This is a genomic window from Klebsiella sp. GFKo11 (genome assembly GCF_056490265.1).
Map to the genome: position 1 here is coordinate 4,069,840 of NZ_CM151369.1, position 57,671 is coordinate 4,127,510.

The following is a 57,671-nucleotide window of genomic DNA, read 5'->3' on the forward strand; positions in this document are numbered from 1 at the left end:
GAAATGTCCAGACGGTGTTATCCTTATTTTCCCATTTTTCCGCCAGTCGAGGCTGGATCTCCCCCGCCGGTGAAACGCTGACCAATCCTTCAAAGAGATCGCTGAGGATATTAAACTCAACGTCACTTTCGACTTTATGCGGATCCAGCGATGATGGCTCGCTACCGTTATTTCTGACTAATTCCTGCTTCTCTGCCAATACCGTTCCCGGCGGCACCTGAGCGGCCAGCGCCGGGATTGCCATTGAGAACAGGCCGACCGCCAGTAGCACACGTGTGATGTGATTATATTTTTGTGATTTCATATCCCTTGCCTTTATTACGTTTGGTTTGTACCCTCTCCAGACTTAGTCGCAGAATGGCGATAACACAATATTTTTCAGTTACTTATCAGATTTAGATCTAATTCTTCAAACTGAACATACGAACATGCTATTCACGTGATATTTTACGGAATAATATGCTATATAAAGCTGCTCAGGGCTAAGTAAAGATGGGTAAAAGCACTATGGCTTCAGCTCTGCTTTTTTTATGCTTGGTTATTAATTACATCTGTCATAAGAGAGTGACTCATGGATCGTATAATTACATCGTCGCGTGACCGTTCATCGCTGCTCAGCACGCACAAAGTTCTGCGAAACACCTATTTCCTGCTTAGCCTGACGCTGGCATTCTCCGCCATTACGGCGACGGCCAGCACGGTGCTAATGCTACCTTCTCCGGGTCTGATTTTGACGCTGGTCGGTATGTATGGCCTGATGTTCCTGACCTATAAAACAGCGAATAAACCGGTCGGTATTCTGTCGGCATTCGCCTTTACTGGCTTCCTGGGTTATATCCTGGGGCCAATGCTTAACGCTTACCTGTCTGCGGGCATGGGCGATTTGATTGGTCTGGCGCTGGGCGGTACCGCGCTGGTGTTCTTCTGCTGCTCGGCCTACGTGCTGACCACGCGCAAAGATATGTCCTTCCTTGGCGGGATGCTGATGGCGGGCGTGGTGGTCGTACTTATCGGTATGGTCGCAAACATTTTCCTGCAGTTGCCAGCTCTGCACTTGGCGATCAGCGCGGTGTTTATCCTGATTTCTTCAGGCGCCATCCTGTTTGAGACCAGCAACATCATCCGCGGCGGTGAAACCAACTACATCCGTGCGACCGTTAGCCTGTACGTCTCGCTGTACAACATCTTCGTCAGCCTGCTGAGCATCCTTGGCTTCGCCAGCAGAGATTAACCTTCTCCCCGGCAGTTCCGAGGCCCCGCTTATGCGGGGCCTTATTTTTTGCTACACTGCCGCCAGTTTCAGCGGTATGTGAAAAATTATGTTTATCTTTGAAGACAATGAAATTGAGACCGATAACGACGGTTATCTGAAAGATACCACCCAGTGGAATGAAGCGATGGCGATAGTTATCGCTGAGCAGGAAGGGATCACCCTATCCGCCGAGCATTGGGAAGTGGTGCGCTTTGTGCGCGACTTTTACCTGGAGTTCAATACTTCACCGGCCATTCGTATGCTGGTGAAAGCGATGGCGAATAAGTTCGGCGAAGAGAAAGGCAACAGCCGCTACCTTTACCGTCTGTTCCCGAAAGGCCCGGCTAAGCAGGCGACAAAAATTGCCGGGCTGCCCAAACCGGTCAAATGCATCTAATACAGAATGGCGAACTTTTGCCACTCTCTGGTAGGTTGATGGGGTTCTGTCAGCACTCTGTCGACCCGCGCGCTGCGTGGCCCACCGGCCTTCAGCCAGTCAATTAACTTATCCACCTGCTGAGATTCGCCACAGGCGAGAACCTCTACGCCACCGTCATCAAGATTACGCGCATAACCCGTTAGCCCGAGCCGTAGCGCCTCACGCTGGGTTGAATAGCGAAAGCCGACGCCCTGAACGGAACCGTATACCCACGCCATCGTGCAAACCGTTGCCATGTTCCCTCTCCTTTTCGGCTAATGACTCAATACTGAGGATAGCAAATTCTTTCAACGTACATGCTTGGGCAATACGCCATAATGCTGGCGAAAACGAGCGGTAAAGCGAGATCCGCACAGGTAGCCGCTGTTTAGCGCAATTTCACCAATGGGCCGCGACGTCGACTGTAATTGCCCCAGCGCGTAGGCCATACGCACCTCTTCCACTATCTGGCGGAAGCTCCGTGACTCCTGTTGCAGGCGGCGGCGCAGCGTCGATTCGCCCAGAAACAGCATTTTAGCGACTTTCGCCACACTCCACGTCTCGGCTGGCGACAGCATAATAATTTGCCTGACCTGACCGGTTAAATCCTGCTGCCGCTCGTTGAGTAAGGGTCCGGCGTATCCTGCCTGATACAGCGCCAACAGCAATCCCATTGCCTGATGATGCTGTAGCTGGGCGGAAAGCCCTCCGCGTACCGCCTGCAGGACGTTCTGCCACATAAACGTCAGTTCAGGGGCAAGCGGCGCGCACAGCGATGTCAGACGCCCGGTCTGCGGCTCGTTCATATAGAGAGCCTTAAAATCCGCCAGCAGTTCCGGAGTTAATGAAAGAAGATCGGAGCAAAATAACCCATTTTCCGGCTGATTAATCACTTCAAGCTCAACATCGGCAGGCAAAATGATCAGCTGCTGCGGCGTCGCCAGCATCTGACTGACGCCCTGCACAATCACCTTACTGCCGCGGTTTACCCGACAGAGCGCAGGAGAAAACAGCGTGACGCGATGCAGCTTGCATAATCGCCGGGTGGTGATTTCCGCCGCCGTTAAAGCATTATGCTGAAAATTGATACTCCGCATCAGGCTGCCCTTATTTTTGTTTATCGCCCGGCCATCGCTGTTAATTCCGCGCTGGCGATTACGTGGCTATGCAACATAAAACCGACTAACGCCCCGCTAGCCTGGGCATCAATGGGTAATGTCGGCGTATTGAGCGCCCACACCGTAAAGCGATAGCGATGAGGTTTGTCTCCGGCAGGCGGACACGCGCCGCCAAAACCTGCATAACCAAAGTCATTACGCCCTTGTACCGCCCCAGCAGGCAGTTTAGCGTTATTTTTATCTCCGGCACCAGAGGCTAAACTCGTTACCTGACTGGCGATATTCACTACCGTCCAGTGCCACCAGCCGCTGCCGGTCGGCGCATCCGGGTCGTAAGCGGTCACCGCAAAACTGCGGGTGCCCGCAGGCGCATTTTTCCAGGCGATTTGCGGCGAGATATTTCCGCCTGAGCAGCCAAAGCCGCCAAACCAGTGCGCCTGCGCCAGAGTCGCACCTTCGCGCATATCCGCACTGCTGACGCTAAAGGGGGCGGCAATCGCCACGCCGCTCATCATAGCCATTATCACGACCGCTAATTTTAATTCTGTTTTCATTGTGTTTTCCTCCATGCGTGAGGAAAACACTGTAAGATCCTGGCGTGATTTTTATTGTGCCAAAGCGCCTGTGTTTTGTGCCGAAACGCTCACCTGTCAATACCGGTGGAATGGTGCTTGCATCGGCCACTTGTGCTAACCTACGCGCCATTTTTCGGTGCCGACATCCCTGTTGCTTAAAGGTAGCCCCATGACAGATTCCGTTTTCCCCCGCTTAGTGTTAACCAAAGGACGCGAGAAATCCCTGCTGCGTCGCCATCCATGGATTTTCTCCGGTGCTGTCGCCCGGATGGAAGGTAAAGCCCGTTCCGGTGAAACCATCGATATTGTTGATTCGCAGGGAAAATGGCTGGCCCGCGGGGCGTTCTCTCCTTCTTCACAGATCCGCGCCCGCGTCTGGAGCTTTGATCGCGATGAAGCCATCGATAACGCCTTCTTCGAACGTCGCCTGCAGCAGGCGCAGACCTGGCGCGAGTGGCTGGCGGCCCGCGACGGCCTTGATAGCTATCGTCTGATTGCCGGTGAATCCGACGGCCTGCCGGGCGTGACTATCGACCGTTTTGGCGACTTTTTTGTTCTGCAGCTGCTGAGCGCCGGTGCGGAATACCAGCGCGCACCGATTGTCAGCGCACTGCAAACGCTGTTCCCGAACTGCTCTATCTACGATCGCAGCGACGTCGCGGTGCGCAAAAAAGAGGGTTTGGATCTGGCGCAGGGGCCGGTCGTCGGCGAACTGCCGCCTGCCCTGCTGCCGATTACCGAACATGGTATGCAGCTGTTGGTGGACATTCAGGGCGGTCACAAAACCGGTTATTACCTCGACCAGCGCGACAGCCGTCTGGCGACGCGTCGCTATGTTGCGGATAAACGTGTGCTGAACTGCTTCTCCTATACCGGGGGTTTTGCCATTTCCGCGTTGATGGGTGGCTGCAGTCAGGTGGTCAGCGTTGACACCTCACAGGAAGCGCTGGACGTCGCAAAACAGAACGTTGAGCTGAATAAGCTGGATCTGTCGAAAGCGGAATTTGTCCGTGATGACGTCTTCAAGCTGCTGCGTAAATATCGCGATCAAGGCGAAAAGTTCGATGTTATTGTGATGGACCCGCCGAAGTTCGTTGAAAACAAAAGCCAGCTGATGGGCGCCTGCCGCGGCTATAAAGACATCAACATGCTGGCGATCCAGTTGTTGAACCCCGGCGGCGTGCTGCTGACCTTCTCCTGCTCCGGCCTGATGACCACCGATTTATTTCAGAAAATCATCGCCGATGCCGCCCTGGATGCCGGGCGTGATGTACAATTTATAGAGCAGTTCCGTCAGGCTGCCGATCACCCGGTGATTGCAACCTACCCGGAAGGGCTGTATCTGAAAGGGTTTGCCTGTCGCATCATGTAAGTTGAAAAGTGGAGAATCTGCCCGCATTTATACCCTAAATAATTCGAGTTGCAGGAAGACGGCGACGCAGGGAATCCCCAGGAGCTTACTCAAGTAAGTGACTGGGGTGAGCGAGGAAAGCCAACGCACATGCAGCTTGAAGTATGACAGGTATAGTGGGTAATCACGTTTCCCAGGAGGTGCTTATGATAGCCAGCAAATTCGGTATCGGCCAACAGGTTCGCCACACGCTCCTGGGTTACCTGGGCGTCATTGTGGATGTCGATCCAGAGTACTCGCTCACGGAGCCGGAAGAGGACGAAATCGCCGCTAACGACGAACTGCGCATGGCCCCCTGGTATCACGTGGTTATGGAAGACGATGATGGACAGCCGATTCACACTTACCTTGCGGAAGCGCAGCTAAGCAGCGAACCCAGCGACGAACACCCTGAACAACCCTCAATGGATGAACTGGCCAGAACGATTCGTCAGCAGCTTCAGGCGCCAAGACTGCGGAATTGATTCCCTTTGCCTTATCCCAACAGATAAAAGCCCTGCCTGAACAGTCAGGGCTTTTTACCAATGCCACGCAACTTCAATGATAGGTTATCGTAAACGTCGCCGTGCCATTAGCAATACCGGCCGTCACCCGGGGACCCGTTTGATAATAACGCGCCTTAAGTTTGACGACCTCATTACCACCGTAGAGAGAAGTGTAGTAGTCAGTCTCTCGGCCAAATTCCACCGCGCTTCCACCATCAGGTTGGTACCAAAGTTGAATACCTACTCCCGTTGCCGCCATATCCCCCCGCTGGGAGTCTAATTTCATTACGCCCGGAGCGTGGGAAGCATCTGCGTCAGCCTCTATGCGCACGTTAATTTTGGCCCCTTTCGCGCAGTTAAGTGGAATATTTACAGATTGCCAGGATGTGGTACTACCTGGCCCACTAAATTCAGATTGTAAACGACGACCCAGAGGCACATTAATCATCGACGAAAGTACCGAACAAGTGGGAGTAACAATATCGCCTCCCCCGGCAATATAAAGTTCACTGACGTAACGAGGCCCTACACCATAAACAGTATATGTACCGGTCTGTAATCTACCTGCGGAGACCGCACCTGTCTTAATTAACTCAACCTTCCACCTTGGCCCATACTCCCAAGATAATGTTCTATTTTGACTCCATGTTTCATAAGGGTCATTGGGGACCAACACCACTTTACCGGCTGGATATAACCAATGAATGCGAATACCAACGCCGGAAACATTGGTTGCCGCAATCCCGTTACTGTTGGTCGTCCAACCGTTTATATATTTTACCCCCCTCGAATTTCTACCTGTGCATTTCGCATACTGTTCTTTATTATGATTTTCACTGACTTCTGTTTCATAAAAAACACTGCCAACCGGTAAATTATCCGCAACAACGAATTGGTTTGGGAAATTGAATGCCAGCTTCCGGTTATTCCAGCCGTTGACGGCATCACAACCTGCGTATGTCGCAAACGTCAGCCAAGAAAGAACCAATAGCATCAAACTGCGAACAATTTTCATCAACGACACTCCTCCCTGAGGCGAATAACCGATTGCCCATCCGATTGAGGCAATTTGAACGATACGTTGCATGTTTGCGTTTTGCCCCACAAAACCGTCAGATGTTCTTCGTCCTGAACGCCAGAAAGATAAACCTCGCCATCATTACCCACGATACCGTTCGCTGTCGAAGAAGATGAGACAATAGCGCCAAAGGGGATCGGAGCACCTTTCCAGGTCAGCGATACCAGTACTCGATAACCAATACGTGTACTGTAGCTAGCCACCACCACCGCCCCCTGCGTTGGGATCATCGTTTTAACCGGCAAATCGACATCAACGTTATCCCCGAGATCTTCAACATTCAGCTGCAGGCTGTTTTTCCGATAGGGGCTAACATAAGGAACCACGGCGTTCCCCCAGATATCAGTCATGATGCCTGGAAAGTTTTGCACTTTAATTCCTTCGGCTCCCGGCGTTCTGACAATCGCTATTTGGTCAGCAAGCGGCTGAGAAAACGTCAGTCCATATGGATGCAGCACCACTCCGCCTTTAAGGCCGTAATTAAGTTGTCGCGCATTGCCACTGTTGCTGTAGCCCGCATTCATTTCCGCATACTGGCCTTTATAATCAGCGCTGAGATTCCCACCCGAACGTTCACTTTTCGAATAACTCTGTTGCACGCTATAGCTAAGATTACGCTCGGCTAGCGCGTTACCGCCGATGCCAATTTGTGCTCGTGTATCGCCTCTTTTTACGCTCGTGGTGCTCAAATTCGCCCAGCTATCGGTTAATAACCCTGAAAGTGGGATTTGTATATTGACCGCGAGCTGTTCTTCACTCGCTGAAGCCCCATTTGGCGATCGGCTCTGACTGTAAAGTATGCTGTAACTAACATTATATAGTTGACCGCTCCAGCCACCGCTAAACGTCAGTTCGCGCTCTTTTTTATGCCAGTAATTTTGCTGCCATGCTGACAAAAACAGAGAACCAATAGCCCCCAAGCGCTGAGAAATATCAAGTTGCAGGCGCTGGCGTCGATTACCGTTCTGGTTTTTATCGCTGGTGTTAAACGCATCAGCAAAAGTGTAAAAACCGCTGGTGGAATAACGATAGCCCGCCAGGCTAATGTTCGTCCCGGTTGGCGCTATGCTTTTCGAATATAACAAGCGATACGAGGTGCCTTTTTCTGCCCTAGAGCGCGCGGCGGTCACATCAGCAGAAACCGCGCCAAGCCACCCTAACCCCAAACCAATTCCCAACGCGTAGGCACGGTAGTCCTGGGCATGCTGCACGCCGTTGTACACTGTCATACCGTTCGGTAATCCATACATCGACGTGAATTGCCCGAAAGTCGGTTTATCCTGGCTATCACGATAGTTACCGACGGTGGCCGCGTATTTCAACCGCCCTTCACGCTGCATCCGCGGCACGGAGGAAAAAGGCTGGAGAAACGAATGCTCGCTGCCGTCCGCTTCCCGTACCGTCACCGTCAAATCACCGCCGGCCGATGTCGGATACAGATCGTTGAGCGTAAATGCGCCGGGCGCAACGTAGGTGCGCAGAATCGTGTAACCATTTTGCTTCACCGTGACTTCCGCGTTCGAATGCGCTATCCCACGAATAACCGGAGCAAAGCCGCGCAGGCTGTCCGGTAACATGTTGTCATCTGACGCCAGCTGTACGCCGCGAAAAGACAGGCTGTCAAATACATCCGCCGGTGAGTAGCTATCTCCCAGAACAAATTGGCTCTTCCAGGGCGCAATATCACGCTGCAAATAACGGCTAATAGACTGCCAGCGGCCGCCTGATTTGCCCTCATAATTCCATATGGAGTAGTCACGAAATCGAAAAGCCCCCAAATTAACGCCGCTTTGCAAGTTAGCGTAATAACGATCGCTATCGGTGTTTTTCCCGCCGTGCCCACCGCTCAGATTGTAATTCAACAATGCCGCCGACACACCTTGATCCCAATCGGCACTATCTATTACATCCAGGGTAGGGTTCAACATTGCCGCCTGCGGGATGCTAATATTTAATCTTAATTGGTTAAAGATAAACGCTGTTGAGGCCATCGGAATAAAGCGTTCAAGCGCCACAATGGGCGTATCATCAGCCTGTGCAGAAAAGAAATCTGTTTTAACACCCCACCGATGCAGCATTGCAGAAGTCAATTCTGGATGTAGTTTGCCCTGTTCATCACTCACGAAGTTAATGCTTTGCTCTTCCCCTTGTCGTTCACCGTTAATATAAACACTCACCAGATAAATACCGGGCGGCTGACCGCCCGACTGGGTAAATAGAGAAAGGTCTGCCATCCCCTGCGCCGGGTTATCCAGTTCTAATGCGTGAACATTAAAGACTTCCTGCGCATACAGGGGGAAATGGCTCAGCCACGCCACCGTTATCACCAGGTGATATGACGTTCTGGTCATAAAGATATCCCTAAAGCTGGCGATGAACCGCCTGGCTGATACCACCATAGTCGTTGATTGCCCGCCAGCTCACCTGAGAGGCCGTTACCGCAGGTAATCTGATGCTTCCTTTTGGAGGAACAATGTTGATATTGTTGTATTCTTTACCGTCTACATTCAAAGAATAAAGCGAGACAAAGTAGACGCTGGGATTTGAAATAACCAGCTGACTTCCCTGATGGATTACTTTCAATTCCTGCCAGGATTCTTCGGGTAATCCGCGCAATTCAGCCGGACGATAAAGTAGTTTTATCCGCGACTTAACGACCATCCGGAGAGCATTCTCTGACACCTCACGACTGTCCATCGCCGGAATAGACTTCACGTTCAGCCAGAATAGAGACTCACGATCCTGCGGCAGCGTTCCTCCCACAAAAACCACACGCAGCATGTTTTCTTCGCCAGGAAGAATTCGAAAAAGGGGCGGAGTCACAATAAAAGGTGAGGTCTTCCCGGCAATATCTGACTCTATCCAGCTTTGCACCAAATAAACGCCGGAGGATTTCTCATTACTCACCATTAGCGACACATTTTTTTTCTCCGCAGGATAAATGACCCGCGTGCCGCCAATAATAATCCCCGCCTGGACGCTGGTAGTGAAAGAGACCAGCGCAAGCATTGCCGCACACATTTTCATATTCAGACTCCTCCCTGTCAGTCGAATGCTATTTGTAGATGATAGTGAATTGCGTGGTCGCGTTGGCGCTGCCCACCGTCACGGCTGCGGCGGTCGAAACATAGCGGGCGACAAAATCAAGGGAGTTTGTTCCTGAAGTCAGAGGATAATTGCGGGAAGCGATATGCAGCGGGATCGGCGTACCTGTTTTGTCAGCAATCTCAACGGCAACACCCGAAGCCACGGTCACCCCGCTATCCAGAGTAAGTAAATCAGGATATTTATCATCTCCGATACCATCAAATTTGAATGTCGCTCCGGTAACGGTTTCCGGACATGACTTGATGACCAGGGTAAAGCGGGTTGGTGGACTTTTCTGACCAATAGCGCCATTTAATGAAGCTTTTGTGACTTTACCTAATTCCACAGTCTGGTTTTGCGATGAACTGTCTACAACACAAGTTTGGTCTGCAATGTTACCGGTAAATTGGTGATGCTTCCAATTAGTAGAACATGTGTTTTTCAATAAACGTCCCGATGACTTTTTCGTGGATCTCTACTGAACGCGAGAAGCAGATTGTTTTACGAGCCAAGCGCTTAATGCGGGTGCGCAGCGTCAGGTTATTGCGCTCAATCCGTTGGGTGAATATTTTTCCGGTCAGATGCTTATCCTTCGGCACCTCCCGGCCATAGCTGCCCCAGTCGTCGCTGGTGATCATGCCGATGTTGAATGGCGTAAGCAGTGCCAGTAGTTCCCGGCAGGTTTCATCGGTACGGGGACCAAAAGTGTAGGCCAGTACACCCCCTGTTTTGGTGTTATACGCGTACCAGAGCCAGTGTTGCCGGGCTTTACTGCCAACGAAACTCCATTGCTCATCAAGTTCGCAGATAAGCGCCACATCAGCATGAGCAACGGGCGAAGACGTTATTCGCTTTGGCGTGAGTTTTTTAAAGTCCGGATGACGGTGTTAATGCCAATTTTCAGTGTTCTGGCGGTATCGCGAACCCCGGCGCCATTGAAGGCCATTTCAGTGATCAGCTCTTTAATGCCCGGCTTACGGGCCTCATAAGTGTAAGTGAGCTGAAAAACGCGGTGGCAGTCACGGCAGCGAAATCTGTCATGGCCTTTAGGGTTCTGACCATGGCGGTAGACCTGTGCAGACTGACAACGAGGACAATGAATGTTAACGCTGGCCATGAAAGAACCTCAAAAGCCCGCATTATACATCAGATTCAACTAATTAGAGGCATCACCAACTCGGTCAACCGTTCCTTAACTGCTCAGCATTGCCGTCTTGCGCGGCTTTGGATTTATCTGGCTAATCCTAGTCGTGGGATCTCAATTGCCGGACAGCGATCCATCACCACATTAAGCCCGGCATCACGCGCCAGAACCGCGGCCTGCTCATTTATAACGCCCAACTGCAACCACAGCGTTTTCGCCCCAATAGCCACGGTCTCCTGCGCAACGCCCCACGCCGCTTCCGAATTGCGGAAAACATCGACCATGTCTACTTTTTCCGGCACATCGGCAAGCGTTGCATATCCTTTTTGCCCCAGCAGCGTAGTGCCCGCAACCTTGGGGGAAACTGGGATGACGTGGTACCCCTGCTCCAGAAGATATTTCATCACCCGGTAGCTTGGACGGTCAGGTTTGTCACTCGCGCCCACCAGCGCAATGGTCCGAGTCGAGGTTAGAATTCCTGCGATATCGTTCTCTTTCATTTTCATCCTCCTGCTATTTAGCCCAAGTGTATGCTAATCCGGCTGAACCAGCCATCCACTCTAACCTACAGATACATCAAATTTTTTCACCCTGGCGCTTGCAGCAGCAGCCACTTCCAGTAATCTGTCTGCAGGCCAAAATGTGGAATGAAATAATGGAACTGACAATACGTACATTACCCGCGCGCAAACATATCGCGCTGGTTGCTCACGATCACTGTAAAGATATGCTGATGAAATGGGTTGGGCGCCACCAGCAACTGCTGGCTCAACATACGCTATCAGCAACCGGCACGACCGGTAACCTCGTCGCCCGCGCAACCGGGCTTGAGGTTCAGGCACTTCTGAGTGGTCCAATGGGCGGCGACCAGCAGGTGGGCGCACTGATTTCGGAAGGTAAGATAGATGTGCTAATTTTCTTCTGGGACCCGCTGAATGCGGTGCCGCACGACCCGGATGTTAAAGCCCTATTACGTCTGGCAACGGTATGGAACATCCCGGTCGCTACCAATGCTTCTACCGCTGACTTTATTATTCAGTCTCCACACTTCAGCGATCCTGTTGATATTCTGATCCCGGATTATCAGCGCTATCTCGCCGATCGTCTGAAATAAACCGCGCTGGCGGCCAGGCCGCCAGTTGTTATGGTTTTCTCGCTATTGGTACATCCAGCGCCTCTAACATTTCGACAAACGGTGAAGGTTGTTGTTTGTTAAATAGCAGCCAAACGCGTAAACGAGCACGCGTGATTGCGACGTACAGCAAACGTCGTTCTTCGGCATCAGGAAAATCTTCCGGTTGCGGTAACAATGCCTGCTCCATTATCGATTCACGCGCCGGTGCCGGAAATGCATCATCCCCATCCTGGAGCCCCAAAACAATAACGTAATCCGCCTGTTGCCCTTTGCTGGCATGGATAGTCATAAAATCAAGCTGCAGGTGCGGCCAGCGTGTTGCGGCTTTCTCCAACGCCGTAGGTTTCAAATGATGGTAACGGGCCAGCAGCAAAATTCGCTGTTCGCGTTTGACATAACCGCTCAGTTTATCCAGCAACTCGTCGAGTTTGTCCTCGGCCAATAATGTCACTGCCTTTTTATCCCCTGCGACCAGGCTATTTAACGGTTTGGTTAACTGGTGTGGATTTTGCTGAATAAACTCGTTGGCTACTTCGCCTATCCGGCCATTAAAGCGGTAGGTGGTATCCAGCGCGCAACAGTCACCTTCACCAAAATAGTGATTAAAGGCCGTCGTCAGGGAAAGTTGAGCGCCGCTGAAACGATAGATAGCCTGCCAGTCATCGCCGACGGCAAATAGCGTGGTCTGCGTATTTTGCCGACGCAACGCTGCCAACAATGATGCACGCTGCGGAGAGATATCCTGAAACTCATCAACCAAAATATGTTTCCATGGACTGACAAACCGCCCTTTATCAAGAATATTAATCGCCTGATGAATCAGGCCGGAAAAATCGACGGCATTCTCATCTTTTAACGCCGTTTTCCACGCTTTGAGCAACGGTGCCATCAGCTTGACCCGTTTGCCAAAGAGATCGCGCACCTCTTCCGGCGCCCCCGCAATCATCTCGGCCTGCGATCCTCCGTGCATTCGCATCAAGCTGACCCAACGGTCGAGGCGACTCGCCACCCGACGCTGGAGCTTTTTGTCCTGCCAGAAATCCCCTTCCGGAATCTGCCAGTCCATCTCCTCTTCCAGCCACAACCGCCAACCTTTCGCCTGCGCTTTTTTCTCCTGACACTGCTGCTGCCAGCTCTGCACTAATAGCTTTTGTCGGGTAGCGGTATCGCTTTCCAGCTTACTGATCGTTGGCACTTTTTTACTGCCTTGCTGAATAATATGCAGGGCCAGGGAGTGAAAAGTACGAGCGGATATCTCTTCTGTGCTCAAACGCTCACGGATACGTTCATCCATCTCCTGTGCCGCCTGGCGACCAAATGCCAGCAGCAGGATCTGGTCGGCTGCGGCTTCGCCACGCGTCAGTAACCAGCCCGCACGCGCCACCAAAACGGAGGTCTTACCGCTTCCGGCACCGGCCAGAACTAATAACGATCGCTCACCGTTCACCACCGCACGGGCTTGCGCCGGGTTCAGTGGTGATGATTCCACGCTCGCAAAAAAGCCACGGTACTGTTCCAGCATCGATTCAGTAAATGCCTGATTATGAGCGAGCCTGGCCTTTTCCGTATCACTCAGCCAGCCCAGGCACTGCCGCCACAGTTCACGGCAGTTATCGAAAGCCTCAAGGCGACCAGTCGGCATAGGTAATCCACTTAGCGCACTTCGGATTTTACTCTGAATATCAGTCACCTGCTGGCGAGTTAGCCATTTACCCTCAGCGCTTGAACGCGCCACTTCTGCCAACTGCTGGCGAAGTAGATCGGCAGCAATGTCGCTCATTTCCGCGCTCCACTGCTGCCAGAGAGTATTCAGATGATGATAAAAACGCTGCGTGTCGTTCCATTCGGTGCCATGCAAACGCACAACTTTATCATCTGGCAGGACAAATTCCAGTTCGCCCCATACCAATCCGCGCTTGCAATGAACCGACAATAACTGATTGAAAGGTATAAGATACTCATGGCTGTCGCCGGAAACCTTTACTCCGGCATTGAGGAGTTGCACCCTGTCATAAGGATGCTGCGCCATGCGTTTGCCTAATGTTGTCGCTTTAAGTTCCATATAATGTCGAATTTCAATCAGGTTGGTTGTTTTTAAGTTTAACCGCCAGTGGCCGAGTGCTCCAGCGTAAAAAACGCTACAATGGGCGAGTCTTATTATCCACAGGATTAAACAGAGGGTTTATGCGTACCATTCTGAATATTTTAAACTTTATCCTTGGCGGTTTCGCCACCACGCTCGGCTGGCTGCTGGCAACACTGGTGAGTATCATTTTGATCTTTACACTACCGCTCACGCGTTCCTGCTGGGAGATTACCAAGCTCTCTTTGCTGCCATACGGAAATGAAGCGATTCATGTTGATGAACTTGAACCTCAAGGAAAGAATAGCCTGTTGAACGCGGGCGGTACGCTACTGAATATATTATGGTTTATTTTCTTTGGCTGGTGGTTGTGTCTGATGCATATCTTCTGTGGTATTGCACAATGTGTGACCATCATCGGCATCCCGGTCGGTATCGCCAATTTTAAAATCGCCGCAATTGCTTTGTGGCCAGTGGGCCGTCGAGTCGTTTCTGTTGAGACCGCCCGCGCCGCGCGTGAAGCCAATGCCCGTCGCCGCTTTCAGTAATTGGATGGAACAAAGAAATGCTTAGCCCCCTGCTACGCCGCTATACCTGGAACAGCGCCTGGTTATATAACATCAGGATCTTTATCGCACTCTGCGGCACGACTGCATTTCCATGGTGGATTGGTGAAGTAAAACTGACTATTCCCTTAACACTCGGAGTAGTGGCTGCGGCGTTGACTGACCTTGATGACCGCCTGACAGGACGTCTGCGCAATCTGGCCATCACTCTGGTGTGCTTCTTTATCGCTTCGGCATCGGTGGAGCTTCTCTTTCCCTGGCCCTGGCTGTTTGCGATTGGCCTGACCCTCTCCACTATAGGCTTTATTTTGCTCGGTGGATTAGGACAACGCTATGCAACAATCGCCTTTGGTGCTTTATTAATTGCTATCTATACCATGCTGGGCGTAACGCTTTACAGCCATTGGTACCTCCAGCCGTTGTTTTTGTTAGCCGGTGCGGTCTGGTATAACTTACTTACCCTAGCCGGACATCTTATCTTCCCTATCCGCCCTCTTCAGGACAATCTGGCCCGCAGTTACGAGCAGTTGGCTCACTATCTGGAGCTTAAATCGCGGCTGTTTGATCCGGATATCGAAGATGAAAGCCAGGCGCCGCTGTACGATCTGGCAATAGCCAACGGCCAGCTAGTTACCACGCTGAATCAGACCAAAGTCTCTCTGCTGACTCGTCTACGCGGCGATCGCGGCCAGCGCGGTACCCGCCGCACTTTGCAGTATTACTTCGTGGCTCAGGATATTCACGAACGCGCCAGCTCATCGCATATTCAGTACCAAACGTTGCGCGACCACTTTCGCTATAGCGACGTGATGTTTCGCTTTCAGCGTATGTTGTCTATGCAGGCGCAGGCATGCCAAAAACTCTCACGCGCTATCCTGCTACGCGAACCCTATCAACACGATGCCCACTTTGAACGGGCATTTATGCATCTTGATGCCGCACTCGATCGCGTACGGGCTAGCGGAGCACCTACGGAACAGCTTAAGGCGCTCGGCTTTTTGCTCAATAACCTGCGAGCGATAGATGCCCAGTTGGCGACCATTGAATCCGTACAGACTACCGTACAGACCAATAACAATACTGAAAATCTGCTCGCTGACGATCAACCTAACGGTTTTAGCGATATCTGGCTACGTTTGCGCAATAACATGTCACCGGAGTCAGCTCTATTCCGTCACGCGGTTCGGATGTCGTTAGTCCTGTGCGCGGGCTACGCCTTTATTCAGCTTACCGGGCTGAACCACGGCTACTGGATATTGCTGACCAGCCTGTTTGTTTGCCAGCCAAACTACAACGCCACGCGCCACCGGCTGGCATTAAGAATAATCGGTACGCTGGTTGGGGTTGCGATAGGACTCCCGATCCTGCTCCTGGTACCTTCAGTAGAAGGCCAGCTACTTCTGATTGTTCTGACTGGCGTGCTGTTCTTTGCTTTTCGCAACGTACAATACGCCCACGCAACGATGTTTATTACCCTGCTGGTCCTGTTATGCTTTAACCTGCTGGGTGAAGGCTTTGAAGTCGCCTTACCACGTATATTTGACACGTTGATCGGTTGTGCGATCGCCTGGGCAGCCGTAAGTTTTATTTGGCCCGACTGGAAATTTCGCAATTTACCGCGAGTCCTCGAACAGGCAATCAACGCCAACTGCCGATATCTGGATGCCATTCTTGAGCAATATCATCAGGGACGTGACAACCGCCTGGCTTATCGTATCGCACGGCGTGCGGCGCATAACCGAGACGGTGAACTGGCATCAGTAGTCTCAAATTTGTCCACTGAACCCAGAGCTGACTCAGCGATGCGAGAAACCGCATTCCGCTTACTGTGTCTGAACCATACTTTTACCAGCTATATTTCAGCGTTGGGTGCCCATCGGGAAAAACTGACAACACCGGATATTCTGGCGCTGCTGGACGATGCCGTTTGCTATGTTGATGATGCGCTGCACCATACACCCGCTGATGAACTGCGGGTACAGCAAGCTTTGGCAAGCTTGCAGACCCGGATCCAGCACCTTGATCCTCGAGCTGACAGCAAAGAGCCTTTGGTGCTCCAGCAAATTGGATTACTGCTGGCGCTGCTGCCAGAAATATGTCGGCTACAGCGACAGGTCGAGGTTCAACCTGAGTAAGTCTCTATCTCTCGTTGCTGTTCTACCGCCCACTCTTCGAGATCCTGACGCAGTTGCATCGGGAGTGTGGCGGCATGCACGCCATTGATTGCCCCAGCTAACGAATAAAGCACATTGACCGTTAGCGCTTTATTCAATCTTAATAGCCTCAGCCAGGCTTTTTTCGCTCCAATTTCGCGCAACGTTTTTTCATCAGGAATGCCTGAATTAATCAACTGCAGCTCCATATGGAAACTAATATTTGGCAAATTTTTTAATCTCCCTGAGCTTTTCTGCTTTTGCTTTTCATTACGTGCGGTCTGAAATGAAAAAACTGATAGCTGGAAAAGCATATTGCTGTCACGCCAAAGCGCTTCATCTATATGATAATATTTCAGTGCAGCTGGTCGACCATTCTTTCGAATTATCAAAAGAGGGGTTTTATGTTCAACGCGATACTCCGCACTCTGCTCACAAACCCTAAGATAAATTTCCCCCTCAGCAACCATAGCAAAAACGGTATTATCTATCGCCAGACTATAGCCGCCAAATAAAGGCCGACAACTTATTTTTCCTAATGATGACAAGCACTTCCGGAACTGTTGAATCCGTAGACCTGGAAATTTCTTCATGATTATTCCTTTGTTAATCATGTAAATAAAAAATAGTTTCGTTAACGGATCCGCTAATTAAGAAAATAAGTGACTTCTCTTGATGCGGCAAGATGAATTATGTCTTCATTTTAACCAACTTATGTTTTTGCGAGCCGCTTTCAAAAAAATATCGCTCAATGAAGTCAAAATGCCGAAAGGTAAAGTATTTGATAAATATTAATAACAAAAGAAACCAGAATACTTAGCATCGGTAGTACATCCAAAACGGATAACACTCTTACAGGGGAGAAAAATTCACTCAAGTTAAAATGTTTTCAACCATGAATTCACATCATATGCATACCGACATCAAGTCATACTCGCCAATCTGCCGATCTGAAGGGGAAAAATGAAGTACAGATTTCAGTCAACAGAAGAGAAAATGTGGTTGATCTTTTTACCTGTCGCATATACTGTACATACATACAGTAACCCACAGGCGGGATAGACTATGTTTACTTCAGCTCACGCAAATCGTTCACCACTGACTTCTACTTCAGTACGCCGTCACGCTCATGACGCAGTCGAACACCCAACCAATGGGCTGATCAGTGAAATTGTCTATCGCGAAGATCAACCCATGATGACGCAACTATTATTGCTTCCTCTATTACAGCAACTTGGTCAGCAATCGCGCTGGCAGCTGTGGCTAACGCCTCAGCAGAAACTGAGCCGCGAATGGGTACAGTCCTCCGGTTTACCGTTATCAAAGGTGATGCAGATCAGCCAAATGTCGCCCAACAATACGCTGGAATCCATGATCCGCGCACTGCGTACCGGTAATTATAGTGTTGTGATTGGCTGGTTGTCAGATGAACTCACAGTTGAAGAACATGAACGACTGGTTGTCGCTGCGCAAGAGGGTCATGCAATGGGGTTCATCATGCGTCCAGTGAGTAATACTGGTCAGCCAGGCAGACAACTTTCTGGGCTAAAAATTCACTCAAACGTGTATCATTAAATGAATTTAGGATTAATCCTGGAATTTTTTTTGCCCTGGTGGATGGCTTAATTTTTTAATGCCCGTTTTTGTTAAAATGCCTGTCTGATGCGGTCTCGCGACTTTTTTTGCCATATGAAATTCAACCCTACGTTGTTAAACATTGGGTACACAACCCTTTTTTTTCATATGCCTGACGGAGTTCACACTTGTAAGTTTCTAACTAAGTTGTAGACTTTACATCGCCAGGGGTGATCGGCTTTCGCTGCATGTATCAGCATAGTTAACAACAAGTCACGCCCCGGGTGAAGGATTTAACCGTGAGGTCTTTTGTACCTTCATGGCGAATTTTGGATGATAATGAGGCGCAAAAAATGAAAAAGACAGCTATCGCGATTGCAGTGGCACTGGCTGGCTTCGCTACCGTAGCGCAGGCCGCTCCGAAAGATAACACCTGGTATGCAGGTGCTAAACTGGGCTGGTCCCAGTATCACGACACCGGTTTCTACGGTAACGGTTTCAAAGGCAACAACGGTCCGGTTCGTAACGATCAACTGGGTGCTGGCGCGTTTGGTGGCTACCAGGTTAACCCGTACCTCGGCTTCGAAATGGGTTACGACTGGCTGGGCCGTATGGCTTACAAAGGCAGCGTTGATAACGGTGCTTTCAAAGCTCAGGGCGTTCAGCTGACTGCTAAACTGGGTTATCCGATCACTGACGATCTGGATATCTATACCCGTCTGGGTGGTATGGTTTGGCGTGCAGACGCTAAAGGCAACTACGCTTCTAACGGCGTTTCTCGCAGCGAACACGACACTGGCGTTTCCCCAGTATTCGCGGGCGGCTTAGAGTGGGCTGTTACTCGTGACATCGCAACCCGTCTGGAATACCAGTGGGTTAACAACATCGGCGACGCAGGCACCGTTGGTACCCGTCCTGATAACGGCATGCTGAGCTTAGGTGTTTCCTACCGCTTCGGTCAGGAAGATGTTGCTCCGGTTGTAGCTCCGGCCCCGGCCCCGGCTCCTGAAGTGACTACCAAGCACTTCACCCTGAAGTCTGACGTTCTGTTCAACTTCAACAAATCTACCCTGAAACCGGAAGGCCAGCAGGCTCTGGATCAGCTGTACACCCAGCTGAGCAACATGGATCCGAAAGACGGTTCCGCGGTTGTTCTGGGCTACACTGACCGTATCGGTTCTGATGCCTACAACCAGCAGCTGTCTGAGAAACGTGCTCAGTCCGTTGTTGATTACCTGGTGTCTAAAGGTATCCCGTCTAGCAAAATCTCCGCTCGTGGTATGGGTGAATCCAACCCGGTTACTGGCAACACCTGTGACAACGTGAAAGCTCGTGCAGCTCTGATCGACTGCCTGGGTCCAGATCGTCGCGTAGAGATCGAAGTTAAAGGCTACAAAGACGTAGTAACTCAGCCACAGGCTTAAGTTATCGCGTTAATAAAAAACCCCGCTGATGCGGGGTTTTTTTTGTATTAAATTCATGTTTAAAGCAACAAACCAGCGGAATACCAACACTCACTTTAGTTCTTAATTTAATGGCTACTCTTTACCCAGCAACACTTGCAAGTCATGCTTCAAACTGGACATTTTACTAGCATATTTTTCTTTATGTTCAGCATCCTCAATCAGCTGTACGATCGTTTCCGACAGGGTCATACCCCGCCTTTGCGCCAGACCTGCCAGCCGCTGCCAGACCATGAACTCCAGATCGATAGATTTTTTACGAGTATGCTGATGCTCCGCGTTAAAATGTCGCTTGCGACGTGCGCGTATAGTCTGCTTCATACGGTTCGCTAACTCTGGATTCATATGCTGCTCAATCCAGGTATTCACCAGAACAGGTTCATTTTCGAGCGTGAGTAAGACATCGACCGCAGCTTGTGCAGCGCTGGCTTCAATGTAGCGGGTTATCGGTTCACCTTCCCGGCACTTTTTTACCAGATATGTCCATTTCCAACCGCTTTCAAGATTTTCCAGTTGTTGATATTTCATTGCGATCTCAATGTGACCGTGTAACTCTTTTCAGGATATCAGTTTTTTCTTGATCTGCTGAGAATAAATCATCTTTCGTGATGTGGGTAGATTCGTTATCACTGCGACCAACGCAATCACTCGTGTGCTCAGACGCCGCATAATGTATAATCGCGCGTTTTACATCTGACTAAAAAACAGCGACTTTGACCATTACGAAACTTACCCGAAACGACCTCGCTCCTGATACGGAAAGTTATCAGGCGCTGTTTGCACAAGCCGACTTAGCACAAGCAGAAGCATCTCTTTCTGGCGAACTGCAACCCCGCTTATTCTATGCCCTGGAGCAACTTCTGGTGACTCCAGCCATTTCGCCGTTCATGCTGGTTAAAGCACCAGAAGAGCCAGAGTATCTGCAATGGTTGGCGAACGAAACTCGTACTTTACATCAACCATCTGAACCGCTTTATGGCGTACGTTATCAGATTGATGGTGGAAACATCACCAGCATCCCGGCACAAGCCGCAGAAGATAATTTCGCGAGCATCGCGCCGGTTGAAGCCGCCGACTGGGTAGAAGCAGAGCAACTCTTTGGCTGCGTACGCCAGTTTAATGGTGAAATTAGCCTGCAACCAGGTCTGGTTCATCGTGCCAACGGTGGTGTATTGATCATCTCCCTGCGCGCATTGCTGGCTCAGCCCCTGCTGTGGATGCGGCTAAAAAATATGATTGCCCGCCAGCGTTTTGACTGGCTGTCAATCGATGAGTCCCGCCCTCTTCCGGTTAGCATCCCCTCAATGCCGCTCAACCTGAAAGTCATTCTGGTTGGCGAGCGGGAATCACTAGCAGATTTCCAGGAGATGGAACCCGAGCTTTCTGCCCAGGCTATTTACAGCGAATACGAAGACAATTTACAAATTGTCGATGCCGACATCCTGAAACAATGGTGTCAGTGGGTCTGGCAGAACGCACACCAACTCGAACTCCCTGGGTTAGCTGCCGAAACCTGGCCGCTATTGATTCAGGAAGGTGCACGTTACACTGGCGATCAGGCAACCCTACCGCTGTGTTTGCTATGGATTGCGCGCCAGCTTAAGGAGGCGGCGGCCTTCTGTGAAGGTGAAGAGATTAGCGCCGAAGAGATGCAAACCATGCTGGAACGTCGTGAGTGGCGCGAAGGCTATCTCGCGGAGCGGATTCAGGACGAAATCCTGCAAGAGCAAATCCTCATTGAGACCGAAGGCGAATGCATCGGCCAAATCAACGCGCTATCGGTTATTGAATTCCCAGGCCATCCGCGCGCATTCGGCGAACCGTCTCGCATTAGCTGCGTTGTTCACATTGGCGATGGTGAGTTTATTGACGTCGAACGCAAGGCTGAGTTGGGTGGCAATATCCACGCGAAAGGCATGATGATCATGCAGGCGTTTTTGATGGCTGAACTGGAGCTTGATCAACAACTCCCCTTCACCGCCTCGTTAACCTTTGAGCAATCCTACAGTGAAGTGGATGGCGATAGCGCCTCCATGGCTGAACTGTGCGCATTAATCAGTTCGCTGGCCAATGTTCCCATTAACCAGAGTATTGCTATCACCGGCTCTGTCGATCAGTTTGGTCGTGTACAGCCTGTTGGTGGACTCAATGAGAAAATTGAAGGTTTCTTTGCTATATGCCAGCAGCGTGGTTTAACCGGTAAACAGGGCGTCATTATTCCAGCCGCCAACGTCCGTCATCTGAGTTTGGCAAAGGAGCTACAACAAGCCGTTGCTGAGGAACAGTTCTTTATCTGGGCCATTGATGACGTCACTGAAGCATTACCCCTTCTGACCCAACTATTGTGGGATGGAGAAGGACAAACTTTACGGCAAACCATCCAGGAGCGGATTGCACAGGCGACACAGCAAGAAGGTCGCCATCGCTTTCCGTGGCCGCTGCGCTGGTTAGGCGGTTCAGGTTCTAACTGATCGGACTTGTTCAGCGTACACGTGTTAGCTATCCTGCGTCCCGAACTCAAAATAAGGCTTACTGAAAACATGGTAGATAAACGCGAATCCTATACAAAAGAAGATCTTCTTGCCTCTGGCCGTGGTGAACTGTTTGGCGCTAAAGGCCCACAGTTACCAGCGCCAAATATGCTGATGATGGACCGCGTCATCAAGATGACCGAAACCGGTGGTAACTACGATAAAGGTTATGTTGAGGCAGAACTCGATATTAACCCTGACCTGTGGTTCTTCGGTTGCCACTTCATTGGCGATCCGGTTATGCCTGGCTGCCTGGGCCTGGATGCCATGTGGCAACTGGTTGGCTTCTACCTGGGCTGGTTAGGCGGCGAGGGTAAAGGGCGTGCGTTAGGCGTAGGTGAAGTTAAACTCACCGGCCAGGTACTGCCAACGGCTAAGAAAGTGACCTACCGCATTCATTTCAAACGCGTGATAAACCGTCGTTTGATTATGGGCCTGGCGGATGGTGAAGTACTGGTTGACGATCGTCTGATCTACACCGCAACCGATCTGAAAGTGGGTTTATTCCAGGACACCTCTGCGTTCTGATAAAACAGTGACACTTTAAAAGGCGAAGCCCCCGCACAGCGGAGGCTTCATTTTTAAAGAGACAGTCAGGCAATTTGCACCCTGTCCTCCATGGCTTCTCGCCAGCCTCCTAGCCACCAGGACCTTTGATTCAAGGTCTGATAAGGACACATTTCTTTCGATCTTCCGGTAATACCGGCTTGATATCCACGTTGATGTGCCCGTTCCAGGCGATCTCGTTTTTGTCTCTTCATGCCTCGTTTCCCTCATTCTTTGATCTGGTGGAAAAGAAAACAATGGTCACTAAATACGCAACCACGGTTAACGAATACCGCGAATCAGAGACAGCGTCAATGCGCAAAATTCACGCCATTGTCATATTTGTGAGCTACATGAAAGTTCATTTGTACAAAAAATGTGAACCGGCACAAGTTAACAAGCTGATGAGACAAATAAAAAAGCCGCTGCGATTTTGTTACCCGCAGCGGCTTTTTACTTTCATTAATTTTGCTTATGGCAGGCGATTCAACTCGCTGGCAATTGCAGTCGCTTCCTGAGTCCAGGCCTGAGCAAGGGTTTTAACCATTGCGTCATAACCATCCTGCTGTTGCTTAAGCTCAATGTTAAACGGACGCTTAATCAGCTGCCCCTGATGCTTCAGCAACCACTCACCGCTAACGATCACCCGGCCATCGTAACGACCGTGAAATCCGCTGACGGACACGTTTAGCGTATCCTGCTCGCTCCCTAAAGGTTGAGAGGCCACCACCCAACCCGGCAGCTGGTTGCTAAGATTCGCCACCAGCGTGGTCCGCAGCTGCTGATCGAGCGGGCTCGCCCACAGATTGTTATTGGCGATCACATACTGGACGTCGGTGGTCTGATACACCACGCCATTACCCGCTAAATAATCAGGAATGCTGACTTGTTCAACCCACAGCAAATTTTTGCTTTGGTGAGCGGCGCTTTGTGCGCCACTCTGTACCACCGGAAGCTGGTAGTACGTTTTGCTCTCACCACCACTGCTGCACGCGGTCAGTGCGCATACTGCCGCCGCTATTAGCCATCTTTTCATTATTTCGCTCCCTTCGGCTGCGGATCTTTTTTATCCTTCGCCTCAAATACCAGCGCATTGCTCTTGTCGTTGAGCGTTTTCAGTACCGGTTGCAATTCACGAAGAACCTGATCCAGGCGCTGCATATCCGCCACCATCTTATTGTATGCCGCAGAGCCCGGCTGGAAGCCTTGCATACTACGATTCAGTTCACGCAATGTGCTCTGCATATCGCCCGGCAGCTGCTGCATGGACTGGCTTGAAGTTATCTTATTCAGGCTATCCAGCGTCGTTTGCACGTGCTGCATGGTCTTCTCGCTTTGCGCCAGCGTACTGGTTGCCTGCTCCAGCAGAGGATTAATCGGCAGATTGTTAATCTTATCCAGGGCATCCATCAGACGCTGCTGGATCTGCGCCAGGCCACCGCTCACAGTCGGTATGATCGGATAACCACCAAACTCCTGAATCTTGCCGCGCGCAGGCGCTTTCGGATAGAAGTCGAGATCGATATACAGCGCACCGGTTACCAAATTGCCCGTTTTGAGGGAACCACGCAGCCCACGATTCATCAGATCATCAATATGCTTGTGAATGTCTGGATCGCCGCCTAACTGAGTGATCAAACGTTCTGGTTCAATCCGCACTTCAACCGGGATGCGGTAATCGTCGTTTAGGTTCTGTTTCAGCCCAGGGATAAAGAACGGCACTTTACCTACGGTTCCGAGGCGAATACCGCGAAACTCCACAGGCGCACCAGGCTGCAGGCCGCGGATAGAATCTTTAAAGAACATCACGTAGTCGATATGCTGGGTAAAGACCGAATCCTGAATGCTTCGTTGATCGTCGAAAAGGTGATATTCGGTTTTATTCGCTACCGGCTCTCCTAACGGTAATCCCTCAGGAATATCAAAGCTGACGCCGCCGCCAAACAGAGTTGACAGCGATCCCATTTCAACACGCATACCCGCAGCGGTAAGATCCACCGCAATACCGCTGTCTTTCCAGAAACGCACGTTGTTGGTCACCAGACGATCGTTTGGCGCGCTGATAAACAGCTGGTAGGTGATATTGCGTTTTTGCGCATCAAAGGTGCTGGTTTCGACTGAACCGACGCGATAACCCCGAAAGAGCACCGGATCGCCAGGAGAAAGCTGACCCGCTTTACTGCTTTCCAGTAAAATGCGAATGCCTTTAGCGTCAGGGGAAGCCAAAGGGGGTGAATCCAGCAGCGGATATTGCGCAGGCACAGAGCCTTTAGAGCCAGGCTGCAATTCGATATAAGCACCGGATAATAACGTGCCTAGCCCGCTAATTCCTTCACGCCCGACCTGCGGTTTGACCACCCAAAAAACCGAATCCTTATGTAGCAATTTTTCCATGCCTGAATTCAGCCGGGCTTTAATTTCTACGTGAGTCAGGTCATCAGTCAGCGTTGCGCTTTCTATCACGCCAACATCAACGCTACGGCTTTTAATTCGGGTTTTACCCCCTTCAATACCTTCAGCATTGGTGGTGATTAACGTCACCTCCGGCCCCTGATGGCTATAGTGATAAAATAGAATCCATGCGCCGATAAGCGCCGTGACTATTGGGAAGATCCACACCGGTGACCAGTTCTTCACCTTTTGCACTTTCGCTTCTCCGCTCTTATTTTCCATGCTGCAGTCTTTCCTCATGGCTTGGATCTGGCTCACGGTCCCACAACAAACGAGGGTCAAACGTCATGGCCGAGAACATTGTCATAACAACGACCAGCGCAAACATCACCGCTCCGATCGCCGGATAGATATTCATCAATCCGCCGATGCGCACCAGAGCTGAGAGGACTGCGATGACAAAAACATCGATCATCGACCAGCGGCCGACGAATTCGACAACTTCATAAATCAGGTGCATGCGCTCAGAGTCACGCGATCCTTTGCCGCTGGCATTCCAGCACAGCCAGCCAATAGCGATCATTTTTAACGTTGGCACCATAATGCTGGCGATAAATATCACCATCGCCACCGGATATGATCCCTCGCTCCACAGCAGGATCACCCCCGCCATAATGGTGGAGGGCATTTTATCGCCCAGCAGATCGGTAATCATGATCGGCAGAATATTGGCTGGCATATAGAGGATTATCGACGTCATCAGCAGCGCCAGCGTCCATTGCAGACTGTTTTTACGTCGAGCGGTTCCTTTGGTATGACAGCGCGGGCATACGGCTTCGTCAACGGGTAAAACTGCCGTACAGCATGAGCATGAACGCAGTCCCTGGCGAAGGCCGGAAACACCGACTTTCAATGGCTGTTTAATCAACGGCATTGGCGCAATGTCGTCCCACAGCCAACGGCGGTCCACGCACTGGAATGTGCGTAGCTGCAATACGCAAAACATACACCAGGGAATAAAGCTTAAACCGATACCAATATCACCGTAGGCCATCAGCTTAACAAAGCTGACCAGGACTCCGGCGAGGAAGATTTCCGCCATTCCCCAGGTTTTGAGGTGAAACAGGATCCGTGCCAGAAATGCTTTTAGGCCGGAAGGCATGCGTACACGGTTTACCAGCAGCAGGATGGTGATAAGGCAGAAAGCCGGCACCAGCTGCACAAAGAGTAAAAAGAAGGTGCCAAGGCTGGCGTAATCCTCGGTAAAAAGGACATTAGGGATTTCCAGCAGCTCAATTTCGCTACTGATGCCACCGACCTTCATGTAGATGAAAGGAAACAGGTTTGCCAGCAGCAGCATAAACAATGCGACCAGCGCATAGGCAGTGGGACGCTGCCGAGGCGCGTCCCACGAAGTCGTCAATGTCGTTCCGCAGCGCGGACACGCAGCTTTCTGGCGATGCTCCAGCTGCGGCAAAGCCACCAGCAGATCACATTGTCGGCACAGAATATGCCGCGCAGCATGATGATGATCGCACATGAAAACTCCTCAGCTTATGCGCCGTTTTTTAATCCTTCAAGATATTCCCAGCGTTCGAAGGCAGTTTCCAGCGCCTGCTCCGCTTCGCTCATCTGCGCCAGCACCTGCTGCGTATGATCATGCGACTGACCAAAGAAAGAAGGATCAGCAACCTGCTCCTGCAGAGTCTGCAATTGGGCCTCAAGCTCTTCCAGTTTCTGCGGCAGTTGTTCCAGTTCGCGCTGCAGGTTATAGCTTAGTTTGCTGGCCGCGCGTTTGACACTTTCTGCTTTCGGTTGAGCAACTTCTACCGTTTTTTTGGCAACTGACTGCTTTTGTGCCAGATACTGAGATTGCTGACCTCGGGCATCGTGATAACCGCCAACATATTGGCCAATTCTCCCTTCCCCTTCAAAGATCCAGCACTCTGTTACGGTGTTATCAACAAACTGACGGTCGTGGCTGACCAGCATCACGGTGCCCTGATAGCCGTCGACTAACTCTTCCAACAGTTCCAGGGTTTCGACATCCAGATCGTTTGTCGGTTCATCGAGGATCAACAGGTTACTGGGCTTGAGGAACAGGCGCGCCAGCAGCAGACGGTTACGCTCACCGCCGGACAGTGCACGCACCGGCGTCATGGCGCGTTTCGGATGGAACATAAAGTCTTGCAGGTAGCCCAGAACATGGCGCGGCTTGCCGTTCACCATCACTTCCTGCTTACCTTCAGCAAGGTTGTCCATCACCGTTTTGTCCGGGTCAAGCTCAGCACGGTGCTGATCGAAGTAAGCAACCTCCAGCTTAGTACCCACGTGGATGCGCCCGCTATCTGCCTTCAGCTGGCCGAGCATCAGTTTCAACAGCGTGGTTTTACCACAGCCGTTCGGGCCAATCAGCGCAATCTTATCACCGCGCTGGATCTGGGCGGTAAAATCCTTCACCAGCACTTTGCCATCAACCTGGTAGTTAACGTTCTCCATTTCGAAGACAATTTTGCCCGAACGCGCGGCCTCTTCGACCTGCATCTTCGCACTACCCATCACTTCACGACGCTCACCGCGTTCGCGGCGCATCGCTTTCAATGCACGCACGCGCCCTTCATTACGGGTACGACGGGCTTTAATCCCCTGACGGATCCAGACTTCTTCCTGCGCCAGCTTGCGGTCGAATTCAGCATTCTGTAGGTCTTCAACGCGCAGCGCTTCTTCTTTATCCAGCAGGTATTGATCGTAATTGCCTGGATAGGTCACCAGCTTACCGCGATCGAGATCGACAATCCGCGTCGCCATATTGCGAATAAAGGAACGGTCGTGCGAGATAAAAATAATGGTGCCTTTGAACATCTTCAGGAAACCTTCCAGCCAGTCGATAGTTTCGATATCGAGGTGGTTAGTCGGTTCATCCAGCAGCAGCACACGCGGCCCGCTGACCAGCGCGCGCCCCAGGGCCGCCTTACGCAGCCAGCCACCGGAGAGCGAGGAGAGCTCGGCGTTAGGATCCAGATTGAGCTGCTCAAGCACTTCATTAATACGGCTATCCAACTGCCAGAGCCCTAAATTATCAAGCTGCTCCTGAAAGCGTGCCAGTTCGTTTAAGTTCTTGTCGCTCGGGTCGGTCATCACCAGTTGTGAAGCATCGTGATAGCCTTTGAGGTAGGCCGCCTGTTCGGCAATCCCTTCCGCAACGAAGTCGTAAACGGTTCCGGTAATGTTACGCGGCGGATCCTGCTGCAGACGCGCGACAACCAGATCCAGCTCATAAATAATGCGCCCGTCATCAAGACCCAGTTCACGGTTGAGGATCTTCATCAGAGTCGATTTACCCGCACCGTTACGCCCTACCAGGCACACGCGTTCGTTATCTTCGATATGCAGTTCAGCATTATCCAGCAGCGGCGCATCGCTGAATGAAAGCCAGGCGCCGTGCATACTAATTAATGACATTCTTTATTCCTTTCAGGCTGAGGTGATCAGCCAGCAGTTGTGAATCTGACGGTTGCGGGCAAAATCTTGAGATTGCGTTTTTTGCGTAATCTCCTGCGCCTTCAGGCCCAGTTGCGCTAACCCGTCATGATCCATACGGAAACCGCGTTTGTTGTTCGAGAACATAATCGTGCCGCCTTTACGCAGCAGACGTTTTAGATCGGTCATCAGACGCAGATGGTCGCGCTGTACGTCAAACGCGTCTTCCATGCGCTTAGAGTTAGAGAAGGTCGGCGGATCAATGAAGATCAGATCAAACTGTTCGGTGCTCTCACGTAGCCAGCCCAGCACATCGGCCTGCATCAAACGATGCGCGCGACCGGTTAAGCCGTTGAGGCGCAGGTTGCGCTCCGCCCATTCGAGATAAGTGCGCGACATATCGACCGTCGTGGTAGAGCGCGCGCCGCCGAGGCCTGCATGTACGCTCGCGCTGCCGGTGTAGGCGAAAAGATTGAGGAAGTCCTTGCCTTTGCTCATCTCACCCAGCATGCGACGAGCAATGCGGTGGTCAAGGAACAGGCCAGTATCCAGGTAGTCGGTCAGATTGACCCACAGACGCGCGTTATACTCCTGCACTTCAAGGAAATCACCCTTCTCAGCCATTTTCTGATACTGGTTTTTCCCTTTCTGCCGTTCACGGGTTTTTAGCACCAGCTTATTCGGTGCAATCCCCAGCACGGCAATCGTGGCGGCGATAATATCAAACAGACGCTGACGCGCTTTGTGTGCGTCCACGGTTTTCGGCGGAGCATACTCTTGCACCACCACCCACTCACCGTAGCGGTCAATGGCTACGTTATATTCCGGGAGGTCGGCATCATAAAGACGATAGCACTCGATACCTTCCTGACGCGCCCACTTCTCATATTTTTTCAGGTTCTTACGCAGACGGTTGGCGAAATCTTCCGCCAGCGTCGCGGTTTTTCCGCCCTCGCTTTCGGCGAGATGATAGTTCTTCTGCACACAGTCTAGCGGGCCGTTTTTGGCTTTGAACTGCTTATCAGCGCGTAATTGCAAACAGCTGAGCAGATCCGGCGAGGCGCTGAACAAAGAGAGGTTCCAACCGCCGAACTGATTTTTCATGATCCGGCCCAGCAGGCTATGCAGAGCAATCAGCGCCGGTTCGCTCTCCAGACGCTCGCCGTATGGCGGGTTACTGATAACCGTACCGTAAGGCCCTTTCGGCAGCGGATTGTCCAGTTTGGCAACGTCTTTAACCTCAAACGTCACCAGTTCGCCAATGCCAGCACGACGGGCGTTGCTGCGCGCACGTTCGATCACCCGTGCATCAATATCAGAACCGTAGAAACGGGATTCATACGCCGCCAGACCCTGACGGGCGCGGGTTTGCGCTTCGGCTTTCACCTCTTTCCAGATAGCATCATCGTGCTGCGCCCAGCCGCCGAAACCCCAATGACCGCGGTGTAAACCCGGCGCACGGTCGGTTGCCAGCATAGCGGCTTCAATCAGCAGCGTGCCGGAGCCGCACATCGGATCAAGCAGCGGTGTCCCCGGAGCCCAACCTGAACGCATCACGATAGCCGCAGCCAGGCTCTCTTTGATCGGCGCCATACCGGTGCCATCGCGGTAGCCGCGCAGATGCAAACCCTCGCCGCTAAGATCTAAAGAAATATGTGCGGTTTCTTTATTCAGCCAGACGTTGATGCGCAGATCGGGGCTTTCACGATCGACATTAGGACGCGGCAGATTCTTACGCGTAAAGCTATCAACAATGGCATCTTTGACCTTCAATGCGCCGTACTGACTATTACGAATTTCTTCGTTAAGCCCGCTAAAGTGCACGGCGAAAGTGGCGTCTGGGGTGAAAATCTCCGTCCATGGAATGGCCTGCACGCCGAGGTAAAGGTCCAGATCGCTATACACGCTGCACTGACCCAGCGGCAGCATGATCCGCGAAGCCAGCCGACTCCACATCAGGCTTTGATACAGCAGGCGCGTATCTCCCTGAAAATGGACCCCGCCCTGGACTACCTGGCAGTCCACCGCGCCAAGCCCTTCCAGTTCAGTTTTTAACAGCTCTTCAAGCCCACGAGCCGTACTGGCAAACAGAGAATTCATATCGTCACTTTTACTAAAAGAAAATTGGTGCGCATTATAGCCAATATGTGCCCTATGTCATAAAGTTAAAGGCTTATTTTTGAACCCAGGGGCAGCGTATGGTAACGCTTTCGCGACTTTTTATTCATCCCGTTAAATCGATGCGGGGAATTGGCGTGAGTCACGCCTACGCAGGCATCAGTGGTCTGGCCTTCGATCGTATATTTATGGTGACGGAAACCGATGGCACCTTCATTACCGCTCGTCAGTTTCCACAAATGGTTAAGTTTATCCCCGCCCCGCTCCACGATGGCCTCCATCTGACGGCCCCGGACGGCAGCAGCGCGATGGTGCTCTTCAGCGATTTTGCCCCGCAGCAAGAACCAACTGAAGTCTGGGGCAACCATTTTACTGCCCTGGTTGCGCCGGAGTCAGTTAACCAGTGGTTAAGCGGCTTCTTTAATCGTAGCGTTCAGCTTCGCTGGCTGGGGCCACAACTCAGCCGTCGGGTGAAACGCCATGATGCCGTTCCCCTCTCCTTCGCCGATGGTTTTCCCTACCTTTTAGCTAATGAAGCCTCCCTGCGCGATTTACAAAATCGCTGCCCAGCCAGCGTAAGCATAGAACAATTTCGCCCGAATATGCTGGTCACTGGCGCGGCGGCCTGGGAGGAAGATACCTGGAAAGTCGTACGTATCGGCGAGGTTGTTTTTGATGTGGCAAAACCGTGCAGTCGCTGCGTGTTTACGACCGTCAGCCCGGAACGCGGACAAAAGCACCCTTCTGGCGAACCCTTAACCACGCTGCAAAGTTTTCGCACTGCGCTGGATAACGGTGATGTCGATTTCGGTCAGAATCTAATCGCCCGTAATAGCGGCGTGATCCGCGTAGGTGATGAATTGGAAGTACTGGCCCGAGGACCGGCAAAAGCCTACGGCGCCGGCGATAGCGACGATACGCTGATGCCCGATGCTCAACAGGACGCAACGGTAGAGATTGAGTGGCAAGGGTTAAGTTTTACCGGCAACAATCAGCAAATTTTGCTGGAGCAGTTGGAGCAACAGGGGATCCGCGTTCCTTATTCCTGCCGGGCTGGCATTTGCGGCAGCTGTCGCATCCGACTGGAAGAAGGAGAAGTTAGTGCGTTGAAGAAAAATGCGATTGGTACAGATGGCACCATTCTGTGCTGCAGTTGCGTGCCAAAAACCGCGCTACGGCTAGCGCCTTAAACTGCCTGGCCCAGGCTGTAGCTGGCTGCACCCGGCGCTGGCTGCAGCCGGTCGTTCATGATTTTAATCACGTCGCCAAGCTGCATAACCCGCCCGGCAAGCGTCAGGCCGGGCTGCGCTAACAGACATAATGCCGCGTTTTCACCAGCTTCAACCACCAACAGATTCACCTGCTGCCCGGTATCGCTAAGCCAGGCGCTGGCAGCATCGCCGCCGCCGGGCTGCCAGCACTCTTCATGGGTAGTGAAATGCCAGCTTTTCGGCATCTGCGGCTTGAGAAAGCGAATGGCGACCAGCGCATTCAATACTAATTCAGCGCGCTGCTCTTTTGATAATTCAAGGTCGCGGCATTTTTCTTCAAATGAAAAATAAAGCGCGGCATCATCGACGCAAAATCCGGACGGAGCAAAGGCGTCGGGGGTCAGCATTCGGCGTGCGAAACGTGAACGAAATAACATGCCATTAGCCAAATCGAGCATCATACGATCGTGCTCTTCATCGTAATACCAACGCCAATTATCGTCAGGTTTAATCCGCATTTCTTCCCCCGTCCTCTATCACTTCCATCTGTAATTAACAGGTAAACTGCTACAGAATATTTCCAAAATTAAGAAAAGACTAAAATGTCTAAATAAGCAACAATGAAGGAATATAAAACAACCAGGGCTATAAATAAAGCCCTGGTAGGATATAAGAAGGGAAAAGATTAGATATGGGTAACAATTTCTTTAATCAGTGGCGGACCTTTAAAAATAAATCCGGAATAAATCTGCACCAATGTAGCGCCCGCAGCAATCTTTTCACGCGCTGCAATCACCGAGTCAATACCACCAACTCCGATAATGGGCAGGCGGCCCTGTAATTCCGCTGACAGCATACGGATAATTTCTGTACTCTTCAGCTGTAAAGGACGACCGCTAAGCCCGCCAGTTTCGTCGCAATTTTTCATGCCCTGAACCAGCGACCGATCCAACGTGGTATTAGTCGCAATCACCCCATCAATATTATGCCGAACCAGACTATCGGCAACCTGGATCAATTCCTCAACAGAAAGATCCGGCGCGATCTTCACCGCCACGGGGACATATTTCTGGTGCTTCTCTTGCAGTTCGCGTTGCTTATTTTTAATACCGGAAAGTAAATCATCCAGCGCATCACCGTATTGCAAAGTACGCAGGCCAGGGGTATTCGGCGAAGAGATATTAATGGCGATATATCCGGCGTAGGCATAGATTTTATCCATACAAATCAGATAATCATCTTTGCCTTGTTCAACTGGGGTATCTTTATTTTTACCAATGTTAATCCCCAGGATCCCGTCAAAATGGGCCTTTTTCACGTTCTCAACCAGGTTATCAACGCCGTGGTTATTAAAGCCCATTCGGTTGATCAAACCTTCGGCATCGACCAGACGGAAGATCCTCGGCTTATCGTTGCCCGGCTGCGGACGCGGCGTCACGGTACCAATTTCAATTGAGCCAAAACCCATTGCGCCGAGCGCATCAATGCACTCGCCATTTTTATCCAGCCCGGCGGCCAGACCCAGCGGATTCTTAAATGTGAGCCCCATGCAGGTTACCGGCTTTGTCGGTACCTTCTGGCGAACCAACATTTCCAGCGGTGTGCCTGAAACACGGCGTAGTTGTTGAAAGGTTACTTCATGAGCGCGCTCAGGATCGAGCTGAAAAAGGGCTTTACGAACGAAGGGGTAGTACATGAACTCTCCTGGATTCCCGGTGTGCAAACCGGGGGCGTATTATGTGCGATCCACCCCGGAAAGGGAATTGACCTGCGACAAAAAATCGCATCTCAGACGCAAACGTTTACTTTTGTCTCCCTCTTTATGCACTTTCTGACAATTCAACGCTGGATAAATCATTTAGGGAAATAAAAGCGCTCTGTCACACTGCAGCTAAATGTTATCAATTATAGATAAATGAAAATATTTAGTTATAAGGAGAGAGTATGCGAGTCATAACACTTGCGGGTAGCCCGCGTTATCCTTCCCGCTCCAGCGCGCTTCTGGAATACGCCAGAGAGACACTCTCCGCTGCGGATATCGAAGTCTGCCACTGGCACCTGCAAAACTTCGCTCCTGAAGATCTCCTCTATGCGCGCTTTGATAACCCCGCTCTGCATGCGCTGAATGAACAACTTGCTGGTGCGGACGGGCTGATTATCGCCACCCCGGTTTATAAAGCCTCTTTTTCCGGCGCGTTGAAGACCCTGCTGGACCTGCTGCCAGAGCGTGCGCTGGAAGGCAAAATCGTTCTGCCGCTGGCCACTGGCGGGACTATCGCGCATATGCTGGCGGTAGATTACGCTCTAAAACCAGTACTTAATGCTCTGAAAGCGCAAGAGATCCTTCATGGCGTCTTTGCTGATGATAGTCAGGTGACAGATTATCAACATAAACCGCAATTTACCCCAAACCTGCAAGGTCGACTCGACCTGGCGTTAGAAACCTTCTGGCAGGCACTGCATCGCCCCAGTAGCCGCGCTCCGGCGCTGAAAAGCTTGCAGCGGGTAGAGCATGTTTAAAGGCTAACGTTGACGCTCACAGGGAAATAAAAGGAACACATCATGGCGACCCTTTCGCAAAAATTCCTGATACGCGTGGCCCCCTGGCTTCTGCCGGTGGGCAGCGTGATTATCTGGCAATTCGCCTCTTCGATGGGCTGGCTATCCACCCGCATTTTGCCGTCGCCGGAAGGAGTACTGAAGGCTTTCTGGACGCTCTCCGCCAGCGGTGAACTTTGGCAACATCTGGCGATAAGCTCATGGCGAGCATTGATTGGTTTCAGCATCGGTGGATCCATTGGCCTGGTTCTGGGGTTAATCAGCGGCCTGTCGCGCTGGGGTGAACGCCTGCTGGATACCTCCATTCAGATGCTGCGTAATGTGCCGCATCTTGCGCTGATCCCGCTGGTTATCTTGTGGTTCGGTATCGATGAGAGCGCCAAAATCTTCCTCGTGGCGCTAGGGACGATGTTCCCGATTTACATCAATACCTGGCACGGGATCCGCAACATCGACAGAGGACTGGTCGAGATGGCCCGTAGCTACGGTTTATCCGGCTTTGCTCTGTTCCGTCATGTGATCCTCCCCGGCGCACTCCCCTCTATTATGGTCGGCATTCGCTTTGCGCTTGGCCTGATGTGGTTAACGCTGATTGTTGCCGAAACTATCTCTGCTAACGCCGGTATCGGCTATCTGGCGATGAACGCCCGCGAGTTTCTGCAAACCGATGTCGTGGTGGTTGCCATTATTCTTTATGCCATTCTCGGCAAACTGGCCGACTTCAGCGCCCAGCTTCTGGAACGCGTCTGGCTGCGCTGGAATCCGGCTTATCACCTTCAGGAGGCTAACGCATGACGACTGCGCGTCTTAATCCGGGGATCCCGCTGCTGCTTAACGGGGTGAGCAAGCGTTATGGTAGCAACACGATCCTGAATGAACTCGATCTTCATATTCCCACCGGGCAATTCGTCGCGGTGGTTGGGCGCAGCGGTGGTGGTAAGAGTACCCTGCTGCGGTTGCTGGCCGGGCTGGAAAAGCCCAATGGCGGTCAGCTGCTGGCAGGCTCAACGCCGCTGGCACAGATTCAGGACGATACCCGCATGATGTTCCAGGATTCTCGCCTGCTGCCGTGGAAATCGGTTATCGACAATGTTGGCCTCGGGCTGAAAGGCCAGTGGCGTGAGGCTGCGCTTAAGGCGCTGGCGAGCGTAGGTCTGGAGGATCGCGCCAGTGAATGGCCTGCGGCGCTTTCCGGAGGGCAGAAACAGCGCGTGGCGCTGGCTCGCGCGTTAATTCATCGTCCCGGATTATTGCTGCTTGATGAGCCGCTAGGCGCACTGGATGCCCTCACCCGCCTTGAGATGCAGGATCTGATCGTCTCGCTGTGGCAGGAGCATGGGTTTACCGTTCTGTTGGTGACCCATGACGTCAGCGAGGCGGTGGCCATGGCCGATCGCGTTTTGCTGATTGAAGAAGGGAAAATTGGCCTGGATCTGCTGGTAGATATTCCACGGCCCAGACGCACAGGCTCAGCGAAGCTGGCGGAACTCGAAGCGGAAGTATTGAATCGGGTGATGCAGCGCGGCAAGAATGAATCCTCGCCGCGCTTAGTGAGTCACGGTTAACAACTGCGACGTTCCCCCGCTCGCGCTGCGCTTCGCGGGGCTACAGGTTTGGACCCGCGCTGGCGTTACGCCAGCGCTTTGCTGATTTTCTCGAACAGATCCCCGGAAAGATTCTCCAGGCCTTTCAACTGCTCCAGAGCCGCGCGCATCAGCGCCTGACGCTTCTCATCATAGCGTTTCAGGCGAATCAACGGCTCAATCAGACGTGAAGCCACCTGCGGATTGCGGCTGTTCAGTTCAGTCAGCATCTCAACCAAGAACTGATAGCCGCTACCGTCTTCAGCGTGGAATGCCGCCGGGTTGCTGCCGGCAAAAGCGCCAATCAGCGAACGGATGCGGTTCGGGTTGCTCAGACTAAATGAACGATGACTCAGCAAGCTACGTACCGTCTCCAGCACGTTATCCGCCGGGCTGGTGGACTGCAGGATAAACCATTTGTCCATCACCAGGCCGTCCTGGTGCCATTTGTCGTCATACTCCTGCATCAACGCATCGCGGCACGGCAGCTGAGCCGCGACTGCCGCCGACAGCGCCGCCAGCGCATCGGTCATGTTGTCGGCATGATGATACTGCGCGGTAACCAGCTTATCCGCCAGCTCCGCATCGCCAAACGCCAGATAACGCAGACAGGTATTACGCAGAGCGCGCTTGCCAATATCGGCATGTTCAACGCGATAGCTGTCGAGCTTGTTAGCGTTGTAAATCACCAGGAACTCGTCTGCCAGCTCTTTCGCCAACGTACGGGTGAGCGCCTCGCGCACCGCCGAGATAGCGATCGGGTCAATAGTCGCGAACAGCTCGGCGATTTCGTTGGCTGAAGGCAGGGTCAAAATCTCTGCCGCCAGCGCCGGATCGATCTTCTCATCCAGCAGAATTGCCCGGAATGCATCGGCAACGTGGACAGGCAACGACAGCGGTTGTCCCTGCTGATGGCGGTTAACGTTGAGCTTGATATAAGTCGCCAACAGGCTCTGTGCCGCATCCCAACGGGAGAAATCGTTACGCGCGTGGCGCATCAGGAAAGTGAGCTGCTGATCGCTCCACTTGTACTCCAGTTTCACTGGCGCAGAGAATTCACAAAGCAGCGCGGGTACCGGCTGGAAGTAAACGTTATCGAAAACAAAGGTCTGCTCCGCCTGGGTCACATTCAGCACGTGATGCACCGGATGACCGCCTTTCTGCAACGGAATCACTTTTCCTTCGTTATCATAAAGTTCAATGTCGAACGGAATGTGCAGCGGCAGCTTCTCTGCCTGTTCAGACGTCGGCGGCGTGCGCTGGCTGATGGTCAGCGTGTACTGTTCCGTTTCCGGGTTGTAATCGTCATGAACGGCGACAATCGGCGTACCGGACTGGCTATACCAGCGGCGGAAGTGGGACAGGTCAACATTGGAAGCATCCTCCATCGCCTGAACAAAATCGTCGCAGGTGGCGGCGCTGCCGTCGTGGCGTTCAAAGTACAGCTGCATCCCTTTCTGGAAATTCTCTTCACCCAGCAGAGTGTGCAGCATACGAATCACTTCCGCACCCTTCTCATACACCGTCAGGGTGTAGAAGTTGTTCATTTCGATAACCCTATCCGGGCGGATCGGATGCGCCATCGGGCTGGCGTCTTCAGCGAACTGCATACCGCGCATGGTGCGCACGTTATTGATGCGGTTAACCGCTCGCGAGCCAAGGTCAGAGCTGAACTCCTGATCGCGGAAAACGGTCAGGCCTTCTTTCAGACTGAGCTGGAACCAGTCGCGGCAGGTCACGCGGTTGCCGGTCCAGTTATGGAAATATTCATGGCCAATAACGCGTTCGATATCCAGATAGTCTTTATCGGTCGCGGTATCGGTACGCGCCAGCACGTATTTGGAGTTAAAGACGTTAAGCCCTTTGTTCTCCATCGCCCCCATGTTAAAGAAGTCGACGGCGACAATCATATAGATGTCGAGGTCATACTCGAGACCAAAGCGCGTTTCGTCCCACTTCATGGAGTTTTGCAGCGAGGTCATCGCCCACGGGGCGCGGTCAAGGTTGCCGCGGTCAACGTACAGTTCCAGCGCCACTTCGCGCCCGGAGCGGGTTTTGAAGGTATCGCGCAGGACATCGAAATCACCAGCCACCAGCGCAAACAGGTAGCACGGTTTCGGGAACGGATCCTGCCACTGAATCCAGTGGCGACCGTTTTCCAGCTCGCCCTGAGCCACGCGGTTACCGTTAGAGAGCAGGAACGGATATTTTGTTTTATCGGCGATGATTTTGGTGGTGAAGCGCGCCAGAACGTCCGGGCGGTCCAGATACCAGGTAATATGGCGGAAACCTTCCGCTTCGCACTGGGTACACAGCGCTTCACCCGACTGATACAGCCCTTCCAGCGCGGTATTGGCCGCCGGGCTAATTTCGTTGACGATGGTCAGGGTGAAATGTTCCGGCAACCCGCAAATTACCAGCTGGTTATTTTCTTCCTTGTAGTCGCTCCACGGTTGGCCATCAACCAGCAGAGAGACCAACGTCAGGTCTTCGCCATCCAGACGCAATGGCACATCAGACGTAGCCGCGTGGCGGGAGACCTTGCTCTCAGCCGTAACAACGGTTTTCGCGGCATCCAGGTCAAAGGTCAAATCAATATCGCTAATCAGATAATCCGGCGCACGGTAGTCGTGGCGGTATTTGGCTTGGGGCTGTTGTGTCATAAAAAAACCTTTAGCGTGTCCTGTAAAGTGTCGACTCAGTCTATTCCTGTTGCGCAAATCTCGCTATGCAGAATCTTCATCTTTTCAATGCCAAACATGAAAATTGCTACATTTTGATAACATGAGAGGCACGAAATGCACTCGACCAGGCGCAAAGCTTGTGGTGTGATGCGTGTTCAATATATTAAACTAGGCCTCGCAAATGACCGTCAGCGTCGTCATCAGCCGTCGCCGCGGGACAGAGTCGGGTATTACAGGTATACTCCGGCTCCTTTTACCGCTTTGGTTTTGATGGAAACGCTCCAGTGAGAGGATGCTACTGCGCACCATGACCCAATTCACTTCTCCTGTACTGCACTCGCTGCTTGATACGGATGCCTACAAGCTGCACATGCAGCAGGCTGTCTTCCACCGCTACAATGATGTACAGGTCGCGGCAGAGTTCCGCTGCCGTGGGGACGATTTGCTCGGCATCTATGCCGATGCGATTCGCGAACAGGTTGAGACGATGCGCGACCTGAAGTTACAGGACGATGAATATCACTGGTTGTCGAGCCTGCCATTCTTTTCGCAAGACTACCTCGACTGGCTGCGCGACTTCCGCTATGACCCGCGCCAGGTTTCCGTCACTAATGATAACGGTAAGCTCAATATTCGCCTCTCAGGCCCATGGCGTGAAGTTATCATGTGGGAAGTTCCGCTGCTGGCGGTGATAAGCGAGCTGGTCCATCATTATCGTTCACCTGAAATTAGCGTTGATTTAGCGCTGGAAACCCTCGAGCAAAAGCTTATCGATTTCAACCATTTCACCGCGGATATTGATATGTCCGGCTTCCGCCTGATGGATTTCGGTACCCGCCGCCGATTTTCGCGCGAAGTGCAGCAGGCCATTGTTAAGCGCTTGCAGCAGGAGACATGGTTTGTCGGCACCAGCAACTACGATCTGGCGCGTCGTCTGGACCTGACGCCGATGGGAACCCAGGCGCATGAATGGTTCCAGGCGCATCAGCAAATCAGCCCAAATCTTGCCAGTAGCCAACGTGCTGCTCTCGCCGCCTGGCTGGAAGAGTATCCTGACCAGTTGGGTATCGCCCTGACCGATTGCATTACAATGGATGCTTTCCTGCGTGATTTCGGCCCGGAATTTGCGACCCGCTATCAGGGACTACGCCATGATTCCGGAGACCCGGTTGAATGGGGTGAGAAAGCAATTGCCCACTACCAAAAACTGGGCATTGACCCGCTAAGTAAAGTGTTGGTGTTTTCCGATAATCTCGACCTGACGAAAGCGGTCGACTTATATCGCCACTTCTCATCGCGGGTGAATCTGAGCTTTGGTATCGGTACCCGTCTGACCTGCGATATTCCGCAGGTTAAGCCGCTGAATATCGTTATCAAGTTAGTGGAGTGCAACGGTAAGCCGGTGGCGAAACTTTCCGACAGTCCGGGGAAAACCATTTGTCACGATAAAGCGTTCGTGCGCGCGCTGCGCAAGGCGTTTGATCTGCCGCCGATAAAAAAAGCCAGTTAAGTTCAAAAAGGAAAATACGTCCGCAACTGCGGACGTACCAGATTGCTGACAAAGTGCGCTTTTCTGGAATTGCCGAGGCGGCGCTTCGCTTGCGCGGGCCTACGGAAAACTCATAACCTGATGACATTATGGTTTTTGTAGGCCGGGTAAGGCGTTAGCTGCCACCCGGCAGAAATGCGAACACCATAGCTAAAGCAGGTTTGTCATCAGTCTCGTATTTGTTATTAATTGCGGTTTATTGCGGCAAACGGGTTCGGATAACTTCGGCAAAATATTCCGCACCGGTTAGTAAAATCTCATCATTAAAATCGTAACAGGCGTTATGCAACGGAATATTTCCTTTAGCATCTGACTCATCGCCATTGCCTAAAAAGACAAAGCACCCGGGTATCGCCTGCAAAAAAGCGCCAAAATCTTCAGAAATCATCATTTGCTGTACATTGCCATCGACATTTTTTTCCCCTACTACTCCTCTGGCTGCATTAACCGCCACGTCCACGCAGGACTGCCAGTTAACCGTCGGCGCAAATTCATGGGTATAAGAAAACTCACATTGCGCACCGTGCATAGCACAAATTGCCTCGCTAATAGTACGCATCCGCTCCTCCAGTAGTTTCTGCACCTGTGGAGAATAGCTACGGGTATCGCCTTTAATTTCAACATGAGTTGGAATTGCGTTACGAATGCCGTCGGTATGCAGTTCGGTACAAGAAACTACTGCCGGAACGTTGGGATCCATATTCCGGGAGACAATGGTTTGTAGCGCAAGAATAATTTCTGCAGCGATAACCAGCGGGTCTTTGCTCATATGCGGACGCGCGGCATGCGAACCCTGCCCTTTAATGCGAATAACAAAATTGTCTTCACTGGCCATGATTCCACCGACGCGTGTCGCAATGGTCCCGGCTTTCATCCCAGGCATATTGTGCAGACCGTAAATTTCCTGAATACCAAATTTTTCCAGAAGCCCATCATCTATCATCGCTCTGGCACCGTAGCCCGGTTCTTCCGCAGGCTGGAAGACAAAACACACTGTGCCGTTAAAGTTTTTCCGTTGCAGCAATAGCTGCGCCGCCCCCAGCGCGATACAGGTATGACCATCGTGACCGCAGCCATGCATTCTTTCAGATCTGAGTGAACGGTAGGATACATCGCCCTGCTCGGTAAGCTGAATGGAATCAATATCGGCCCTGATAGCGATAACACCGTCGCCATCGCCACATTTTAAAATGCCGACCAACCCGGTTTGACCGATATCTCTGTGTACTTCAATACCCATTTGTTCAAGCTTTTCAGCGATAAACGCCGACGTTTTGAACTCTTCAAAAGCGCTTTCCGGATGTGCATGCAAGTGATGACGCCATGCAATAAGCTGCTGTTTTAACTGTTCCTGATTCATTTTTAGCTCCTTTCAAAGGGATCTTTCGGCACGTTTGAGCACCACCTGTAACAGCACATTTGCTCCGGCGATAAGATCATGAGATTCGGTATGTTCTTTAACGTTATGACTGATGCCGCCAACGCATGGCACAAAGATCATCCCAGCCGGGCAGACAGAAGCCATAAACTGCGCGTCGTGCCCTGCTCCGCTCGGCAATCGACGGTGGCTTAGCCCCTGCATCTGCGCCTCTTTTTCAACAGCATCAACGATTTCATCAGCAAAAATAACCGGATTAAATCGCACCAAAGAGCGCGTGGTAATGCTTATGCCCTCTTCTTGCGCCGTTTTTTCAACAAAACTCAGCAGTTGCCTTTCCGCACGCTTTAATTCCTCATTATCGGTATTGCGTAAGTCCACTGACATCACCACGTGATTGGGGATAACATTGATAAGGTTGGGTTTGAAGGTCATATGCCCAACGGTAGACACTTGGTTCCCCGCAAACTTCTGTGCCAGTTCTCGGGCAAACACGGCAATCTTCGCAGCAGCAAGTCCGGCATCATGGCGCATTGCCATCGGCGTAGTTCCTGCGTGGTTGGAAACGCCCGTCAGCGTAAATTCATGCCATGAAATTCCCTGAACGCCGGTGACGACGCCGATATCCGTTCCTTCTTTATCCAGAATCGGCCCTTGTTCAATATGCAGCTCAATATAGCTATCAACCACCATATCGCCCGGCGCAAGGTCGCCCTTATAGCCTATCGCGATCAGGGACTCATCAAGCGTAATACCGTCCAGGTCTTTCGCTGCCAAAGCAGTTTCCAGCGGATATTCGCCGGCGAAGACCACGCTTCCCATCATGTCTGGCTGAAAGCGAACCCCTTCTTCATTGGTAAAAAAAGTGACGGCAAGCGGTCGCAGCGGGCGGATACCCGCCTCCTTCAGCGTCGTGATGACCTCAAGCCCGGCCATTACGCCATAATTGCCATCGTATAATCCTCCGGTTCCCACGGTGTCGATGTGTGAGCCCATCATTACCATCGGCAACTCCTGCTGCCCTGCGTAAATACCGGCGACGTTACCAATTGCATCAATTTTCACGCTTAATCCCAGCGCCTGCATTTTATCGACAACAAAATCTCTTCCTGCTTTATCTTCCGGCGTCGCCGCCAACCGGCATACGCCCCCACCTTCCAGCGCGCCATGCTGGCCCAACTCAAAGAGTGAATCGACAAACCGTTGGCCGTTTATTTCCAGATGCTGACTCATATAAATATCTCTCGGTTAACGTGTAGTTAGCGGGCCATTCCATAAAAAATGGCCGAGACGGTAATCAGGCCGATAACGGTGACAAAGACATTGCTGATTTTGCCTCTGTAGGGAGCGAGTACCGGCAATTTGTGAATGGCGTACATCGGCAGCAGTAGCAGGATTGCCGCACCGGTAGGGCCGCTGATGCTCTCGATAATGCCAAGGATGCTGGGATTTTTATAAGCGGCAAACCAGCAGGTCAGAATCATGAAAACGAAGATTGCAGCATTAACCGTTTTGATTCCCGGCTTCTTATCTCTGCTTGCTGCGGCTTCGATAATCATGTCACGCAGGGATTCATAAGCACCGATATAGTGGCCTAAAAATGATTTGGTAATCGCTACGAAGGCGATTATCGGCGACAGCCAGGCAATAACCGGGGTATCAAAATGGTTGGCGAGATAAGAAAGAATCGACAGGTTTTGCGCTTTTGCTTCAGCCAGTTGCTGTGGCGACAGGCTTAAAACGCAGCTTAGAACAAAAAACAGTACCACACCCACCATCAGCAAAATCCCACGACGCTGGATCTGTCCGCATTTAGCATCGGCGGCGGCAACACCATAAAGTTGTTTCTGGCGAACCACCATGGGTGAAATAATCGGATAGTGGTTAAACGACATGACCAGTACCGGGAAAGTCATCCATAACGTCAGTAGAACACCTTGCCCGGTGGTTGTGGAACTTAGGTCCACACTGTCAAAAATTGCACCGTTCCAGTGCGGAATAAGAAAGAGCGCCATAAAAATCAGCGAAGCGATAAAGGGATATACCAGAGCACTCATCACTCGCATAATCAGCCGCTGGCCGAGGCGAACAATAAACATCAGCCCAAGTATTAACACCAAGGAGACCAGCGCTCGAGGCGGTTCCGACAGACCTAACTGATGGGTTATAAAACTCTGCGCGGTATTGGTTATCGCCACCGCATACATAATCAGAATGGTATAAATGGCGAAAAAATAGATAATGGTAAAAATCTTACCAGCCCGTAAGCCAAAATGCTCACCAATGACATCAGTTATAGTACTTTCGGGTGTAGTGGATGAGTAAATAAAGCGAGCCAGTCCACGGTGTGCTAAATAGGTAATGGGAAAAGCTAGTGCAAATACAATAAGCAGTGGCCAAAAGCCGCCTATCCCAGCATTAATGGGCAAGAAAAGCACCCCGGCACCGATTGCTGTGCCAAATAACCCCAATACCCAAATGGTATCCTCACCATGCCATTTTTTCGGATCTATTAATTCATTACTTATCGGTGTCGTATTATTTTTCATCGATAGTGTTCTCTTATTTATTATGCCTTATGGCATATTTTATTTATTACCAGAACGTTTTTATTAGGGCCTGTAGGGTAGGAAAATGGCCCTTTTATCAACTACGGCTGCTGCTTCAACCGTTACGACCGAACCAGACAATATCCTCATAGATATCCGGAGAGGTATCACCTTCTGTACTAATTAGCAAAACATGAGAGTCCGTATTAAGCTGCAAAGCTTCGATAATCCCCCTATAGTCTTCACGGCTCATTAATTCATAAATAAGTCCAGTACCAATAGCGCCCGACTCCCCTGATATAAAGGGAGCATCAGTTCCCGGTCGAGGAGAAGCCAGAATACGCATCCCGTTAGCCGCTAAGCTATCGTCAGCAGAGATAAAACAGGATGCGTAATCGCGAATCATCGGCCAACTGGTGATATTGGGTTCGCCACAGGCCAGCCCCGCCATCAGCGTTGCCATATCGCCGCCCACGCTATGTGGTTGTCCATCATTAACGACGGAGGAACGGTAAAGACAGTTTGCTTTATGTGGTTCAACGATAATGATTTTGGGCGCTCGGGCTTTCATTTTCTCAAGGAAGTAGCCCATGATGCTGCCAGCAAAAGAACCGACCCCAGCCTGTAAAATAAGATGCGTTGGCAGTGGTGATCCACTTTTCGTGAGTTGCTCCCAGGCCTCAATAGCCAGAGTCATATAACCCTGCATTATCCAGGTAGGGATCTGTTCATATCCCTGCCAGGCGGTATCCTGCAACAATACCCAACCTTTTTCTTGTGCCATTTTATTGGCCAGACGGACGGTATCGTCGTAGTTAAGATCGGTTATCGAACATTCGGCACCATGGTGGCGAATATTCTGCGCACGGATAAGCGATGAGCCTTTTGGCATATACACTACCGCCTGCAGTCCCAGCTGTTCTGCTGCCCATGCAACCCCACGGCCATGATTGCCATCGGTAGCCGTAACAAAAACGATATCTTTTATCCTTGCCTTAATTTCAGGAGAATTCAATGAAGAAAACGATAGTGTATTAATATTCTGGCCTAATTTTTCTGCCAGATACTTTCCAACCGCATAAGAGCCACCCAAACCTTTAAATGCATTAAGACCAAAACGCTGAGATTCATCTTTCACGTGAATTGAGCTAAGCCCTAAACGTTGACTAAGATGCGGTAAACTACGTAAAGGGGTGACACAATAGTCCGGAAATTTCTGATGAAACGCCAGAACCTCATGGCCAACAGATTCATTCAACAAGCTAAGGTTGACGCCCTCGCCATATATTTTTCTTCGTGGATTTAATTGGCACTTAATAACATCCATCATAAATATACCTTCATCTCCATGTTCATAAGCCGCTGGCAACATCTTTATAGCGCAACCCTGCTCTGAGAATAAAAAAGAAAAAGGTTTCGCATAACAAAAAAGACGTCCAGTTACAGACATTACAAAATAATCTGCAATGCAATGTGGATAATAAGAAGCAAAGATAAAATCATTCATTCATCTCTTTCCCTCACTCATCAAGATGGTACACTGCGCAAGGCAATTAAATGACGCAAAATTGCCTCTTAATGCGCAATATTCACCCTTAATAAGGGTTGAGACGCAACAAAATTGCATGAGGTGATGTATCTCACAATAATTGAGGGTAACGCGGTTATGAAACTCGACGCCTGGGATAAAAAAATTCTGCAACATTTGCAGCATAGCAACCGGCTCTCGCAGCGAGAAATTGCCGATCTCGTCAGCCTTTCTCCTTCAGCGGTCAATCGACGTATTGCTGCGCTGGAAGAAGCGGGTGTGGTTAAAACTAACGTCAGCATAGTGGATGCCAGTAAAGTGGGTCGCCCTATCACCATCATGGTGCAGGTGACCATTGAAAATGAACGGCTCGACTTATTAGAGGAGGACAAACAAAGGTTTGTTAACTGCCCACAGGTTCAGCAGGTTTACTATGTCACGGGAGATTTTGATTTTCTGCTGGTAGTTAACGTCCGCGACATGGCGGAATATGAGGTTCTGACTCGTGATCTTTTTTTCGCCTCGGGAAATATTAAGTCGTTCAGAACCATTGTTTCGATGCAAAACGCCAAGCAAGAGATGACGGTGATGATTGAATGACTTCCTCGCCAATCGTAAGAGTGAGAAATTAAAGCGCTCTCGCCATTTATTTACTAAAACTCCCCCTTCTCGTGCGAAATCTGCTTGTCTGATGGAAGATGACAGGTAACATAGATATCCCCCCCACTGAAGGGGGATACAGATTTTTCTATTGGACTATAAAGAGAGACTATTATGAGCGTTGTGCCTGTAGCCGACGTACTCCAGGGCCGCGTTGCCGTTGACAGCGAAGTCACCGTGCGCGGATGGGTGCGTACCCGCCGAGATTCTAAAGCTGGCTTTTCTTTCCTCGCCGTCTATGACGGTTCCTGCTTTGATCCTGTACAGGCCGTCATCAGTAATTCTCTTCCCAATTACAATCAGGAAGTGCTGCGCCTGACCACCGGTTGCTCGGTCATCGTCACCGGTAAAGTCGTGGCCTCTCAGGGCCAGGGCCAGAGCTTCGAAATTCAGGCCAGCAACGTTGAAGTCACCGGCTGGGTTGAAGACCCGGATACCTACCCGATGGCGGCAAAACGCCACAGCATCGAGTACCTGCGTGAAGTCGCTCACCTGCGCCCGCGTACTAACCTGATTGGCGCGGTTGCCCGCGTGCGTCACACGCTGGCACAGGCGCTGCACCGTTTCTTTGACGAGCAGGGATTCTTCTGGGTTTCCACCCCGCTGATTACTGCTTCCGATACCGAAGGCGCTGGCGAGATGTTCCGCGTTTCGACGCTGGACCTGGAAAACCTGCCGCGCAACGATCAGGGCAAAGTTGATTACGACAAAGATTTCTTCGGCAAAGAAGCCTTCCTGACCGTTTCCGGCCAGCTGAACGGCGAAACCTATGCCTGTGCGCTGTCAAAAATCTACACCTTCGGCCCGACTTTCCGTGCGGAAAACTCTAATACCACCCGCCACCTGGCAGAGTTCTGGATGCTGGAGCCGGAAGTCGCCTTTGCTAACCTGAACGATGTTGCAGGTCTGGCGGAAGCGATGCTGAAGTACGTTTTCCAGGCGGTGCTGACCGAGCGCGCTGACGACATGCAGTTCTTTGCCGAGCGTGTGGATAAAGACGCGGTCGATCGTCTGCAGCGTTTCGTTTCCGCTGATTTCGCTCAGGTCGATTACACTGACGCGGTCACCATCCTGGAAAACTGCGGTAAGCAGTTTGAGAACCCGGTGTACTGGGGCGTGGATCTCTCCTCCGAGCACGAACGCTATCTTGCTGAAGAGCACTTTAAAGCGCCGGTGGTTGTCAAAAACTATCCGAAAGAGATCAAGGCGTTCTACATGCGTCTTAACGAAGATGGTAAAACCGTTGCCGCCATGGACGTCCTGGCTCCGGGCATCGGCGAAATCATCGGCGGCTCACAGCGTGAAGAGCGTCTGGACGTGCTTGACGCGCGTATGGCGGAAATGGGTCTTAATAAAGAAGACTACTGGTGGTATCGCGACCTGCGTCGTTACGGCACCGTGCCGCACTCAGGCTTCGGTCTGGGCTTCGAGCGCCTGATCGCTTACGTAACCGGCGTGCAGAACGTGCGTGATGTTATCCCGTTCCCACGTACCCCGCGTAACGCAACATTCTGATTTATCTTCATGACAGCCAAAGGCCAGCGCAAGCTGGCCTTTTTCGTTGATGCACCCCGTATCGATAAACGTAAAATTCTGCAATTTGAAATTTCACATGGTGGGAGTAAAGTGAAAAAGTTCAAATAATTAATGCAGTTATCATATGAGAGCGGGCAATGAAAGAACCAGGCTTACCAGCAGATCAACAATTTTTTGCCGATCTCTTCAGCGGCCTTGTACTTAACCCGCAGCGCCTTGGCCGCGTGTGGTTTGCCACCCAGCCCGTATCGCTGCCAACGGGGAGCTTGTGCATCGAGCTTCCACGCCTTGATATCGTCCTGCGCGGCGAATACGGCAATCAACTGGAGAAACAGCAGCACAGCCTCACCGAAGGCGAAATGTTGTTTATTCCCGCCCGAGCGGCCAACCAGCCCATCAGCGATAAACCCGTGATGCTGCTAAGTCTGGTGTTTGCTCCGGCCTGGCTGGGCTTGTCGTTTTACGATAACCGCACTGCGTCTCTATTGCGCCCGGTGCGCCGTATTGAGCTGCCGCACCCGCAGCGCGGCGAAGGTGAGGCCATGCTTACTGCGCTAACTCACCTCAGCCGCTCCCCTCAGCTCCAGGATATCATTCAACCGCTGGTGCTCAGCCTGTTGCATCTGTGCCGGGGCGTGGTGAATGCGCGTCCTGATACGCATCGCCCGCGTTCGGAATTTATCTATCACAGCATGTGTAACTGGGTGCAGGATAACTATGCCCAGCCGCTAAGCCGCGAAAGCGTGGCGCAGTTTTTCAATATCACGCCAAACCATCTATCTAAGCTTTTTGCTCAGCATGGAACGATGAGTTTTGTGGAATATGTCCGTTGGGTACGAATGTCCAGAGCGCGTATTATTCTACAGAAGTATCATCTGCCGATCAGCGAAGTGGCGCAGCGGTGCGGATATCACGACAGCGACTATTTTAGCCGGCTTTTCCGGCGCCAGTTTGGCCTGACGCCGGGGGATTACTGCGCTCGGTTTCAGTAAAGCCGATGCTTGAGTATCAGAACGTCAACTCCGCTTCCAGCAGCGCCAAAATGCTTTCGGCATTTTCAGCAGCGAACAGCGACTGACGGAAGTTTTTATTCACCAGTTTGCGCGCCAGCTGCGAAAAGACCTTCACATGGTTAATACCTTCGTCAGCACCGAGCGTCAACATAATGACCAGCTCCACCTCTCCCATTTCTGACTGCCAGTCGATGGGCTGAGTGAGGCGAGCAATGCTGATGCTGGAGTGGCGAATCCACTCTGATTTTGTATGCGGTATCGCCACGCCAAACCCGACCGCCGTAGTGACAATCTCCTCACGCTGCCAGACATCCTCTTCCAGCTCAAACGGATGTTCGGTACGCCCGTTAACGCCGAGGTTACCGCACAGGAACTGAATGACCTGCTCTTTGTTGGTGAGCGCTTCGCCGACGAAGATATTTTCCCGCGCCAGTAGTGGACGGACATCGTCTTGCGGCGCGAACTGATTGAGCAATTCCTCGATCTCCTGCGCACTGCGACATTCGCACGCCCGCAACGCCAGCTCCCGGCAGGCCTGGCTATCGAGCTGACGCAGCTGGCTTTTCACTGCCGGAATACGCGGACTGCTCATACTGAGCTCATCCAGCTCCAACCCGAGAAGCAACGGCAAATAGCGGCGTTCACCGCCCAGCTCGCCGCATATACCAACCCATTTTCCATGCTGATGCGCCACGCGGATAATCTGTTGTAGCATACGCAGGAATGAGGGCGTAATCGGATTATACAGCGTTGAGACGCGCGGATTATTACGATCGACGGCGTACAAATATTGCGTCATATCGTTCGAGCCGATGCTGAAGAAATCCACCTCATCGCAGAAGTGATCGATGATGTAGCAAACCGAAGGCACTTCAACCATGATGCCCAGCGGAAGAGCCTCTACGTGGCGTAAGCCTTCTGTTTTCAGCTCTGCTATCGCTTTTTGCAGCTCGCTCTTGACCCATAAAATCTGATCGAGGCTGTGGACCATTGGGATCATCAACTGCGCGTTGCCAAACGTGGCCGCCCGCAGGACAGCGCGAAGTTGGGTACGAAACAATCCGGCGAACTCAGGGTAAATACGCACCGCGCGATAGCCAAGGAACGGGTTATCCTCCTGTGGGATCTTGAGATAGGGTATATTTTTATCACCACCAATATCCATAGTGCGAAAAATCACCGTTTTCTCACCGGCCGCCAGCAATACCTGCTGGTAGGCCTCAAACTGCTCCTGTTCGTCCGGGGCGCTGTCGCGGTCCATAAACAGCATTTCTGTACGAAACAGACCGATACCTTCAGCGCCGTTAACAAATGCGCCTGGGGCCTCCAGCGCAGTGCCAATGTTCGCCGCGATATCAATACGCTGATTATCTCGCGACAGTCCAGGCTGGGCGGCATCTCGCGCCTGGCGCTGCTGACGCTTACCCGCCAGATTTTGGGCGACCGCATAATAACCACTGACGGCGGCATCCGGATTAATAGCCAGCACGCCGCACTGGGCATCAAGCACCGCAGGCTTACCGGCATAACGCCCGATAGCCTCCAGCGGCAATCCGCTCAGCACCGGGATGGCAGAGGCGCGAGCCAGAATCAGAGTATGCGAGGTGCGCCCGGTTTTCTCCAGAATCATCCCGGACAGATGCTGTAAATCAAGGCTCAAAAACTGGCTTGGCGTCAGGTCTTCTGCCACAAGGATCGTCGGCTGATTCAAGACCAGCGCATTGCGCGGACGCCGCTCGGGCCAGGTGATATGCAGTAGCTGTTCGCTGATATCACGGATATCGCTCACCCGTTCGCGCAGGTAGTCGCTGGCAGATGCCGAGAGCTTGTCGCACACCTCCTCCATATTAGCAATAATCGCCGCGCCCAGCCCCTTTTGCTGTTCAACCATCAGGCGGCGAATGTTGCCCGCAAACTCATCATCCTGAATAAGCGACAGATGCGCGCTGAGAATGGTTTTACTCTCACCGTCACGTTCACGCAGCTGTTGATTAAGCTGTTCCGCAAGCGTCGCCAGACTATGTTCCAGCCGGGTGTTATCTTGCGCATTCGCCGGGATCGCCCGAAAGCAGTCCAGGCTATCGCTCTGCCACAAAACAAGCTCACCCGAGCCAACGCCGGTTGCCAGCACCGTACCGTACAGAACGTCCGGGTTTAGACGAGTCAGGGAACGCGGCAGCGGGTGCGCCTCCAGTTCGGCTGCCGTCGGCTGGACGCTGTCACTGTCAATAAAGCGGTGCTGAAGATAATCCTCCAGCGATCTTCTGGCCTGCTCTTCATCGCTGCCGTTAATGCTCAAGCTACAGCTGTCATTAAACAACGTACCGGTACCAATCAGCGCCAGCGAGCTTTTCGCATCCGCCCGCGCGTTGTGGCGATGATTGATAAACGTGATGTCGCTTTGCCACTGCCCGCACTGCTCTTTCAGCTCCCACGCGGGGCGCGCGTGCAGACCGTTTGGCAACGGGCAGAGAAATTGAATCGTTAACATAACCGCTCCTGATTAGCGCGAGGAAATCATCTGAAATCCTGCAAATGAGCCACCGTCTCGCGCGTAAGACGAGTAATAAGGGCCGATAAAAGTTGGTGCGTCCAGTTAATGTCCCGGCAATCGGCAATTGATACGGCACAGTGTCCATGACGAGTGGCCGGCCCTATCACCACCGTCGGGATCCCGGTTCCGCTCAGATGAACCGCCCCGCCATCCGTTCCGCCATTGCTGAACATATCCAGTTGAAGCGGTACGTTGATCTCTGCGGCGACACTCTCTACCCAGGCGGTCAGTTTAGGCGGCGCAATTAACGATTTGTCGGCAAGCACCAGCATCGGTCCTTTGCCAATTTGTCGATGGTTTGCTGCGCCATAATCGAAGTTTTTCGCCCAGCAGGCGGTGTCCAGCACAATGGCGACATCCGGTGCGACCGCACGGGCCGCCGTTTGTCCACCGCGCAACCCAACTTCTTCGCTGGAACTGGCTACCAGCCAGATTTCCGCGGGCAGTTCCGTTGCATGCCATTCGCGCAGCAGGCTGATTAACAGATAGCATCCCAGCCGGTCGTCAAAGGCTTTACCCATCACCCGCTGATGCGGCAGTTCCTGAAGTGCAGAGTCGAAGGTCACCCGATCTCCGGGATAAACCCCCGCCTGAATAACCTCATCATAAGAGCGAGCGCCGATATCGACGCGCAGTGCGCCAACCTCATTCCCGCTACGTTCACCGTCAAGCAACCCGGGGATTTTGCTGCCCTTACGAGTGGTGATTCGCACCGGCTGGAGCTGACGCGCCGCCGTTCGCACGTTGCCCACCGGCAGCACGTCAATCGCCCCTTCAGCCGAGATGCTGCGCACGATAAATCCCACTTCATCCATGTGCGCGCAGATCATCACTTTTGGACCGTCCGATTGATTCAGGCGGATCAGCACCGATCCCAAACCATCGAAACGCACCTCTTTATGTAGGCTCTCCGCTTCCGCCAGTAAAATCTGGCGCACCTCCTGCTCCGAGGAGGCAATTGCATCCGCCTCGCTCAGCGCTTTCAATAGCGATAAATCCATTACGCGACTCCTGTCAGTAACACGGTTTTTGGCATGGCATAGAGCACCTCGGCACCGTCTGGCTTCACCAGCACTACATCTTCAATGCGCACGCCGCCCTGTCCCGGAAGATAAATACCTGGCTCGACGGTCAGCAGCATGCCCACTTCCAGCACCGTGGTATCCGCTGGCGAAAAACGCGGGTCTTCATGCACCTCAATGCCAATGGCGTGTCCGGTATTGTGGCCAAAATAGTCACCATAGCCCGCTGCGGATATAACCTGACGCGCGGCGGCGTCCACCTCGCAACAGCGCACGCCCGGACGAATCGCCGCTACCGCCGCGAGCTGGGCCTCAAGCACAATCTGATAGACAGGCCAAAGCGGGTTCTCTTGCGTCACGCCTGCTCCGGGCAGCAAAAAAGTGCGCGTCATATCAGAGCAATAGCCACGATACTGCGCCCCGAGATCCAGGGTGATAAACTCCCCTGCCTCAACGCGCTTGTCGCTGGCTTTCCCATGCGGTAGCGCACCGCGCCAGCCGCTGGCGACGATGGTATCGAATGAGGCTTTTTCCGCCCCTTGCATCCGCATAAACCACTCCAGCTCGGCGGCTATCTCCCTCTCACGCAGACCTGGCTGAATAAAGCAGCGGATATGTTCCACACTCACATCAGCAATCCGACAGGCTTCTCGAATGCAGGCGATTTCTTCCACCGTTTTAATCCGTCTTAGCGTATCGAGAGGGGCGCTCACCAGCCTGACCGATAATGCCTCCTGCCATGCGCGCGCCGTTTCCCAGCTAACCTGCTCACCTTCAAATCCCACCGATTTCAGTTTTTCGGCATCGATGAGCGGGTTCACGACGGTCGTCATCGTCTGCTCGCCGCCGAGCAAGTGAAGTTGATAACCGCTGACGCGAGCCTCGACGTCAGCGTAGTAGCGGGAATCGACCAGGATATGCGCACTTTGGCGGCTGACAAACACAAACCCAGAACTACTGGAGATCCCCAGATGCGGCTGCTTATTCTGTCGTGACGAAATCAGCACCGCATCCAGTTGCTGCGCCTCTAGCCATTCGCGCAGTGATGCAAGTAAGGTCATAATGGCAATCCCTTAAAATTAGAGGCTTTCGATCAGCAACTTGCCTCTGCGGTACATCATATTGCGTAAGAAGACGACCATCAGCGCCGTAATCACCGCCCCCAACAGGATCCCCGCCATATAAACGCCGAGATTGCTGACCAGCGGCCATGCCCAGATAGCCGATTCCGGGAACCACTGCACCGCCCCCAGCCATACCGCAGTGGTCGAGCCCACAATCGCACCCACCATATACGACGGAATAGCGGTGATCGGGCTTTCCAGCGCGAACGGAATCGCCCCTTCGCTGATCCCCATAAAGGCGAGGAACATTGCCGTTTTACCTTGCGGATAGAGTTGAGCGCTGAACAGGCGTTTGCCAGTTAAGCGACGATCGATAATCGTCGCCAGCCCCAGACCAATTGGCGGAATAACGATAGCGATAGAACGCGCGGTCACCGGCAGCACGTGATCGGTGGTGAAGCTGAACGCCACAAATCCCGCCGCTTTGTTGATTGGGCCGCCGAGGTCGATAGCCGTTGCCGCCGAAATTCCCATCGCGTACATCAACGTGCCCTTCTCTCCCGCCGCCGTCAGCAGGGCGCGAATGCCGCCGTTGATCCAGCCGCCGAACGGCGTAATCACGTAATACATCGCCAGCATGACGAAAACTGCGGAGAGAATGGGCAGTAAAAAGGTGGTTTTGAACGCCAGCAGGAAACCGGGAAGCTGGATTTTTTGGTTCATCCACTTCACCAGATACCCGGCGACAACCGAAATAATCAGCGCACCAATGAAGGTTGATGGCACCGGTGCGCTCGTCACCCATTGCAGGCTTGCAGGGTCAAAATTGAGCAGTTGCGTGGGCTGGGTGGACATCAGGCCGCCGATAAACCCCGCAGGAAACGCCAGCTTGCCGCCGATGGAGTTAGCGACAAAGGCAGCAAACATCGGAATAGCAAAGCCAAACAGCACACCGCCGAAAGATTGCGATAGCCACGCAAACTTGAGTAATGAAAGGTTAAAACCGTCGAATTTACCGCTGTTAAGCGCATCCATAATGCCGATGTCAGCGGGAATTTTCAGCCAGCTATAGGCAATCAATTGGGAAAAGGCGAGGATCACCCCGCCCATAATTAACGTCGGTACCATGCGCGAAATTCCCGACATCACATGCTGCGGTAATTCGCCCCAGAAGCTGTTGCGGGAGGCCTGAGGATTTTTTATAACCGCGGCCGCCCCTGATGCGCCAGGCACAACGGTTGCACTGCGTTTTTTAATGGCCATACGTGTATCCCTGTCGACAATTATTGTTGTTCTGCGGCAAGCATCTCTTCAATTTCTTTTATGATTCCTGCGGCGTTTTTGATCGCATCCTGTAGCGTGATTTCATAGACGTCGCGGGTCTCAAAGCGCTCGTTGTCTTCTGGCGTTACGGCGACAGAATGGATAATTAACGTCGCTTCGGCGATATCCTGCGCTGTCAGGCGGTTTTGAATACCATCCGCCCCCTGGGTTTCAATTTTCACTTCATATCCGGCTTCAATCGCCGCCTCTTCCAGCGCCTGCGCCGCCATAAAGGTATGGGCCAGCCCCATCGGACATGCGCAGACTGCAATCAGTTTTTTACTCATTTCAAGCTCCTCGTGATAGTTAACGAGAGAAATTATGGCTGCGGGTAAGCGATCGTTGTTATCAGAGAAATAATGCTTTTGCTGGACAAATAATCCCGTCATTCGGAATTGTGACGAGGGTCGGATTGGCGATTCTAAGACGAAAAATGCGCCGGCTCGCGGTCTTACCAGACTCACCAGCAGCATAAAATTATGTCCGTGAAACCCTACGTCACTACGGAGCCGCAACCTCTTTTGTCAGGAAACTTAAACATCAACCTTGTTTATTCACATTTATGTTACTCACTATTTCGATACCCGACGGACACAAAAACCGCACCTTATGTTCATAAATTGCCAAACCGGCTGATTATTTTGCTCATTTTTCAACCAATGACCGCACAACTTGCAAAGACAATCATTGAATAAAAAAGAAGCAAAATAGTGACAAAAAATGCATGAATGCTCTCTTATCTAAATTAATCATAATTAATTCATATAGATATATATGAAGAGTGAGTTTTATCGGTAAATCAGAGCGGAATGTTGATTGAGTTCACAAAGTTCCCTTAAATACACATTTAGTTACACACGGTTTCCCTTAGTTACTCATATGCGACATTGGTAGCATTTTCCGGCTAGCGAAACGTTGTTCTGGATGGAAAGATGCCTCCAGACACCAAACTATCATCAATAGTTCCGTAAATTTTTATTGACAGAACTTATTGGCGGCAGTGGCAAGTGTTCATATAAAAATATAAATGAGGGTAATAAATAATGATGAAGCGCAAAATTCTGGCAGCGGTAATTCCTGCCCTGCTGGTAGCCGGTGCAGCTAACGCTGCAGAAATCTATAACAAAAACGGCAACAAACTGGACTTTTACGGAAAAATGGTTGGCGAGCACGTCTGGACCACTAACGGTGACACCAGCAGCGACGACACCACCTACGCCCGTATCGGCCTGAAAGGCGAAACCCAAATCAACGAACAGCTGATCGGTTATGGCCAGTGGGAATACAACATGGATGCGTCCAACGTTGAAGGTTCCCAGACCACCAAAACCCGTCTGGCTTTCGCAGGCTTAAAAGCAGGTGAATACGGTTCATTCGACTACGGTCGTAACTACGGTGCGATCTACGACGTTGAAGCTGCAACCGATATGCTGGTTGAATGGGGTGGCGATGGTTGGAACTACACCGACAACTTTATGACCGGCCGTACCAACGGCGTAGCAACCTACCGTAACTCTGACTTCTTCGGTCTGGTTGATGGTCTGAGCTTCGCGCTGCAGTATCAGGGTAAAAACAAAGACCGCGCTGTGAAGAAACAAAACGGCGACGGCATGAGCACCTCGGCAACCTACGCGTTTGACAACGGTATTGCGCTTTCCGCAGGCTATGCTAACTCCAGCCGCAGCGGCGATCAGAAAGCTGACCGTCAGGGCGAGAAAGCTGAAGCATGGGCAACCTCCGCTAAGTATGATGCGAACAACGTCTACGCCGCAGTCATGTACTCTCAGACCTACAACATGACTCCGGAAAACGAAGGCAACTACTTCGCTAACAAAACTCAGAACTTCGAAGCTGTTGTTCAGTATCAGTTCGACTTCGGTCTGCGTCCGTCCATCGGTTACGTCCAGACTAAAGGTAAAGACCTGCGCTCTCGCGCTGGCTTCTCCGGCGGCGATGCTGACCTGGTTAAATACGTCGAAGTGGGTACCTGGTACTACTTCAACAAGAACATGAACGTTTACGCTGCGTATAAATTCAACCAGCTGGACGACAACGACTACACCAAAGCTGCTGGCGTTGCTACCGACGACCAAGCTGCAGTGGGTATCGTTTACCAGTTCTAATCAGCAGTACACCCCTTCGTGATATGCCTAAAAAGCAGGACTTCGGTCCTGCTTTTCTGCGTTCCTAAGATGAAGATCGTAACTTTTGAAAACCTTCTCGCTTTTAGTCGCAAACGGTTGGCAATTTGTAAATCTCCCGTTACCCTGATAGCGGATTTCCCTTCAGTAATCACAATGGAACCTCGTCATGTTTGAGAAAATTACTGCCGCCCCCGCCGACCCTATTTTGGGCCTGGCCGATCTATTTCGTGCCGATGACCGCCCAACAAAAATTAACCTTGGAATTGGTGTTTATAAAGATGAAACAGGTAAGACACCAGTCCTGACCAGCGTGAAAAAAGCAGAGCAATATCTGCTGGAAAATGAAACCACCAAGAATTATCTGGGCATCGACGGTATTCCAGAATTTGGTCGTTGCACCCAGGAGCTCCTGTTTGGCAAAGGAAGCGCGATTATTAATGATAAACGCGCGCGTACCGCCCAGACTCCGGGCGGTACCGGTGGCCTGCGCGTTGCCGCAGACTTCCTGGCGAAGAATACCGATGCTAAACGCATTTGGGTGAGCAACCCTAGCTGGCCGAACCACAAAAGCGTGTTTAACTCAGCCGGGCTGGAAGTTTGCGAATACGCTTACTACGATGCGGCTAACCACCGGCTTGACTTCGACGGTCTGCTGGCCAGCCTGAACGAAGCGCAGGCTGGCGATGTCGTACTGTTCCACGGCTG

At 51.8% G+C, this 57,671-nt stretch carries 52 protein-coding genes (2 of these 52 only partly in view); 21 read left to right on the forward strand and 31 right to left on the reverse strand.

Annotated features, from left to right (window positions below; genetic code table 11):
• Positions 1 to 304, reverse strand: partial view of an ABC transporter substrate-binding protein gene (locus AC07P6_RS19855; protein ID WP_478314348.1) — the beginning only. The gene continues 1,325 nt to the left of window position 1, outside the view; 304 of the gene's 1,629 nt are visible here — the first part of the coding sequence; it begins with the start codon at positions 302 to 304; its stop codon lies beyond the left edge, outside the window.
• Positions 305 to 571: 267 nt separating this feature from the next.
• Here AC07P6_RS19855 and yccA point away from each other — a divergent pair, with 267 nt between their 5' ends.
• Both yccA and tusE read left to right on the forward strand, forming a co-directional pair.
• On the forward strand, positions 572 to 1,231 hold the full coding sequence (gene yccA / locus AC07P6_RS19860) for an FtsH protease modulator YccA (protein ID WP_112215297.1): 660 nt from the start codon (positions 572 to 574) through the stop codon (positions 1,229 to 1,231).
• An 88-nt stretch (positions 1,232 to 1,319) separates the two neighbouring features.
• Positions 1,320 to 1,649 carry a sulfurtransferase TusE gene (gene tusE / locus AC07P6_RS19865; protein ID WP_182237696.1) on the forward strand — a complete coding sequence of 110 codons (330 nt, stop codon included), beginning with the start codon at positions 1,320 to 1,322 and terminating at the stop codon, positions 1,647 to 1,649.
• Here the strand turns inward: tusE and yccX are convergent.
• Genes yccX through AC07P6_RS19880 form a run of 3 tightly spaced genes read right to left on the reverse strand, consistent with a single transcriptional unit; the run spans position 1,646 to position 3,342 of the window.
• Positions 1,646 to 1,927, reverse strand: a complete 282-nt coding sequence (gene yccX, locus AC07P6_RS19870; protein WP_304257776.1) for an acylphosphatase — start codon at positions 1,925 to 1,927, stop codon at positions 1,646 to 1,648. The genes tusE and yccX overlap by 4 nt on opposite strands.
• A 51-nt stretch (positions 1,928 to 1,978) precedes the next feature.
• Complete coding sequence (locus AC07P6_RS19875; RefSeq protein ID WP_434659409.1) at positions 1,979 to 2,767, reverse strand: AraC family transcriptional regulator; 789 nt, start codon at positions 2,765 to 2,767, stop codon at positions 1,979 to 1,981.
• A gap of 20 nt (positions 2,768 to 2,787) precedes the next feature.
• Entirely contained in the window at positions 2,788 to 3,342 is a 555-nt protein-coding gene (locus AC07P6_RS19880) for a YbhB/YbcL family Raf kinase inhibitor-like protein (RefSeq protein ID WP_478314350.1), read from the reverse strand.
• A 190-nt stretch (positions 3,343 to 3,532) separates the two neighbouring features.
• Between AC07P6_RS19880 and rlmI the strand changes: the two genes are divergently transcribed.
• Positions 3,533 to 4,735, forward strand: coding sequence for a 23S rRNA (cytosine(1962)-C(5))-methyltransferase RlmI (rlmI, locus tag AC07P6_RS19885; protein WP_287855319.1), 1,203 nt, complete (start codon positions 3,533 to 3,535; stop codon positions 4,733 to 4,735).
• Positions 4,736 to 4,920: 185 nt separating this feature from the next.
• Positions 4,921 to 5,238 (forward strand): heat shock protein HspQ, encoded by a 318-nt coding sequence (gene hspQ / locus AC07P6_RS19890; RefSeq protein ID WP_182237686.1) that lies wholly within the window; start codon positions 4,921 to 4,923, stop codon positions 5,236 to 5,238.
• A gap of 73 nt (positions 5,239 to 5,311) precedes the next feature.
• Here the strand turns inward: hspQ and AC07P6_RS19895 are convergent, their stop codons facing one another.
• From AC07P6_RS19895 to AC07P6_RS19920, 6 genes are all read right to left on the reverse strand, one after another.
• Positions 5,312 to 6,274, reverse strand: a complete 963-nt coding sequence (locus AC07P6_RS19895; protein WP_478314352.1) for a fimbrial protein — start codon at positions 6,272 to 6,274, stop codon at positions 5,312 to 5,314.
• Complete coding sequence (locus AC07P6_RS19900; protein ID WP_478314354.1) at positions 6,274 to 8,688, reverse strand: fimbria/pilus outer membrane usher protein; 2,415 nt, start codon at positions 8,686 to 8,688, stop codon at positions 6,274 to 6,276. The genes AC07P6_RS19895 and AC07P6_RS19900 overlap by 1 nt, the downstream gene beginning before the upstream one ends.
• A 10-nt stretch (positions 8,689 to 8,698) precedes the next feature.
• Positions 8,699 to 9,364 carry a fimbrial biogenesis chaperone gene (locus AC07P6_RS19905; RefSeq protein WP_478314356.1) on the reverse strand — a complete coding sequence of 222 codons (666 nt, stop codon included), beginning with the start codon at positions 9,362 to 9,364 and terminating at the stop codon, positions 8,699 to 8,701.
• A gap of 28 nt (positions 9,365 to 9,392) precedes the next feature.
• On the reverse strand, positions 9,393 to 9,869 hold the full coding sequence (locus tag AC07P6_RS19910) for a fimbrial protein (RefSeq protein ID WP_478314358.1): 477 nt from the start codon (positions 9,867 to 9,869) through the stop codon (positions 9,393 to 9,395).
• Positions 9,847 to 10,541 (reverse strand): IS1-like element IS1N family transposase gene (locus tag AC07P6_RS19915; protein ID WP_087786203.1). Its coding sequence is split into 2 segments (ribosomal slippage): positions 9,847 to 10,295 and positions 10,295 to 10,541, totalling 696 coding nucleotides; the frame shifts between segments, so codons are not numbered across the junction. Before AC07P6_RS19915 ends, AC07P6_RS19910 begins: the two co-directional genes overlap by 23 nt.
• Positions 10,542 to 10,654: 113 nt before the next feature.
• Positions 10,655 to 11,068, reverse strand: a complete 414-nt coding sequence (locus tag AC07P6_RS19920) for a CoA-binding protein (RefSeq protein ID WP_434659430.1) — start codon at positions 11,066 to 11,068, stop codon at positions 10,655 to 10,657.
• A 155-nt stretch (positions 11,069 to 11,223) separates the two neighbouring features.
• On the opposite strand from AC07P6_RS19920, the gene mgsA reads away from it, so the two are divergent.
• The gene (gene mgsA, locus AC07P6_RS19925) at positions 11,224 to 11,682 is read left to right on the forward strand and encodes a methylglyoxal synthase (protein WP_112214596.1); all 459 of its coding nucleotides are present in this window, start codon (positions 11,224 to 11,226) and stop codon (positions 11,680 to 11,682) included.
• Positions 11,683 to 11,710: 28 nt separating this feature from the next.
• On the opposite strand, the gene helD is transcribed toward mgsA, so the two are convergent.
• Complete coding sequence (gene helD, locus AC07P6_RS19930; RefSeq protein WP_182237679.1) at positions 11,711 to 13,765, reverse strand: DNA helicase IV; 2,055 nt, start codon at positions 13,763 to 13,765, stop codon at positions 11,711 to 11,713.
• A 122-nt stretch (positions 13,766 to 13,887) separates the two neighbouring features.
• Between helD and AC07P6_RS19935 the strand changes: the two genes are divergently transcribed.
• Positions 13,888 to 14,334 (forward strand): YccF domain-containing protein, encoded by a 447-nt coding sequence (locus tag AC07P6_RS19935; protein WP_110275078.1) that lies wholly within the window; start codon positions 13,888 to 13,890, stop codon positions 14,332 to 14,334.
• Between the two features lie 17 nt (positions 14,335 to 14,351).
• Positions 14,352 to 16,487 (forward strand): YccS family putative transporter, encoded by a 2,136-nt coding sequence (gene yccS / locus AC07P6_RS19940; protein WP_304257746.1) that lies wholly within the window; start codon positions 14,352 to 14,354, stop codon positions 16,485 to 16,487.
• Here the strand turns inward: yccS and AC07P6_RS19945 are convergent.
• A complete protein-coding gene (locus AC07P6_RS19945) occupies positions 16,475 to 17,098 on the reverse strand; it encodes a TfoX/Sxy family DNA transformation protein (RefSeq protein ID WP_478314359.1) in 624 nt (207 codons plus the stop codon). The genes yccS and AC07P6_RS19945 overlap by 13 nt on opposite strands.
• Positions 17,099 to 17,570: 472 nt before the next feature.
• On the opposite strand from AC07P6_RS19945, the gene sulA reads away from it, so the two are divergent.
• Both sulA and ompA read left to right on the forward strand, forming a co-directional pair.
• A complete protein-coding gene (gene sulA / locus AC07P6_RS19950; protein WP_434659436.1) occupies positions 17,571 to 18,080 on the forward strand; it encodes an SOS-induced cell division inhibitor SulA in 510 nt (169 codons plus the stop codon).
• A gap of 353 nt (positions 18,081 to 18,433) precedes the next feature.
• On the forward strand, positions 18,434 to 19,504 hold the full coding sequence (gene ompA / locus AC07P6_RS19955) for a porin OmpA (protein WP_182237673.1): 1,071 nt from the start codon (positions 18,434 to 18,436) through the stop codon (positions 19,502 to 19,504).
• 114 nt (positions 19,505 to 19,618) lie between these two features.
• Here ompA and matP read toward each other — a convergent pair whose 3' ends face one another.
• On the reverse strand, positions 19,619 to 20,071 hold the full coding sequence (gene matP / locus AC07P6_RS19960; protein WP_110275084.1) for a macrodomain Ter protein MatP: 453 nt from the start codon (positions 20,069 to 20,071) through the stop codon (positions 19,619 to 19,621).
• Between the two features lie 185 nt (positions 20,072 to 20,256).
• Between matP and AC07P6_RS19965 the strand changes: the two genes are divergently transcribed.
• Positions 20,257 to 22,014 carry an AAA family ATPase gene (locus tag AC07P6_RS19965; RefSeq protein WP_478314361.1) on the forward strand — a complete coding sequence of 586 codons (1,758 nt, stop codon included), beginning with the start codon at positions 20,257 to 20,259 and terminating at the stop codon, positions 22,012 to 22,014.
• Between the two features lie 69 nt (positions 22,015 to 22,083).
• Positions 22,084 to 22,602, forward strand: a complete 519-nt coding sequence (gene fabA, locus AC07P6_RS19970; RefSeq protein WP_100685616.1) for a bifunctional 3-hydroxydecanoyl-ACP dehydratase/trans-2-decenoyl-ACP isomerase — start codon at positions 22,084 to 22,086, stop codon at positions 22,600 to 22,602.
• 65 nt (positions 22,603 to 22,667) lie between these two features.
• Here the strand turns inward: fabA and rmf are convergent, their stop codons facing one another.
• From rmf to rlmKL, 6 genes are all read right to left on the reverse strand, one after another.
• Positions 22,668 to 22,835, reverse strand: a complete 168-nt coding sequence (rmf, locus tag AC07P6_RS19975; protein ID WP_110275088.1) for a ribosome modulation factor — start codon at positions 22,833 to 22,835, stop codon at positions 22,668 to 22,670.
• Positions 22,836 to 23,092: 257 nt separating this feature from the next.
• A complete protein-coding gene (pqiC, locus tag AC07P6_RS19980; protein WP_181482801.1) occupies positions 23,093 to 23,656 on the reverse strand; it encodes a membrane integrity-associated transporter subunit PqiC in 564 nt (187 codons plus the stop codon).
• Positions 23,656 to 25,293 carry an intermembrane transport protein PqiB gene (gene pqiB / locus AC07P6_RS19985; protein WP_304257730.1) on the reverse strand — a complete coding sequence of 546 codons (1,638 nt, stop codon included), beginning with the start codon at positions 25,291 to 25,293 and terminating at the stop codon, positions 23,656 to 23,658. Before pqiB ends, pqiC begins: the two co-directional genes overlap by 1 nt.
• Positions 25,283 to 26,551: a membrane integrity-associated transporter subunit PqiA gene (gene pqiA, locus AC07P6_RS19990; RefSeq protein WP_112214605.1), complete on the reverse strand. Its 1,269-nt coding sequence runs from the start codon at positions 26,549 to 26,551 to the stop codon at positions 25,283 to 25,285. Before pqiA ends, pqiB begins: the two co-directional genes overlap by 11 nt.
• 14 nt (positions 26,552 to 26,565) lie before the next feature.
• Complete coding sequence (locus AC07P6_RS19995) at positions 26,566 to 28,473, reverse strand: ABC transporter ATP-binding protein (RefSeq protein ID WP_478314363.1); 1,908 nt, start codon at positions 28,471 to 28,473, stop codon at positions 26,566 to 26,568.
• A 12-nt stretch (positions 28,474 to 28,485) separates the two neighbouring features.
• Positions 28,486 to 30,591, reverse strand: coding sequence for a bifunctional 23S rRNA (guanine(2069)-N(7))-methyltransferase RlmK/23S rRNA (guanine(2445)-N(2))-methyltransferase RlmL (rlmKL, locus tag AC07P6_RS20000; protein ID WP_181482804.1), 2,106 nt, complete (start codon positions 30,589 to 30,591; stop codon positions 28,486 to 28,488).
• A gap of 98 nt (positions 30,592 to 30,689) precedes the next feature.
• Between rlmKL and AC07P6_RS20005 the strand changes: the two genes are divergently transcribed.
• Positions 30,690 to 31,799: a YcbX family protein gene (locus tag AC07P6_RS20005; protein ID WP_304257722.1), complete on the forward strand. Its 1,110-nt coding sequence runs from the start codon at positions 30,690 to 30,692 to the stop codon at positions 31,797 to 31,799.
• Here AC07P6_RS20005 and zapC read toward each other — a convergent pair.
• On the reverse strand, positions 31,796 to 32,338 hold the full coding sequence (gene zapC, locus AC07P6_RS20010; protein WP_112214609.1) for a cell division protein ZapC: 543 nt from the start codon (positions 32,336 to 32,338) through the stop codon (positions 31,796 to 31,798). The two genes, AC07P6_RS20005 and zapC, sit on opposite strands and share 4 nt — an antisense overlap.
• Before the next feature lie 167 nt (positions 32,339 to 32,505).
• Complete coding sequence (gene pyrD, locus AC07P6_RS20015) at positions 32,506 to 33,516, reverse strand: quinone-dependent dihydroorotate dehydrogenase (protein WP_182237665.1); 1,011 nt, start codon at positions 33,514 to 33,516, stop codon at positions 32,506 to 32,508.
• Positions 33,517 to 33,764: 248 nt separating this feature from the next.
• Here pyrD and ssuE point away from each other — a divergent pair, with 248 nt between their 5' ends.
• Genes ssuE through ssuB form a run of 3 tightly spaced genes read left to right on the forward strand, consistent with a single transcriptional unit; the run spans position 33,765 to position 35,944 of the window.
• Positions 33,765 to 34,340 (forward strand): NADPH-dependent FMN reductase, encoded by a 576-nt coding sequence (gene ssuE, locus AC07P6_RS20020; protein WP_112214611.1) that lies wholly within the window; start codon positions 33,765 to 33,767, stop codon positions 34,338 to 34,340.
• Positions 34,341 to 34,382: 42 nt separating this feature from the next.
• Complete coding sequence (ssuC, locus tag AC07P6_RS20025; RefSeq protein ID WP_112214612.1) at positions 34,383 to 35,174, forward strand: aliphatic sulfonate ABC transporter permease SsuC; 792 nt, start codon at positions 34,383 to 34,385, stop codon at positions 35,172 to 35,174.
• Positions 35,171 to 35,944: an aliphatic sulfonates ABC transporter ATP-binding protein gene (gene ssuB / locus AC07P6_RS20030; protein ID WP_181482808.1), complete on the forward strand. Its 774-nt coding sequence runs from the start codon at positions 35,171 to 35,173 to the stop codon at positions 35,942 to 35,944. The genes ssuC and ssuB overlap by 4 nt, the downstream gene beginning before the upstream one ends.
• A 65-nt stretch (positions 35,945 to 36,009) precedes the next feature.
• On the opposite strand, the gene pepN is transcribed toward ssuB, so the two are convergent.
• Positions 36,010 to 38,625 (reverse strand): aminopeptidase N, encoded by a 2,616-nt coding sequence (gene pepN, locus AC07P6_RS20035; protein ID WP_478314364.1) that lies wholly within the window; start codon positions 38,623 to 38,625, stop codon positions 36,010 to 36,012.
• 328 nt (positions 38,626 to 38,953) lie between these two features.
• On the opposite strand from pepN, the gene pncB reads away from it, so the two are divergent.
• On the forward strand, positions 38,954 to 40,156 hold the full coding sequence (gene pncB / locus AC07P6_RS20040) for a nicotinate phosphoribosyltransferase (protein ID WP_478314366.1): 1,203 nt from the start codon (positions 38,954 to 38,956) through the stop codon (positions 40,154 to 40,156).
• A 235-nt stretch (positions 40,157 to 40,391) separates the two neighbouring features.
• Here pncB and AC07P6_RS20045 read toward each other — a convergent pair whose 3' ends face one another.
• From AC07P6_RS20045 to dpaL, 4 genes are all read right to left on the reverse strand, one after another.
• On the reverse strand, positions 40,392 to 41,555 hold the full coding sequence (locus AC07P6_RS20045) for a M20 aminoacylase family protein (protein ID WP_182237655.1): 1,164 nt from the start codon (positions 41,553 to 41,555) through the stop codon (positions 40,392 to 40,394).
• Between the two features lie 12 nt (positions 41,556 to 41,567).
• Positions 41,568 to 42,806: a Zn-dependent hydrolase gene (locus tag AC07P6_RS20050; RefSeq protein WP_478314367.1), complete on the reverse strand. Its 1,239-nt coding sequence runs from the start codon at positions 42,804 to 42,806 to the stop codon at positions 41,568 to 41,570.
• Between the two features lie 26 nt (positions 42,807 to 42,832).
• Entirely contained in the window at positions 42,833 to 44,122 is a 1,290-nt protein-coding gene (locus AC07P6_RS20055) for an aromatic amino acid transport family protein (protein WP_434659456.1), read from the reverse strand.
• Between the two features lie 115 nt (positions 44,123 to 44,237).
• Positions 44,238 to 45,449, reverse strand: a complete 1,212-nt coding sequence (gene dpaL, locus AC07P6_RS20060; RefSeq protein WP_434664157.1) for a diaminopropionate ammonia-lyase — start codon at positions 45,447 to 45,449, stop codon at positions 44,238 to 44,240.
• Between the two features lie 339 nt (positions 45,450 to 45,788).
• On the opposite strand from dpaL, the gene AC07P6_RS20065 reads away from it, so the two are divergent.
• The 3 genes from AC07P6_RS20065 to AC07P6_RS20075 all read left to right on the forward strand — a co-directional run bounded on the left by AC07P6_RS20065 (position 45,789) and on the right by AC07P6_RS20075 (position 48,838).
• The gene (locus AC07P6_RS20065; RefSeq protein WP_112214730.1) at positions 45,789 to 46,250 is read left to right on the forward strand and encodes an Lrp/AsnC family transcriptional regulator; all 462 of its coding nucleotides are present in this window, start codon (positions 45,789 to 45,791) and stop codon (positions 46,248 to 46,250) included.
• A gap of 174 nt (positions 46,251 to 46,424) precedes the next feature.
• On the forward strand, positions 46,425 to 47,825 hold the full coding sequence (gene asnS, locus AC07P6_RS20070; RefSeq protein ID WP_182237649.1) for an asparagine--tRNA ligase: 1,401 nt from the start codon (positions 46,425 to 46,427) through the stop codon (positions 47,823 to 47,825).
• A 158-nt stretch (positions 47,826 to 47,983) separates the two neighbouring features.
• Complete coding sequence (locus AC07P6_RS20075) at positions 47,984 to 48,838, forward strand: AraC family transcriptional regulator (RefSeq protein WP_478314369.1); 855 nt, start codon at positions 47,984 to 47,986, stop codon at positions 48,836 to 48,838.
• 16 nt (positions 48,839 to 48,854) lie between these two features.
• On the opposite strand, the gene ptsP is transcribed toward AC07P6_RS20075, so the two are convergent.
• Genes ptsP through AC07P6_RS20100 form a run of 5 tightly spaced genes read right to left on the reverse strand, consistent with a single transcriptional unit; the run spans position 48,855 to position 55,109 of the window.
• Positions 48,855 to 51,350 (reverse strand): phosphoenolpyruvate--protein phosphotransferase, encoded by a 2,496-nt coding sequence (ptsP, locus tag AC07P6_RS20080; RefSeq protein WP_478314371.1) that lies wholly within the window; start codon positions 51,348 to 51,350, stop codon positions 48,855 to 48,857.
• 26 nt (positions 51,351 to 51,376) lie between these two features.
• A complete protein-coding gene (ypdE, locus tag AC07P6_RS20085; protein WP_304257684.1) occupies positions 51,377 to 52,414 on the reverse strand; it encodes an aminopeptidase in 1,038 nt (345 codons plus the stop codon).
• Entirely contained in the window at positions 52,414 to 53,496 is a 1,083-nt protein-coding gene (gene ypdF, locus AC07P6_RS20090; RefSeq protein WP_478314372.1) for an aminopeptidase, read from the reverse strand. Before ypdF ends, ypdE begins: the two co-directional genes overlap by 1 nt.
• Positions 53,497 to 53,514: 18 nt before the next feature.
• Positions 53,515 to 54,762: a PTS fructose transporter subunit IIC gene (locus AC07P6_RS20095; protein ID WP_110275126.1), complete on the reverse strand. Its 1,248-nt coding sequence runs from the start codon at positions 54,760 to 54,762 to the stop codon at positions 53,515 to 53,517.
• Between the two features lie 20 nt (positions 54,763 to 54,782).
• Positions 54,783 to 55,109 carry a PTS fructose transporter subunit IIB gene (locus AC07P6_RS20100; RefSeq protein ID WP_112214623.1) on the reverse strand — a complete coding sequence of 109 codons (327 nt, stop codon included), beginning with the start codon at positions 55,107 to 55,109 and terminating at the stop codon, positions 54,783 to 54,785.
• Between the two features lie 756 nt (positions 55,110 to 55,865).
• Between AC07P6_RS20100 and AC07P6_RS20105 the strand changes: the two genes are divergently transcribed.
• Together AC07P6_RS20105 and AC07P6_RS20110 are read left to right on the forward strand one after the other, a co-directional pair.
• Positions 55,866 to 56,945 (forward strand): porin, encoded by a 1,080-nt coding sequence (locus AC07P6_RS20105; RefSeq protein ID WP_478314373.1) that lies wholly within the window; start codon positions 55,866 to 55,868, stop codon positions 56,943 to 56,945.
• 187 nt (positions 56,946 to 57,132) lie between these two features.
• Positions 57,133 to 57,671 carry the beginning of an amino acid aminotransferase gene (locus AC07P6_RS20110; RefSeq protein WP_181482816.1) on the forward strand. Its footprint extends 652 nt past the window's final position, so 539 of the gene's 1,191 nt are visible here — the first part of the coding sequence; it begins with the start codon at positions 57,133 to 57,135; its stop codon lies beyond the right edge, outside the window.

Bases quoted from the DNA above. Each gene is read 5' to 3' on its own strand.
- yccA (WP_112215297.1), top strand. From the start codon at position 572: ATGGATCGTATAATTACATCGTCGCGTGACCGTTCATCGCTGCTCAGC.
- tusE (WP_182237696.1), top strand. From the start codon at position 1,320: ATGTTTATCTTTGAAGACAATGAAATTGAGACCGATAACGACGGTTAT.
- yccX (WP_304257776.1), bottom strand. From the start codon at position 1,927: ATGGCAACGGTTTGCACGATGGCGTGGGTATACGGTTCCGTTCAGGGC.
- AC07P6_RS19875 (WP_434659409.1), bottom strand. From the start codon at position 2,767: ATGCGGAGTATCAATTTTCAGCATAATGCTTTAACGGCGGCGGAAATC.
- AC07P6_RS19880 (WP_478314350.1), bottom strand. From the start codon at position 3,342: ATGAAAACAGAATTAAAATTAGCGGTCGTGATAATGGCTATGATGAGC.
- rlmI (WP_287855319.1), top strand. From the start codon at position 3,533: ATGACAGATTCCGTTTTCCCCCGCTTAGTGTTAACCAAAGGACGCGAG.
- hspQ (WP_182237686.1), top strand. From the start codon at position 4,921: ATGATAGCCAGCAAATTCGGTATCGGCCAACAGGTTCGCCACACGCTC.
- AC07P6_RS19895 (WP_478314352.1), bottom strand. From the start codon at position 6,274: ATGAAAATTGTTCGCAGTTTGATGCTATTGGTTCTTTCTTGGCTGACG.
- AC07P6_RS19900 (WP_478314354.1), bottom strand. From the start codon at position 8,688: ATGACCAGAACGTCATATCACCTGGTGATAACGGTGGCGTGGCTGAGC.
- AC07P6_RS19905 (WP_478314356.1), bottom strand. From the start codon at position 9,364: ATGAAAATGTGTGCGGCAATGCTTGCGCTGGTCTCTTTCACTACCAGC.
- AC07P6_RS19920 (WP_434659430.1), bottom strand. From the start codon at position 11,068: ATGAAAGAGAACGATATCGCAGGAATTCTAACCTCGACTCGGACCATT.
- mgsA (WP_112214596.1), top strand. From the start codon at position 11,224: ATGGAACTGACAATACGTACATTACCCGCGCGCAAACATATCGCGCTG.
- helD (WP_182237679.1), bottom strand. From the start codon at position 13,765: ATGGAACTTAAAGCGACAACATTAGGCAAACGCATGGCGCAGCATCCT.
- AC07P6_RS19935 (WP_110275078.1), top strand. From the start codon at position 13,888: ATGCGTACCATTCTGAATATTTTAAACTTTATCCTTGGCGGTTTCGCC.
- yccS (WP_304257746.1), top strand. From the start codon at position 14,352: ATGCTTAGCCCCCTGCTACGCCGCTATACCTGGAACAGCGCCTGGTTA.
- AC07P6_RS19945 (WP_478314359.1), bottom strand. From the start codon at position 17,098: ATGAAGAAATTTCCAGGTCTACGGATTCAACAGTTCCGGAAGTGCTTG.
- sulA (WP_434659436.1), top strand. From the start codon at position 17,571: ATGTTTACTTCAGCTCACGCAAATCGTTCACCACTGACTTCTACTTCA.
- ompA (WP_182237673.1), top strand. From the start codon at position 18,434: ATGAAAAAGACAGCTATCGCGATTGCAGTGGCACTGGCTGGCTTCGCT.
- matP (WP_110275084.1), bottom strand. From the start codon at position 20,071: ATGAAATATCAACAACTGGAAAATCTTGAAAGCGGTTGGAAATGGACA.
- fabA (WP_100685616.1), top strand. From the start codon at position 22,084: ATGGTAGATAAACGCGAATCCTATACAAAAGAAGATCTTCTTGCCTCT.
- rmf (WP_110275088.1), bottom strand. From the start codon at position 22,835: ATGAAGAGACAAAAACGAGATCGCCTGGAACGGGCACATCAACGTGGA.
- pqiC (WP_181482801.1), bottom strand. From the start codon at position 23,656: ATGAAAAGATGGCTAATAGCGGCGGCAGTATGCGCACTGACCGCGTGC.
- pqiB (WP_304257730.1), bottom strand. From the start codon at position 25,293: ATGGAAAATAAGAGCGGAGAAGCGAAAGTGCAAAAGGTGAAGAACTGG.
- pqiA (WP_112214605.1), bottom strand. From the start codon at position 26,551: ATGTGCGATCATCATCATGCTGCGCGGCATATTCTGTGCCGACAATGT.
- AC07P6_RS19995 (WP_478314363.1), bottom strand. From the start codon at position 28,473: ATGTCATTAATTAGTATGCACGGCGCCTGGCTTTCATTCAGCGATGCG.
- rlmKL (WP_181482804.1), bottom strand. From the start codon at position 30,591: ATGAATTCTCTGTTTGCCAGTACGGCTCGTGGGCTTGAAGAGCTGTTA.
- AC07P6_RS20005 (WP_304257722.1), top strand. From the start codon at position 30,690: ATGGTAACGCTTTCGCGACTTTTTATTCATCCCGTTAAATCGATGCGG.
- zapC (WP_112214609.1), bottom strand. From the start codon at position 32,338: ATGCGGATTAAACCTGACGATAATTGGCGTTGGTATTACGATGAAGAG.
- pyrD (WP_182237665.1), bottom strand. From the start codon at position 33,516: ATGTACTACCCCTTCGTTCGTAAAGCCCTTTTTCAGCTCGATCCTGAG.
- ssuE (WP_112214611.1), top strand. From the start codon at position 33,765: ATGCGAGTCATAACACTTGCGGGTAGCCCGCGTTATCCTTCCCGCTCC.
- ssuC (WP_112214612.1), top strand. From the start codon at position 34,383: ATGGCGACCCTTTCGCAAAAATTCCTGATACGCGTGGCCCCCTGGCTT.
- ssuB (WP_181482808.1), top strand. From the start codon at position 35,171: ATGACGACTGCGCGTCTTAATCCGGGGATCCCGCTGCTGCTTAACGGG.
- pepN (WP_478314364.1), bottom strand. From the start codon at position 38,625: ATGACACAACAGCCCCAAGCCAAATACCGCCACGACTACCGTGCGCCG.
- pncB (WP_478314366.1), top strand. From the start codon at position 38,954: ATGACCCAATTCACTTCTCCTGTACTGCACTCGCTGCTTGATACGGAT.
- AC07P6_RS20045 (WP_182237655.1), bottom strand. From the start codon at position 41,555: ATGAATCAGGAACAGTTAAAACAGCAGCTTATTGCATGGCGTCATCAC.
- AC07P6_RS20050 (WP_478314367.1), bottom strand. From the start codon at position 42,806: ATGAGTCAGCATCTGGAAATAAACGGCCAACGGTTTGTCGATTCACTC.
- AC07P6_RS20055 (WP_434659456.1), bottom strand. From the start codon at position 44,122: ATGAAAAATAATACGACACCGATAAGTAATGAATTAATAGATCCGAAA.
- dpaL (WP_434664157.1), bottom strand. From the start codon at position 45,449: ATGGATGTTATTAAGTGCCAATTAAATCCACGAAGAAAAATATATGGC.
- AC07P6_RS20065 (WP_112214730.1), top strand. From the start codon at position 45,789: ATGAAACTCGACGCCTGGGATAAAAAAATTCTGCAACATTTGCAGCAT.
- asnS (WP_182237649.1), top strand. From the start codon at position 46,425: ATGAGCGTTGTGCCTGTAGCCGACGTACTCCAGGGCCGCGTTGCCGTT.
- AC07P6_RS20075 (WP_478314369.1), top strand. From the start codon at position 47,984: ATGAAAGAACCAGGCTTACCAGCAGATCAACAATTTTTTGCCGATCTC.
- ptsP (WP_478314371.1), bottom strand. From the start codon at position 51,350: ATGTTAACGATTCAATTTCTCTGCCCGTTGCCAAACGGTCTGCACGCG.
- ypdE (WP_304257684.1), bottom strand. From the start codon at position 52,414: ATGGATTTATCGCTATTGAAAGCGCTGAGCGAGGCGGATGCAATTGCC.
- ypdF (WP_478314372.1), bottom strand. From the start codon at position 53,496: ATGACCTTACTTGCATCACTGCGCGAATGGCTAGAGGCGCAGCAACTG.
- AC07P6_RS20095 (WP_110275126.1), bottom strand. From the start codon at position 54,762: ATGGCCATTAAAAAACGCAGTGCAACCGTTGTGCCTGGCGCATCAGGG.
- AC07P6_RS20100 (WP_112214623.1), bottom strand. From the start codon at position 55,109: ATGAGTAAAAAACTGATTGCAGTCTGCGCATGTCCGATGGGGCTGGCC.
- AC07P6_RS20105 (WP_478314373.1), top strand. From the start codon at position 55,866: ATGATGAAGCGCAAAATTCTGGCAGCGGTAATTCCTGCCCTGCTGGTA.